General features: G+C 66.2%; 36 protein-coding genes, 2 tRNA genes and 3 rRNA genes. 22 read left to right on the top strand and 19 right to left on the bottom strand.

Going from position 1 to position 52,151, the window contains the following annotated elements; translation table 11 throughout:
* Positions 1–6: 6 nt before the first annotated feature.
* The 6 genes from rrf to tyrS all read right to left on the bottom strand — a co-directional run bounded on the left by rrf (position 7) and on the right by tyrS (position 7,256).
* Positions 7–120: ribosomal RNA gene (rrf, locus tag ASG75_RS11660) — 5S ribosomal RNA — on the bottom strand.
* A 235-nt stretch (positions 121–355) separates the two neighbouring features.
* Positions 356–3,238, bottom strand: a 23S ribosomal RNA gene (locus ASG75_RS11655).
* Between the two features lie 203 nt (positions 3,239–3,441).
* Positions 3,442–3,517 (bottom strand) — tRNA-Ala (locus tag ASG75_RS11650).
* An 18-nt stretch (positions 3,518–3,535) separates the two neighbouring features.
* A tRNA-Ile gene (locus tag ASG75_RS11645) sits at positions 3,536–3,612 on the bottom strand.
* 190 nt (positions 3,613–3,802) lie between these two features.
* Positions 3,803–5,347 (bottom strand): 16S ribosomal RNA (locus tag ASG75_RS11640).
* The 16S, 23S and 5S rRNA genes sit together here with 2 tRNA genes alongside, the layout of an rRNA operon.
* 697 nt (positions 5,348–6,044) lie before the next feature.
* Positions 6,045–7,256, bottom strand: coding sequence for a tyrosine--tRNA ligase (gene tyrS / locus ASG75_RS11635; RefSeq protein WP_056389093.1), 1,212 nt, complete (start codon positions 7,254–7,256; stop codon positions 6,045–6,047).
* Between the two features lie 176 nt (positions 7,257–7,432).
* Between tyrS and ASG75_RS11630 the strand changes: the two genes are divergently transcribed.
* Positions 7,433–8,878 (top strand): peptidoglycan DD-metalloendopeptidase family protein, encoded by a 1,446-nt coding sequence (locus tag ASG75_RS11630; protein ID WP_056389090.1) that lies wholly within the window; start codon positions 7,433–7,435, stop codon positions 8,876–8,878.
* A 13-nt stretch (positions 8,879–8,891) separates the two neighbouring features.
* Entirely contained in the window at positions 8,892–10,025 is a 1,134-nt protein-coding gene (locus ASG75_RS11625; protein WP_056389086.1) for an anhydro-N-acetylmuramic acid kinase, read from the top strand.
* On the opposite strand, the gene ASG75_RS11620 is transcribed toward ASG75_RS11625, so the two are convergent.
* The 3 genes from ASG75_RS11620 to ASG75_RS11610 form a co-directional block, all read right to left on the bottom strand.
* A complete protein-coding gene (locus ASG75_RS11620; protein ID WP_235580216.1) occupies positions 9,995–10,297 on the bottom strand; it encodes a hypothetical protein in 303 nt (100 codons plus the stop codon). The genes ASG75_RS11625 and ASG75_RS11620 overlap by 31 nt on opposite strands.
* A gap of 148 nt (positions 10,298–10,445) precedes the next feature.
* Positions 10,446–11,684: an MFS transporter gene (locus ASG75_RS11615; protein WP_056389401.1), complete on the bottom strand. Its 1,239-nt coding sequence runs from the start codon at positions 11,682–11,684 to the stop codon at positions 10,446–10,448.
* Between the two features lie 67 nt (positions 11,685–11,751).
* Positions 11,752–12,522 (bottom strand): exodeoxyribonuclease III, encoded by a 771-nt coding sequence (locus ASG75_RS11610; RefSeq protein ID WP_056389083.1) that lies wholly within the window; start codon positions 12,520–12,522, stop codon positions 11,752–11,754.
* 69 nt (positions 12,523–12,591) lie between these two features.
* Here ASG75_RS11610 and ASG75_RS11605 point away from each other — a divergent pair, with 69 nt between their 5' ends.
* The 3 genes from ASG75_RS11605 (at position 12,592) to ASG75_RS11595 (ending at position 14,514) form a co-directional block, all read left to right on the top strand.
* Entirely contained in the window at positions 12,592–13,086 is a 495-nt protein-coding gene (locus tag ASG75_RS11605) for a GNAT family protein (RefSeq protein ID WP_056389398.1), read from the top strand.
* Between the two features lie 21 nt (positions 13,087–13,107).
* Positions 13,108–13,755 (top strand): orotate phosphoribosyltransferase, encoded by a 648-nt coding sequence (gene pyrE / locus ASG75_RS11600; RefSeq protein WP_056389080.1) that lies wholly within the window; start codon positions 13,108–13,110, stop codon positions 13,753–13,755.
* A gap of 117 nt (positions 13,756–13,872) precedes the next feature.
* Positions 13,873–14,514 (top strand): DUF4124 domain-containing protein, encoded by a 642-nt coding sequence (locus ASG75_RS11595; RefSeq protein WP_056389076.1) that lies wholly within the window; start codon positions 13,873–13,875, stop codon positions 14,512–14,514.
* Positions 14,515–14,620: 106 nt separating this feature from the next.
* Here the strand turns inward: ASG75_RS11595 and ASG75_RS16700 are convergent, their stop codons facing one another.
* The 3 genes from ASG75_RS16700 to coaBC form a co-directional block, all read right to left on the bottom strand.
* Positions 14,621–16,939: a phosphomannomutase/phosphoglucomutase gene (locus tag ASG75_RS16700; protein WP_056389071.1), complete on the bottom strand. Its 2,319-nt coding sequence runs from the start codon at positions 16,937–16,939 to the stop codon at positions 14,621–14,623.
* A 61-nt stretch (positions 16,940–17,000) separates the two neighbouring features.
* Entirely contained in the window at positions 17,001–17,459 is a 459-nt protein-coding gene (dut, locus tag ASG75_RS11585) for a dUTP diphosphatase (protein WP_056389068.1), read from the bottom strand.
* Positions 17,456–18,661, bottom strand: a complete 1,206-nt coding sequence (coaBC, locus tag ASG75_RS11580; RefSeq protein ID WP_056389065.1) for a bifunctional phosphopantothenoylcysteine decarboxylase/phosphopantothenate--cysteine ligase CoaBC — start codon at positions 18,659–18,661, stop codon at positions 17,456–17,458. Before coaBC ends, dut begins: the two co-directional genes overlap by 4 nt.
* Before the next feature lie 96 nt (positions 18,662–18,757).
* On the opposite strand from coaBC, the gene radC reads away from it, so the two are divergent.
* From radC to ASG75_RS11560, 4 genes are all read left to right on the top strand, one after another.
* Positions 18,758–19,429 carry a DNA repair protein RadC gene (gene radC / locus ASG75_RS11575; RefSeq protein ID WP_056389062.1) on the top strand — a complete coding sequence of 224 codons (672 nt, stop codon included), beginning with the start codon at positions 18,758–18,760 and terminating at the stop codon, positions 19,427–19,429.
* Positions 19,430–19,945: 516 nt separating this feature from the next.
* Entirely contained in the window at positions 19,946–21,634 is a 1,689-nt protein-coding gene (gene argS / locus ASG75_RS11570) for an arginine--tRNA ligase (protein WP_056389057.1), read from the top strand.
* Positions 21,634–22,344, top strand: a complete 711-nt coding sequence (locus ASG75_RS11565) for an SPOR domain-containing protein (RefSeq protein ID WP_056389053.1) — start codon at positions 21,634–21,636, stop codon at positions 22,342–22,344. The genes argS and ASG75_RS11565 overlap by 1 nt, the downstream gene beginning before the upstream one ends.
* A 34-nt stretch (positions 22,345–22,378) precedes the next feature.
* Positions 22,379–23,131, top strand: coding sequence for an SDR family NAD(P)-dependent oxidoreductase (locus ASG75_RS11560; RefSeq protein WP_056389048.1), 753 nt, complete (start codon positions 22,379–22,381; stop codon positions 23,129–23,131).
* A 26-nt stretch (positions 23,132–23,157) separates the two neighbouring features.
* Here ASG75_RS11560 and ASG75_RS11555 read toward each other — a convergent pair whose 3' ends face one another.
* Both ASG75_RS11555 and speA read right to left on the bottom strand, forming a co-directional pair.
* Positions 23,158–23,958 carry a 3-hydroxybutyrate dehydrogenase gene (locus ASG75_RS11555; protein WP_056389045.1) on the bottom strand — a complete coding sequence of 267 codons (801 nt, stop codon included), beginning with the start codon at positions 23,956–23,958 and terminating at the stop codon, positions 23,158–23,160.
* Positions 23,959–24,083: 125 nt separating this feature from the next.
* Positions 24,084–25,973 carry an arginine decarboxylase gene (gene speA / locus ASG75_RS11550; protein WP_056389392.1) on the bottom strand — a complete coding sequence of 630 codons (1,890 nt, stop codon included), beginning with the start codon at positions 25,971–25,973 and terminating at the stop codon, positions 24,084–24,086.
* 286 nt (positions 25,974–26,259) lie between these two features.
* Here speA and speE point away from each other — a divergent pair, with 286 nt between their 5' ends.
* Positions 26,260–27,129, top strand: a complete 870-nt coding sequence (gene speE / locus ASG75_RS11545; RefSeq protein ID WP_056389041.1) for a polyamine aminopropyltransferase — start codon at positions 26,260–26,262, stop codon at positions 27,127–27,129.
* An 86-nt stretch (positions 27,130–27,215) separates the two neighbouring features.
* Here the strand turns inward: speE and ASG75_RS11540 are convergent, their stop codons facing one another.
* Entirely contained in the window at positions 27,216–27,410 is a 195-nt protein-coding gene (locus ASG75_RS11540) for a hypothetical protein (RefSeq protein WP_056389037.1), read from the bottom strand.
* 159 nt (positions 27,411–27,569) lie between these two features.
* Here ASG75_RS11540 and ASG75_RS11535 point away from each other — a divergent pair, with 159 nt between their 5' ends.
* The 4 genes from ASG75_RS11535 to ASG75_RS11520 all read left to right on the top strand — a co-directional run bounded on the left by ASG75_RS11535 (position 27,570) and on the right by ASG75_RS11520 (position 31,869).
* Positions 27,570–28,601 (top strand): hypothetical protein, encoded by a 1,032-nt coding sequence (locus ASG75_RS11535; protein WP_056389035.1) that lies wholly within the window; start codon positions 27,570–27,572, stop codon positions 28,599–28,601.
* Between the two features lie 117 nt (positions 28,602–28,718).
* Entirely contained in the window at positions 28,719–29,351 is a 633-nt protein-coding gene (locus tag ASG75_RS11530) for a ParA family protein (protein WP_056389032.1), read from the top strand.
* Between the two features lie 58 nt (positions 29,352–29,409).
* A complete protein-coding gene (locus ASG75_RS11525; protein WP_056389029.1) occupies positions 29,410–29,883 on the top strand; it encodes a histidine phosphatase family protein in 474 nt (157 codons plus the stop codon).
* Between the two features lie 111 nt (positions 29,884–29,994).
* Complete coding sequence (locus tag ASG75_RS11520; RefSeq protein ID WP_056389026.1) at positions 29,995–31,869, top strand: phospholipase D family protein; 1,875 nt, start codon at positions 29,995–29,997, stop codon at positions 31,867–31,869.
* 824 nt (positions 31,870–32,693) lie between these two features.
* Here ASG75_RS11520 and ASG75_RS11515 read toward each other — a convergent pair.
* Positions 32,694–33,245 (bottom strand): energy transducer TonB, encoded by a 552-nt coding sequence (locus ASG75_RS11515; protein WP_056389021.1) that lies wholly within the window; start codon positions 33,243–33,245, stop codon positions 32,694–32,696.
* A 52-nt stretch (positions 33,246–33,297) separates the two neighbouring features.
* Complete coding sequence (locus tag ASG75_RS11510; RefSeq protein WP_056389018.1) at positions 33,298–34,581, bottom strand: acetyl-CoA C-acetyltransferase; 1,284 nt, start codon at positions 34,579–34,581, stop codon at positions 33,298–33,300.
* A gap of 117 nt (positions 34,582–34,698) precedes the next feature.
* Between ASG75_RS11510 and ASG75_RS11505 the strand changes: the two genes are divergently transcribed.
* A complete protein-coding gene (locus ASG75_RS11505; protein WP_056389016.1) occupies positions 34,699–35,841 on the top strand; it encodes a hypothetical protein in 1,143 nt (380 codons plus the stop codon).
* 87 nt (positions 35,842–35,928) lie between these two features.
* Positions 35,929–38,427: a GGDEF and EAL domain-containing protein gene (locus ASG75_RS11500; protein ID WP_056389389.1), complete on the top strand. Its 2,499-nt coding sequence runs from the start codon at positions 35,929–35,931 to the stop codon at positions 38,425–38,427.
* 17 nt (positions 38,428–38,444) lie between these two features.
* Here ASG75_RS11500 and ASG75_RS11495 read toward each other — a convergent pair whose 3' ends face one another.
* Positions 38,445–38,909, bottom strand: coding sequence for a GNAT family N-acetyltransferase (locus ASG75_RS11495; RefSeq protein WP_056389014.1), 465 nt, complete (start codon positions 38,907–38,909; stop codon positions 38,445–38,447).
* Positions 38,910–39,087: 178 nt separating this feature from the next.
* On the opposite strand from ASG75_RS11495, the gene ASG75_RS11490 reads away from it, so the two are divergent.
* Entirely contained in the window at positions 39,088–47,730 is an 8,643-nt protein-coding gene (locus ASG75_RS11490; protein ID WP_056389009.1) for a glucoamylase family protein, read from the top strand.
* Positions 47,731–47,757: 27 nt separating this feature from the next.
* Here the strand turns inward: ASG75_RS11490 and ASG75_RS11485 are convergent, their stop codons facing one another.
* On the bottom strand, positions 47,758–48,765 hold the full coding sequence (locus tag ASG75_RS11485; RefSeq protein ID WP_082547578.1) for an integron integrase: 1,008 nt from the start codon (positions 48,763–48,765) through the stop codon (positions 47,758–47,760).
* Between the two features lie 183 nt (positions 48,766–48,948).
* Here ASG75_RS11485 and ASG75_RS16020 point away from each other — a divergent pair, with 183 nt between their 5' ends.
* From ASG75_RS16020 to ASG75_RS16695, 5 genes are all read left to right on the top strand, one after another.
* On the top strand, positions 48,949–49,638 hold the full coding sequence (locus tag ASG75_RS16020; RefSeq protein WP_082547577.1) for a serine protease: 690 nt from the start codon (positions 48,949–48,951) through the stop codon (positions 49,636–49,638).
* Between the two features lie 67 nt (positions 49,639–49,705).
* Complete coding sequence (locus ASG75_RS11475; RefSeq protein WP_056389002.1) at positions 49,706–50,080, top strand: VOC family protein; 375 nt, start codon at positions 49,706–49,708, stop codon at positions 50,078–50,080.
* A 684-nt stretch (positions 50,081–50,764) separates the two neighbouring features.
* Entirely contained in the window at positions 50,765–51,100 is a 336-nt protein-coding gene (locus ASG75_RS16015) for a hypothetical protein (protein WP_082547576.1), read from the top strand.
* Between the two features lie 70 nt (positions 51,101–51,170).
* The gene (locus tag ASG75_RS16350) at positions 51,171–51,500 is read left to right on the top strand and encodes a hypothetical protein (RefSeq protein ID WP_157616951.1); all 330 of its coding nucleotides are present in this window, start codon (positions 51,171–51,173) and stop codon (positions 51,498–51,500) included.
* Between the two features lie 90 nt (positions 51,501–51,590).
* Positions 51,591–51,989, top strand: a complete 399-nt coding sequence (locus tag ASG75_RS16695) for a hypothetical protein (protein ID WP_235580203.1) — start codon at positions 51,591–51,593, stop codon at positions 51,987–51,989.
* Positions 51,990–52,151: the final 162 nt, after the last annotated feature.

Genomic DNA, 52,151 nt, shown 5'->3' with positions numbered 1-52,151 from the left:
TAAAGCCCCTGGCGGTGACCTACTCTTGCATGGCAAAGCCACACTACCATCGGCGCATGCGCGTTTCACTTCTGAGTTCGGGATGGGATCAGGTGGTACCACGCCGCTATGGCCGCCAGGGAAGGGGTGGGAGCAGCGCGTGTGCGCCGGCTCCACATTTTTGAAGAGGCGACCCTGACAGCCGGCTCTCCCGTGAACAGTCCTCCATCGAAGAGTTGAAGAGTCCGGCCATGGATGGCCGGTCTTGACTCTCCGTGAGAGGATCTCACGTCAAATAAAGTGTAAACGAGTGACAAGCGTCGAGGTGAATGCGAATCGGACTTTCGTTAAAACCCGCGAAGCAACTTGGGGTTATATGGTCAAGCCTCACGGCTCATTAGTATCAGTTAGCTGAACGCATTGCTGCGCTTCCACACCTGACCTATCAACCACCTAGTCTTGATGGTGCCTTAAGGAGAGTCAAGCTCTCGGGAGATCTCATCTTGGGGCGTGCTTCCCGCTTAGATGCTTTCAGCGGTTATCACTTCCGTTCGTAGCTACCGGGCAATGCCATGGGCATGACAACCCGAACACCAGCGGAACGTCCACTCCGGTCCTCTCGTACTAGGAGCAGCCCCCCTCAAATCTCCAACGCCCACGACAGATAGGGACCGAACTGTCTCACGACGTTCTGAACCCAGCTCGCGTACCACTTTAAATGGCGAACAGCCATACCCTTGGGACCGGCTACAGCCCCAGGATGTGATGAGCCGACATCGAGGTGCCAAACACCGCCGTCGATATGAACTCTTGGGCGGTATCAGCCTGTTATCCCCGGAGTACCTTTTATCCGTTGAGCGATGGCCCTTCCATACAGAACCACCGGATCACTATGACCTACTTTCGTACCTGCTTGATCCGTCGATCTCGCAGTCAAGCACGCTTATGCCATTGCACACAGTGCGCGATGTCCGACCGCGCTGAGCGTACCTTCGTGCTCCTCCGTTACTCTTTGGGAGGAGACCGCCCCAGTCAAACTACCCACCATACATGGTCCCTGACCCGGATTACGGGCCGAGGTTAGAACGTCAAGCACTTCAGGGTGGTATTTCAAGGATGGCTCCATGCAAGCTAGCGCCTGCACTTCAAAGCCTCCCACCTATCCTACACAGAAGAACTCAACGTTCAATGTAAAGCTATAGTAAAGGTTCACGGGGTCTTTCCGTCTTGCCGCGGGAACGCTGCATCTTCACAGCGAATTCAATTTCACTGAGTCTCGGGTGGAGACAGCGCCGCTGTCGTTACGCCATTCGTGCAGGTCGGAACTTACCCGACAAGGAATTTCGCTACCTTAGGACCGTTATAGTTACGGCCGCCGTTTACTGGGGCTTCGATCAAGAGCTTCGCCTTGCGGCTGACCCCATCAATTAACCTTCCAGCACCGGGCAGGCGTCACACCCTATACGTCCACTTTCGTGTTTGCAGAGTGCTGTGTTTTTGATAAACAGTCGCAGCGGCCAGGTTACTGCGACCCATCGACGCTCAGTCACGCACGTGACCACGTCAATGGGCGCACCTTCTCCCGAAGTTACGGTGCCATTTTGCCTAGTTCCTTCACCCGAGTTCTCTCAAGCGCCTTGGGATTCTCACCCTGCCTACCAGTGTCGGTTTACGGTACGGTTTTTCTACAGCTGAAGCTTAGTGGCTTTTCCTGGAAGCGTAGTATCAGTCACTTCGTCCAAATAGGACTCGTCTCGGTGCTCGGCATAAAGGGTCCCGGATTTGCCTAAGACCCATGCCTACCGCCTTTCCCCGGGACAACCAACGCCCGGTAGACCTAACTTTCTCCGTCCCCACATCGCACTGTAGAAAAGTGCTGGAATATTAACCAGCTTCCCATCGACTACGCATTTCTGCCTCGCCTTAGGGGCCGACTCACCCTGCGCCGATGAACGTTGCGCGAGGAAACCTTGGGCTTTCGGCGTGGGGGCTTTTCACCCCCATTATCGTTACTCATGTCAGCATTCGCACTTCCGATACCTCCAGCAGACTTTACAATCCACCTTCACAGGCTTACGGAACGCTCCTCTACCGCGTACACATAAATGTGCACACCCCGAGCTTCGGTGCATAGCTTAGCCCCGTTAAATCTTCCGCGCAGACCGACTCGACCAGTGAGCTATTACGCTTTCTTTAAAGGATGGCTGCTTCTAAGCCAACCTCCTGGCTGTCTATGCCTTTCCACATCGTTTTCCACTTAGCTATGACTTTGGGACCTTAGCTGCGGGTCTGGGTTGTTTCCCTTTTCACGACGGACGTTAGCACCCGCCGTGTGTCTCCCGGATAGTCTGTCCTGGTATTCGGAGTTTGCCATGGTTTGGTAAGTCGCGATGACCCCCTAGCCATAACAGTGCTCTACCCCCAGGAAGATTCGTCCGAGGCGCTACCTAAATAGCTTTCGAGGAGAACCAGCTATCTCCGAGTTTGTTTAGCCTTTCACTCCTATCCTCAGCTCATCCCCATCTATTGCAACAGATGTGGGTTCGGTCCTCCAGTGCGTGTTACCGCACCTTCAACCTGGCCAAGGATAGATCACTCGGTTTCGGGTCTACTGCCTGAGACTATGCGCCCTATTCAGACTCGATTTCTCTTCGCCTCCCCTATACGGTTAAGCTTGCCACAGACAGTAAGTCGCTGACCCATTATACAAAAGGTACGCAGTCACCCTTGCGGGCTTCCACTGCTTGTACGTATACGGTTTCAGGGTCTATTTCACTCCCCTCTCCGGGGTTCTTTTCGCCTTTCCCTCACGGTACTAGTTCGCTATCGGTCAGTCAGTAGTATTTAGCCTTGGAGGATGGTCCCCCCATGTTCAGACAAGGTTTCACGTGCCCCGCCTTACTCAATTTCACACAAAGTGCCCTTTCGTCGACTGGGCTATCACCATCTATGGCCGGCCTTTCCATGCCGTTTGACTAGAACACAATGTGCTTTTGGGCTAGTCCCCGTTCGCTCGTCGCTACTCAGGGAATCTCGGTTGATTTCTTTTCCTCCGGGTACTTAGATATTTCAGTTCCCCGGGTTCGCCTCGTACAGCTATGTATTCACTGCACGATACCGCTTGCGCGGTGGGTTTCCCCATTCGGACATTGCCGGATCAAAGCTTGTTGCCAGCTCCCCGACACTTTTCGCAGGCTGCCACGTCCTTCATCGCCTCTGACTGCCAAGGCATCCACCGTATACGCTTAGTCGCTTGACCATATAACCCCAAGTCGCCTCGGGGCTTGCACCCTCCTCAGGTGCAGCCAAGTTACTTCGTTTTCGTGCCTTAACACTTGTCTCGGTTCGGTTCGAACCAAGACGCTTGTCACTCGTTTACGTGTTTTCAAAGAACATCGTGCCGGCCTCAATGCCGGTCGATTTCAAAATCTTTTGTGTGCTGATACTTCACGCGGCGCTTGATGGTGGAGCCTGTCGGGATCGAACCGACGACCCCCTGCTTGCAAAGCAGGTGCTCTCCCAGCTGAGCTAAGGCCCCAAGGTATTCTTGGAATAATGGTGGGTCTGGGTGGACTCGAACCACCGGCCTCACCCTTATCAGGGGTGCGCTCTAACCACCTGAGCTACAGACCCATGAAAAGAGCCCCAGAACCCATACCAAGCTGCCTGGAACCCAGTTCAAAGCGGCTGTTGGTGAAGAGTCCGGCCAGGAATGGCCGGTTTTGCTCTTCGCAACAGGACGTTGCATAAAGCAACGCCTTTGCGTGAAGTACAGGTGTCTTGTGTGGACGTCTTGCGTGAAGACTCACGCCGTCGTTTCTTGAAAGGAGGTGATCCAGCCGCACCTTCCGATACGGCTACCTTGTTACGACTTCACCCCAGTCATGGACCACTCCGTGGGCGTCGTCCTCCTTGCGGTTAGACTAACGCCTTCTGGAGCAACCCACTCCCATGGTGTGACGGGCGGTGTGTACAAGGCCCGGGAACGTATTCACCGCGGCATAGCTGATCCGCGATTACTAGCGATTCCGACTTCACGGAGTCGAGTTGCAGACTCCGATCCGGACTGGGATCGGCTTTCTGGGATTGGCTCCACCTCGCGGTATTGCAACCCTCTGTACCGACCATTGTAGTACGTGTGTAGCCCTGGCCGTAAGGGCCATGATGACTTGACGTCATCCCCACCTTCCTCCGGTTTGTCACCGGCAGTCTCCTTAGAGTTCCCACCATTACGTGCTGGCAACTAAGGACAAGGGTTGCGCTCGTTGCGGGACTTAACCCAACATCTCACGACACGAGCTGACGACAGCCATGCAGCACCTGTGTTCGCATTCCCGAAGGCACTCCCGCATCTCTGCAGGATTCGCGACATGTCAAGGCCAGGTAAGGTTCTTCGCGTTGCATCGAATTAAACCACATACTCCACCGCTTGTGCGGGCCCCCGTCAATTCCTTTGAGTTTCAGTCTTGCGACCGTACTCCCCAGGCGGCGAACTTAACGCGTTAGCTTCGACACTGATCTCCGAGTTGAGACCAACATCCAGTTCGCATCGTTTAGGGCGTGGACTACCAGGGTATCTAATCCTGTTTGCTCCCCACGCTTTCGTGCTTCAGCGTCAGTGTTGTCCCAGATGGCCGCCTTCGCCACTGATGTTCCTCCCGATCTCTACGCATTTCACCGCTACACCGGGAATTCCACCATCCTCTGACACACTCTAGCTGCCCAGTATCCATCGCCATTCCCAGGTTGAGCCCGGGGATTTCACGACAGACTTAAACAACCGCCTACGCACCCTTTACGCCCAGTAATTCCGATTAACGCTTGCACCCTTCGTATTACCGCGGCTGCTGGCACGAAGTTAGCCGGTGCTTATTCCTCAGGTACCGTCAGCCCCATAGGTTATTAACCCGTGGTATTTCGTTCCTGATAAAAGTGCTTTACAACCCGAAGGCCTTCTTCACACACGCGGCATTGCTGGATCAGGCTTGCGCCCATTGTCCAATATTCCCCACTGCTGCCTCCCGTAGGAGTCTGGGCCGTGTCTCAGTCCCAGTGTGGCTGATCATCCTCTCAGACCAGCTAGCGATCGTCGCCTTGGTAGGCCATTACCCTACCAACTAGCTAATCGCACATCGGTCCGTCCAACCGCGCGAGGCCCGAAGGTCCCCCGCTTTCTCCCGTAGGACGTATGCGGTATTAGTCCCGGTTTCCCGAGGTTATCCCCCACGTCTGGGTAGGTCCCGATGCATTACTCACCCGTCCGCCACTCGCCACCCACAGTATTGCTACTGCTGTGCTGCCGTTCGACTTGCATGTGTTAGGCATGCCGCCAGCGTTCAATCTGAGCCAGGATCAAACTCTTCACTTAAGTTTTCGATCATCCGAAGACAATCTATCTTTCTGAAGCGTTCTTCCCAACCAATCAAAACTCATTACTGACTTTTTACTTGGTGGGACGCTTGCATTGCTTGGACAGGTCGTAACCCTCCAGCACAAGACGTCCACACAATTCACCTGCGCACACTGTCAAAGATCCTTGTTCTGCATCCCGTTTCCGGTCTGCACCCCAGAACGTTTCGTCCCGGGTGAGCCGCCCATTCTACATCGCTTTTCTAGACCGTCAACACCCKCGGTGAAGCTTCTTCGAGGTCCCGCCAGTCCGTCTTGCGACGTTGGGCGACTGCGGGCCGCGAATAATACGGGCTGTGCTTCATTTGGCAGGACTTGATCCGGTCCGCCAGCGCCGGGTTGAACAGNAAGATCCTTGTTCTGCATCCCGTTTCCGGTCTGCACCCCAGAACGTTTCGTCCCGGGTGAGCCGCCCATTCTACATCGCTTTTCTAGACCGTCAACACCCTCGGTGAAGCTTCTTCGAGGTCCCGCCAGTCCGTCTTGCGACGTTGGGCGACTGCGGGCCGCGAATAATACGGGCTGTGCTTCATTTGGCAAGCGTTTCTTGAGAAAAATTTCACGGAATCTTCGCAAGCGGCTGTAGCATCGCCGAATTTTTCTTTTCCAGGACGCGCTCGCACACCGCCATGCCTGTCGGCGCAGGCGTACCAAAATCAGGCGAGCACGAGCCTCACGCGGGCAAAGTTGCGCTTGCCCACTTGCAGCACGCCTTCGAAGCCGGCACTGAAGACGCGCTGCGCGTCCTCCACCACTTCGGCGTCGATGCGCACGGCGCGCTCCTTCAACTTGCGATTCGCCTCGGAATTGCTGGCGGTGAGCCCGGCCGCAGTGAGCAAGGCGGCCAGTCGCATGCCTTCAGCCGACACCAGGACGTCGGCCTGCGGCAGCAGCGAGGTGTCGCCCTCGCCGCGTACGACGGCATGCCACCCGGCGATCGCCTGTTCCGCGGCAGCCGCGCCGTGGAAGCGCGTGGTCAGTTCGTGCGCGAGGCGCAGCTTGGCGTCGCGCGGGTTGAGTGCACCGCTGGCAATGTCCTGCTTCATCCGGGCCAGTTCGTCCAGCGACACATCGAAGCTGAGCAGCTCGAACCAGCGCCACATCAGTTCGTCGCCGATCTTCATGGTCTTGGTGACGATGTCGATCGCCGGCTCGTTGATGCCAATGTAGTTGCCCAACGACTTGGACATCTTGTTGACGCCATCCAGGCCTTCCAGCAGCGGCATGGTCAACACGATCTGCGGCGGCTGGCCGTGGTGTTCCTGCAGCGCACGGCCCATCAGCAGGTTGAACTTCTGGTCGGTGCCGCCCAGTTCCACGTCCGCCTTCAGCGCGACCGAGTCGTAGCCCTGCACCAGCGGATACAGGAATTCGTGGATCGCGATCGGCTGCTGCGCCGCGTAACGCTTGGTGAAGTCGTCGCGCTCGAGCATGCGCGCCACGGTGTGCTGGGCGGCCAGCCTGATCATGTCGGCCGCCGACATCTGGCCGAACCACTCGGAATTGAAGCGCAGCTCGGTCTTCTCGCGGTCCAGCACCTTGTAGACCTGCTCGGCGTAGGTCTCGGCGTTGGCCAGCACGTCTTCGCGGCTGAGCGGCTTGCGGGTGACGTTCTTGCCGGTGGGGTCGCCGATCATGCCGGTGAAGTCGCCGATCAGGAAAATCACCTGATGACCCAGGTCCTGGAACTGGCGCATCTTGTTCAGCAACACGGTGTGGCCAAGGTGCAGATCCGGCGCCGTCGGGTCGAAGCCGGCCTTGATCCGCAACGGACGACCGCTCTTCAGGCGCTCGGCCAGATCCTCCCGCTTGATGATTTCGTCGGCGCCGCGCGCAATCGTGGCCAGCGCCTGCTCAAGCTCGCTCATTAGGTTTCTCTCTGATGAAGTGGGCAGCGGCCCGCAATGTGACCGTGCCGTCAACGTTAATTGTGTGTTAACCAGGAATGCGTTGCAAACCCTTGATGCGAAAGGCGTTGACGCCCTTTGCACATGACCGTTATGGTACGCGCAGTTTGTTACTTTGTAGCGCGGGCGTGTACAGCATGGCAGAAGAAAAGCAGGGGGCGCGGCAAACCCGCAAGCAGGCGATCTGTCGCAAGGCGCAGCGTCGGCACTCCCACTTCTACGAGCGCCGTGCACACTGGTCGTTCAATCGTTCGGGCGAGATCGAGCCGATCCGCTGGAACCGCGAGCGCCTGGTGCTTGCCGGCACCGCGTTGCTGATCACCCTGTTGTCCGGTTTCATCATGCCCGCCTGGGCCAGCGCGATGCGTCCCGCGCCCACGCCGGAAGTGCACTCGTTGCTGCCGCTGGCGCTGCCCAAGATCGCGCCGGTCAGCGTCACGGCCGCGACCGTGGACGACTGGCAGGTAGTGCGGGTGCAACCGGGCCAGACGCTGTCGGACATTTTCACTGCCCGCGGCCTCGACATGACCGATCTGCAGAGGGTGATGGACGCCGCCGCCGGCGCGAAATCCGCCCTGCACAGCATTCGCCCGGGCCAGGAATTCGACTTCCTGCTCGGCAACGACGGCAGCCTCAAGGGCTTCCGCTTCGACCGTGACCAGGCCAGACGCGCGACCGTCCGTCTCGACGGCGCGCAGCCCAGCGTCGCCATCCAGCAGCGCGACATGGACCTGCGCGAACAGGTGGCGCACGGCGTGATCCGCAGCAGCCTGTATGCCGCCGGCGACCAGGCCGGCATGGACGCGGCGATGGTCGGCAAGCTTGCCGACCTGTTCAAGTACGACATCGACTTCGTGCAGGACATCCGCGTCGGCGACAGCTTCACGGTGATCTACGACGACATCTACCGTGACGGCGTGCGCTACGGCCAGGGCAACATCATCGCGGCCGAGTTCGTCAACCAGGGCAAGCGCTACACCGCCTACCGCTTCAAGAAGGCCGACGGCAACTACGGCTGGTACAGCGAGGACGGCCGGCCGATCCAGAAATCGTTCCTGCGCATCCCGGTCGACTTCACCCGGATCTCCTCGACCTTCAGCTCGGCCCGCATGCACCCCGTGCTCGGCCGCATGCGTGCGCACAAGGGCGTCGACTACGCCGCACCCAGCGGCACCCCGATCCACGCAGCCGGCGACGGCGTCATCAAGTACCACGGCTGGGAGCGCGGCTACGGCAACTTCGTGGTGATCCAGCACGACAAGACCATCAGCACCGCCTACGGCCACATGTCGCGCTTCGTGAGGGGTCAACACGTGGGCGAGCGCGTGCGCCAGGGCGAAGTGATCGGCTACGTCGGCATGACCGGCCTCGCCACTGGACCGCACCTGCACTACGAATTCCGCGTCAACGGCGTACAGCGCAACCCGCAGACGGTCACGCTGCCGAAGCCCGAGCCGCTGCCAGCCGTGCAGATGGCGCGCTTCAAGGCCGAAGTGGTGAAACCCCAGCTGGCACGCCTGACCGAACTGGACTCGCGCATCAAGCTGGCGCGTGCCAACGCCCCCGCCAACCACGACAACTGAGCGTCCGCCGCGCGTGGACGACGACGCCTCGGCGCTCTACCTCGGACTGATCTCCGGCACCAGCGCGGACAGCATCGACAGCGTGCTGGTCAGCTTCAGCCGCGGCGTACCGCAGCTGCTGGCCAGCCACGCACATCCCTGGCCCACGACGCTGCGTGAACGCATGCTCGCACTTGCCCAGGACGAGACCGCACTGGACCTGGATGCGTTTGGACGGCTGGACGTCGAAATCGGCCACGGCTTCGCCGACGCGGCGCTGCACCTGCTCGAACACAGCGGCACCCCGGCAACGGCCGTCCGCGCGATCGGCTCGCACGGCCAGACCCTGCGCCACCGCCCCACCGGAACGTACCCGTTCACGCTGCAGTTGGGCGATCCCAGCGTGATCGCCGAACGCTGCGGTATCGACGTGGTGGCGGACTTCCGCCGCGCCGATATCGCCGCGGGCGGGCAGGGCGCGCCGTTGCTGCCGGCGCTGCACGCGATGCTGCTGGCCCGGCCGGGACACGCTCGGGTAGTGCTCAACCTCGGCGGCATCGCGAACATCACCGTGCTCGGCGCCGACGGCCGCGTGCTCGGCTTCGACACCGGCCCGGCCAACGGCCTGCTCGATGCCTGGTGCCTGCGCCAGCGCGGCGAGTCGTTCGACCGCGACGGTGCGTACGCCGCCAGCGGCCACCTCGACGCCGGCCTGCTCGACGCCCTGCTGGCCGATCCCTATTTCGCGCTGCCGCCGCCGAAGAGCACCGGCCGCGAGCATTTCCACCTGGCGTGGCTGGCCACGCACACGCCCTCCGCTGCGTTGGACCCAGCCGACGTGCAGGCAACCCTGCTGGAGCTCACTGCGCGCAGCGTCGCCATGGCGATCGCGCAACACGCGCCGGATGCAGAAGAAGTGCTGGCCTGCGGCGGCGGCGTGCACAACGGCGCGCTGATGCGGCGGCTGGGCGAACTGCTGGCGCCCCGTGCACTGCTGAGCACATCGCGCTACGGCATCGACCCGGATTTCCTCGAAGCCACCGCGTTTGCCTGGCTGGCACGACAGCGCCTGCTCGGCCTGCCCGGCAACCTGCCGGCGGTCACCGGCGCGCGCGGGCCGCGGGTGCTGGGCGCGATCTACTCCGCACCCGCCGCGGGTTCGTCGTAACGGATGCGCTCCGGCGCCAACTGGGTCGGACGGGTCTGCGCCAGCGCGCGCAGCGCTTCCTGGAATACCCCCTGTTCCGCGGCTTCCCACTGACCTTCGAGCACGGCCAGCGCTTCCGGATCGCGCAGGCTTTCGCTGAAATGCTGGGCGGCCGAGATACCCAGGCCATTGCGCAAGGCGTGCAGCATCACGTCGTTGACCGAGCACTGGCGCTCCCTGGCCAGCGCCCGGATGCGTTCGGTGAGCAGACTGTCGACGTACTGCAAGATCATGTCCGGCACAAGCGTCACTCCCTGTTGCACGTGCCCCTGTCGTGCCGGATGTTTGCACAGCCACGGCGAAGCCAGGCATCGCGACCGCCGTTTCGTGGATGACTTGGCAGTTTCACTGTGAGCGCCGCCACGCTGCCCGGCTGGTCGCCTACGCAGCCGCTTCCGCCGCCACACGCGCGCGTTCGACACCGCGGAAGTAGCGCCACAGGCAGGCGAACAGCAGCATCGACGGCAGTACCGCCAGCACCGTGATGACGAAATAGCCGCCGTAGCCGGTCGTCGTGGCGATGCCGCCGGCAAAAAAGCCGAGCAGCTTGCCGGGCAGGTTGACCAGCGAGCTCAGCAGCGCGTACTGCGTCGCGGTGTGCTGGCGGTTGACCAGCGAGGACAGGAACGCCACCGTCGGCGGCCCCAGCATGCCCAGGGTCAGGTTTTCGCCGGAGATCACCAGGGTCAGCACCAGCAGGTTGCCCGGATGCGCGATCAACAGCAGGTACAGCAGGTTGCTGCAGCCGCACAGCACGATGGTGACGCCGAGCGGACGCCAGGCGCCCCAGCGCGCCACCGCGGCGCCGCCGATGAACACGCCGACGATGCCGATCCAGATGCCGTAGATCTTGGTGATCGTGCCGATCTCGGTCTTGGAGAAACCCATGTCGCGATAGAACGGGCTCATGATGCCGCCGATCGTGGCCTGCTCGGGCATCTTGAACAGCAGCAGGAACAGCAAGGTCACGCCGGCCAGCGCCCAGCCGTAACGACGGAAGAAATCGGCGAACGGGTCGATCACGCTCTCGCGCATCGCGTCGCGCCAGCGCGTGGCCCGTATCCGCAACACGTCCGGCTCGCGTGCCATCAGCGTGGTCGCCAGCGGCACCGCCATCGCGATCGCCATCAGCGCGTAGACCAGCCGCCACGGCAGGTGATCGGCCAGGATCAACGCCACCGCACCGGCCAGCAGCAGGCCGATCCGGTAGCCCAGCGAGTAGGTGGCGACCAGCGCGCCCTGCGCCTCGATCGGCGCGATCTCGATGCGGTAGGCATCCACCGCGATGTCCTGGGTCGCGCCAAAGAACGCCACCACCAGCGTGGCCGCCACGAACGGCACCAGCTGCACCGGCGTCAGCAACGCCATCGCCAGCAACCCGACCACCACGCCCAGCTGCGCGAACAGCAGCCAGCCGCGGCGCTGGCCGAGCCGGGCGAAGCCGGGGATCCGCCAATGGTCGAGCAGCGGTGCCCACACGAACTTGAACGCATAGGTCATGCCGGCGCTGGCGATCATCGTGATGTCTTTCAGATCGATGCCGTTTTCCTTCAGCCAGTACGCCAGCGTGCCGGCCACCAGCAGGAACGGCAGGCCGGAGGAAAAGCCGAACAGGAACATCGTCCACGCCGCCGGCTGGGCGAACGCCCGCCATACCGACGGCTTCGCCGGCTTGGGCGGCGGCGGCTCAGTCGGCATAGTCGACGGTGTACGGCGCGTGGTCGGAGAAGCGCTGCTCGCGGTAGATCGCGCAGTCGCGCAGGCGCTCGCGCAGCGACGGCGTGACGACTTGATAGTCGATGCGCCAACCCACGTTGTTCGCACGCGCCTGGCCGCGGTTCGACCACCAGGTGTATTCGACCGCCTCCGGCCTGATCGCGCGGAAGCTGTCGACCCAGCCGCGCTGCTGGAACAGCAGGTCCAGCCACGCGCGCTCCTCCGGCAGGCAGCCGGAGTTCTTCTGGTTGGACGACCAGTTCTTGATGTCGCTCTTCGTGTGCACGATGTTCCAGTCGCCGCAGATCACGTAGTCGCGGCCGCTCTTCAGCCACTTGTCGAAGATCGGCGTGATCCACTCCATCGCCTTGAACTTGAACTGCTGGCGCTCGTCGCCGGAGGAGCCGGACGGGAAGTACAGCGAGACCACGCTGAGGTTGCCGAAGCGTGCCTCGATGTAGCGGCCTTCGTTGTCGAATTCGTCCCAGCCCAGTTCGGTCAACACCTGGTCGGGCTCGCGCTTCGCGTAGATCGCCACGCCGCTGTAGCCTTTCTTGCTGCTGGCATCGCGGTAGAAGCAGTGGTGGCCGTCGGGACGGAACATCGCGTCGGTCAGCTGGCCTTCCTGCGCCTTGGTTTCCTGCAGGCAGACCACGTCGGCGTCCTGCTTGCGCAGCCAGTCGAACACGCCCTTGGTCGCGGCCGAGCGGATGCCGTTGGCGTTGAGGCTGATGATGCGCATGGGCTCTCCCGATCTCGTGATGGGTGATCATAACAACCACGGCACCCCGCCACCGCCATGGAAGCGAACATGCCAGCCACTGCCGCCATCCGCGTCGTTCCGGTCGACGATGCATTGCGCCCGAAGCTGCTGGGCCTGCATGTACTGCCGGCCCAGCGCGGCTGGGTCGGCGCGATCGCCGACCTGCTGGCCGACGTGGCGCTATGCCCCGGCAGCGAAGCGATGGCGATCCTGCACGACGCCACGGCCATCGGCTACTACCGTATCGAGTCCACGCCGCACAGCGTGACCGGGCGCGATCTCGAACTGCCGTCGCTGGGCCTGCGCGGGTTCTTCATCGATGCCGCCTGGCAAGGTCGCGGCCTGGGCCAGCTGGCGTTGCAGGCGATGTTCGCCGACCTCGCCCGGCGTCACCCGTGGGCGCGCCAGCTGGCGCTGATGGTCGACCGCAACAACCACGCAGCCCTGCGGCTGTACCTGCGCGTCGGCTTCAGCGACCGCGGCGAGCTGTACCATGGCGGGCGTTCCGGCCCGCAGCACCTGCTGCTACGACCGCTGCCCTGACCCACCGTTTGCGAGAGACCCGTGCACGACTATCAGCGCGACTTCATCGAACTCACCCTGCAGCGCGAGGTGCTGCGCTTCGGCGATTTCACCCTGAAGTCCGGCCGCCACAGCCCGTACTTCTTCAACATGGGGCGGATCGACTCCGGCGCCGCGCTGGCCCAACTCGGCCGCGCCTATGCCGCCGCGGTGGTCAACGCCGGCATCGCCGTCGACATGCTGTTCGGCCCCGCCTACAAGGGCATCGCGCTGGCCGCCGCCACCGCCATCGCGCTGGCCGATGGCCACGGCCGCGATCTGCCGTGGGCCTACAACCGCAAGGAAGCGAAGGATCACGGCGAGGGCGGGGTGCTGGTCGGCGCCCCGCTCAAGGGCCGCGTGCTGATCGTCGACGACGTGATGACCGCCGGCACCGCGGTGCGCGAATCGCTGGCGCTGATCCGCGCGCACGGCGCCACGCCGGCCGGCGTGCTGATCGCGCTGGACCGGCAGGAGCGCGGCCAGGGCGAGCGCTCCGCCGCGCAGGAAGTGACCGCCGACTACGGCATTCCGGTGATCGCGATCACCGGCCTCGACGACGTGCTGGCATATGCCGGCGAGCGGCCGCAACTGGCCGCCGAGCACGCCCGCCTGCTGGCTTATCGCGAGCGCTACGGGGTTCAGCGTTGAGTTCATCGTTCGACCGATAGACTCAGGCGAACCCGGTCACACTGGCAGCCGTTGCCGTCGGCGCGGACCTAGGCAGCGCGGCAGCGCTGGCTATACTGGGCAACGAGAGAGGAACCCATGCGCAAACCATTGCTCGTCATTGCTGCTGTCGTACTGGTCGCGAGCCTGTCGGTGTCCGCCCAGAACACCGGCAACATCCGTTACAAGTGGTACGACGGGCAAGGCCTGGTGCACTTCAGCGACAGCCTGACCGCCGAAGCGATGAAATACGGCTACGACCTGGTCAACGACCGTGGCCTGGTGGTGCAACGCGTACCGCGCCAGCTGAATGCCGTAGAGCGCGCCGCCGCCAACAAGCTGGCCGCCGAACAGGCGGCCCAGCAGCGCGCCGCGCAGGAGCGCGCGAACGCCGACACGCAGATGCTGGCGGCCTACCCGGACGAGGAGTCCTACCAGATCTCGCTGCAGCAGACGCTGGACACCAACGACCAGCAGATCCACACCACCCAGATCAACTTGCGCAGCCAGGAAAAGGCACTGACCGACCTGCTCGGCCGCGCGGCCGATCTCGAAAACGCCAAGAGCCCGGTGCCGAAACCTCTGGCTGACGGCATCACGCAGCAACGCAACGTGGTCGCCGCCCTGCGCAACACACTGCGCCGCCAGCAGGCCTTGCGTGCGCAGACCGTGCAACAGCAGGTCGGGCAGCTGGCGCATTACCGCGAACTCAGGGCGGCGCAGGAGCAGCCGGCGGAGTAGGGCGATAAGGCGGCGGCGCGAGCCCCCTCGTCCGCCGCGCGGGCATCTTTTCCCCGGCGAAGAGAAGTGATTTGCGGCAGCCCTCGACAGTCGAGGGTCGCTGCTTTCAGAACGGCAGCTTCAGCCTGTGATCCACCGCCAGCAGCTGCTGACGGAAGATTTGCTGGATCCGCTTCAGCGCCGCCGGGTTGTCCGCCTCGAAACGCAGCACCAGCACCGGCGTGGTGTTCGACGCGCGTACCAGCCCCCAGCCGTCCGGCCAGTCCGCGCGCACGCCGTCGATGGTGATCAGGGTGGCATCCTCGAAGTTGGCCTGCTGGCGCAGCTTGTCCATGAAGCGGTAGTGCTCGCCCTCGGCCAGCTCGATCTTCAGTTCCGGCGTGGAGACGCTCTTCGGCAACGTCGCGAAGATCTCCTCCGGGCTGCGCCCCTGCAGGTCGCCGGCGAGGATCTCCAGCAGCCGTGCGGCGGCATAGACGCCGTCGTCGAAGCCGTACCAACGCTCCTTGAAGAAGAAGTGCCCGCTCATCTCGCCGGCCAGCTCGGCGCCGGTCTCGCGCATCTTCGCCTTGATCAGCGAATGCCCGGTGCGCCACATCAGCGGACTGCCGCCGGCATCCAGGATCTGCCCTTTCAGGTGGCTGGTGCACTTCACGTCGTAGATGACCGTGGCGCCGGGCTGGCGCGACAGCACGTCGCGCGCGAACAGCATCAGCAGGCGGTCCGGATAGATGATCTCGCCGCCCCGGGTGACCACGCCGAGGCGGTCGCCGTCGCCGTCGAACGCCATGCCCAGGTCGGCGCCGGTCTGCTTCACCGCGAGGATCAGGTCTTCCAGGTTGGCCGGATCGGACGGGTCCGGATGATGGTTCGGGAACGTGCCGTCGACGTCGCAGTACAGCGGGATCACCTCGCAGCCGACGCCTTCCAGCACCTGCGGCGCGATCGCGCCGGGAATGCCGTTGCCGCAGTCGACCACGACCTTCAGGCGGCGCTCGGCGAGCACGTCGGCGATGATTTTCTCGATGTAGTCCGGCGCCACGTCGACCTGACGCAGGCCACCGCCGCCGCCACTGGCCAGCGCGCCGCTGGCGATGCGCTGGTACAGGTCCTGGATCGCCCCTTCGGACAGCGTCTCGCCGCCGACCACGATCTTGAAGCCGTTGTAGTCCGGCGGGTTGTGGCTGCCGGTGACGGCCACGCCGCAGCCGGTGTTGAAGCGGTACGCGGCGTAGTACACCACCGGGGTCGGCACCGCGCCGATGTCGATCACGTCCACGCCGGCCTCGCGCAGGCCCTCGGCCAGCGCACTGGCCAGCTCCGGCCCGGACAGCCGGCCGTCGCGGCCGACCACGATCTCGCGCAGGCCCTTCTCGCCCATCAGCGTGCCGATCGACTGGCCGAGCGCGTGCGCCACGTCCTTGTTCAAGGTCTTGCCGACCACGCCGCGCACGTCGTACGCGCGGAAGATGGTCGGGTCCACACTGACCGCCGCGGCGACCGGCGGCGGCGCGACCGGCGCGGACCGGACGCGGACCTCGGCGGCCTTGCTGACTTCGACCGGTGCTTCGGACGGTTCCTCTTCGGACGGCACCGGTGCCCGCAGGTGGCGCAGGCGCAGCCACAACAGGTAGCCGCCGCCGCCGAGGCCGAACAAGGTCAGCAAGCCGCTCAGCAGCCACGAACGCGGCAACACGATGAAGGCACCCGGCAGACCGGCACCGACACTGAACACGCTGCCCGCGATCGGCTTGCCGGCCGCTTCGGCTTCGGCCGAGGCGGTGCCGTGCGAAAACAGTTGCACGTAGCCGCTATCGTCGCCCTGGCGCAGGTCGAGCCGGCCGCTGGCCGGTGAAATCGCGGCGAAACGCTGCTGCAGCGGAGCGAACGGCAGCTCGACCCAGGCCCAGGCCTGGGCCTGCTGCGGCGGCCCCAGCGGAATCACCAGGCTCAGCCGGCGATCGCCGTTGCCATAGGAGACGCTCTGCGCCAGCGGCACCCCCTCGGCGCTCTGCGCGGCCATCAGCTGGGCCGCCTTGGCATAGCCGAACTCGCGGTAATTGGCCTTGAGCACCTCGTTGAGGTCGCCGCTGTACAGCTCCAGCTTCTTCGCCTGCGGCAGCTGCTGGCGCAGCGCCGCGGCAGACCGCGCCGGGTCGCTCATCAAGGTCGCCGGGTCCACACGGGCCAGCACCTTTTCGACTGCGCCGCGCTGGTCGGCGATTTCCCCGGACAGCGCCTTGACCGCCTCGTCCTGGGCCATGTGCACGCGCTGGACCGCATTGCCTTCGTCGGCAATCAGCCAAGTCTGCCATGCGCAGAACAGCCCCAGCAGCAACAGCACGGTGCCGCCGGCCAGCGGCAGCAAAGCCTGCCAGTCGACCTGCAGGCCGCGCAGCCGTTCGTTCGCGATGTTCAACGCCATATCCCGCTCCCGCGGCTGTAGCTGCGGGCCGGCCCGATCCGCTCGGGCCAGCTCATCTGATCTATTGGATGCCGGTGGAACCGAAGCCGCCGCCGCCGCGCTGGCTGGGCGCGAAGTCGGTCACGATGTTCAACCGTGCCTGCGCCACCGGCACCAGCAGCAACTGGGCGATGCGGTCGCCTACTGCAATGGTGTACGACTGGCTGCCGCGATTCCAGCACGAAATCATCAGCGGGCCCTGGTAGTCGGCGTCGATCACCCCGACCAGGTTGCCCATCACCAGCCCGTGCTTGTGGCCCAGCCCCGAGCGCGGCACGATCAGCGCGCACCAGCCCGGGTCGCCGATATGGATCGCGATGCCGCTGGGCACCAGTGCGCTTTCGCCCGGCGCCAGGGTCAGTGGCGCATCCAGCGCGGCGCGCAGGTCCATGCCGGCACTGCCGGGCGTGGCGGCCTGCGGCAGCGGGATGCTGTCGCCGAGACGCGGATCGAGGATCTTCAGCTCGACGTCGATCGTCATCCGCGCGTCGCCCGGTAGCGTTCGGCCACATGGGCGATCAGCTGGCGCGCCAGTTCGGCTTTCGATGTCCGCGGCAACTCGACGGCGCCGTCGGCCCAATACAAGGTCAACGCATTGTCGGTCGCCTCGAAACCGAGACCGTCGCCCACCTGGTTTGCCGCAATCATGTCCAGCCCCTTATGGCGCAGCTTGCCCTGCGCATAGCTCGCCACATCATGCGTCTCCGCGGCGAATCCGACCAGGAACGGGTGCGCGGTTTGCGCGGAAAGGCCGGCCAGGATGTCCGGATTCTCGCCGAGACGCAGGGTGAGTTCGCCGCCGTCGTGCTTCTTCAGCTTCTGCGCGGACACTTCCAGCGGGCGATAGTCGCCCACCGCCGCCGCGCCGATGTAGATGTCCGCTTGCGTGGCGGCGGCCAGTACCGCCGCGTGCATCTGCGCCGCACTGCGCACGTCGACGCGGCGCGCCACACTGGCCGGCGTGGCCAGGCTTACCGGGCCGGCCACCAGGGTCACTTCGGCGCCGGCCTGGGCAGCCGCTTCGGCTACCGCGAAACCCATCCGGCCGGAGCTGCGGTTGCCGATGAAGCGCACCGGGTCGATGTCCTCGTAGGTCGGGCCGGCGCTGACCAGCACCTTCAGCCCGGCCAGCGATCGGCTGCCGAACGAGGCCACCAGCGCGTCGCGCAATTCGTGCGGCTCCAGCATGCGGCCGCTGCCGACGTCGCCGCAGGCCTGGTCGCCCACCGCCGGCCCCAGCAACTGCGCGCCGTGCTGGCGCAAGGTGGCGATATTCGCCTGCACCGCCGGGTGCGCCCACATCTGCTGGTTCATTGCCGGCGCCAGATACAGCGGCGCGGCGCTGGCCAGGCACAGCGTGGTCAGCAGGTCGTCGGCCATGCCGTGCGCCAGCCGCGCCAGCAGGTCGGCGCTGGCCGGCGCCACCAGAATGCGTTCAGCCCAGCGCGCCAGTTCGATATGCCCCATCGCAGCCTCGGCCTGCGCGTCCCACAGGCTGACCCGCACGGCCTGGCCGGACAGCGCCTGGAACGTGGTCGGGCTGACGAAGTGGGTGGCGCCCTCGGTCATCACCACGCGCACTTCGGCGTCGAGATCGCGCAGGCGGCGAACCAGTTCGCAGGACTTGTAGACGGCGATGCCGCCCGACACTCCGAGCAGGATGCGGCGTTGGGCAAGACTCATGTAAGGCGGGCCTGACAATCGGGCAGACGCCTAGCTTACCGGATTCACTCACCGGCACCGCTGTCCGGCGAGGGCGCCGTCGGGCAAGTTGGGGGCATGAGCATCCGCGACTGGCCCGAAGGCGAACGTCCCCGTGAAAAGCTGCTGGCGCGCGGCAGCAGCGCGCTATCCGACGCCGAACTGCTGGCGGTGCTGCTGGGTAGCGGCAGCCGCGGCAAGGACGCGCTGGCGCTGGGCCGCGAACTGCTGAACACCGCCGGCAGCCTGGGTGCGCTGCTCGGCCGCACCGAGCAGCACATCCGCGTCGGCGGACTGGGACCGGCCAAGCGCGCCCGCATTGCCGCCGCGCTGGAGCTGGCCCGGCGCAGCCTGGCCGAACAGCTGCAGGAAAAACCCAGCCTGGGCAACCCGCGCGACAGCGGCGACTACCTGCGCGCGCGTCTGCGCCACCTGCCGTACGAGGTATTCGGTTGCCTGTACCTGGACAACCGCCATCGCGTGCTGGCGTTCGAGGAGTTGTTCCGCGGCACCGTCGACGGCGCCAGCGTGCATCCGCGCGAGGTGGTGCGGGCGTGCCTGCAGCACAACGCCTGCGCGGTGATCTTCGCCCACAACCACCCCTCCGGCGTCGCCGAACCCAGTGCCGCCGACCGCGCGATCACTCACGAGTTGCGTGATGCGCTGCAACTGGTCGGCGTGCGCGTGCTCGATCACCTGGTGATCGGCAGCGGCGAGCCGGTGTCGATGGCGGCCCGCGGCCTGATCTGATCCAAGAGCCTGCTCGCAGGCAAAAAAACGGCGTGGCACAAGCCACGCCGCGGGGCCGATTGGGGAGGTGGGGAGAGCGGCATCCCCGGTTGCCACGGCATGGAGGGGAGTTCATGTCCTGGCGCGGCCAGTGTCGCAGCGCCGCATGACAAACCGATGACATCCGCGTTCCCCCGGAAGTGCGGCCAAGTCGCAACAACTTATGCACATGACAGCGATACCGGCACTTGCCGCGCCTATCGGGACCTTGACTCTAAGTTGGCACCACAATTCGCTGATATATAAAAATAATTTCTTGCGAAAGTCGGGTTTTCGACACTCCCGGGCGCAGGCCAAGCCACCCGTCGCCGCTTTCCCCACAGACTTATCCACAAGACGGCTCGCCGCGGCGCATCAAAATCCGGCCGCAATCGGGCCACCCCTGCCGGCCTGCGCCGCGCGGCCCCATACCAGCGCGTTTCGCCGGCAGGACGGTCTGTTAGGATTGGCGGTTCCATCACGAAACCGACCCCACCCGTGAAAGAACAGCTGCGCGAACTGGTGCTGCAGGCGATCCAGGCCCTGCAAGACGACGCCACCCTGCCTGCCGATCTCAGCCTGCCCGGCTTCGTGATCGAGCGCGCGCGCAGCCGCGAACATGGCGATTTCGCCAGCAACGTGGCCATGCTGCTGGCCAAACCGGCGCGCGCCAAGCCGCGCGACTTGGCGGAGAAACTGGTCGCTGCGCTGCCGGCGAACACCCTGGTGGAGAAGGTCGAGATCGCCGGCCCCGGCTTCATCAACTTCTTCCTTGCCGCCGGCGCCTATCACGCCGAGGTACGCCGGATCATGGCCGAAGGCGCCGCCTACGGCCGCGGCACCAGCGGCAACGGCAAGACCGTCGGCGTGGAATTCGTCTCGGCCAACCCGACCGGGCCGCTGCACGTCGGCCACGGCCGCGCCGCGGCGATCGGCGACTGCCTGAGCCGCCTGCTCGATGCCACCGGCTGGAACGTGAAGCGCGAGTTCTACTACAACGACGCCGGCGTGCAGATCGCCAACCTGGCCATTTCGGTGCAGGCGCGCGCCCGCGGGATCACCCCGGACGACAGCAGCTGGCCGGAGAACGGCTACCGCGGCGACTACATCGCCGACGTGGCGCGCACCTATCTCGATCGCGAGTCGGTGGTCGCCGATGGCGAGACAGTAACCGCGGCCGGCGACGCCGACGACCTCGACGCGATCCGCCGCTTCGCCGTGGCCAGCCTGCGCCGCGAGCAGGATCTGGACCTGCAGGCGTTCGGCGTGGGCTTCGATACCTATTTCCTCGAATCGTCGCTGTACAGCGACGGCAAGGTCGAGGAGACCGTGCGCGAGCTGGTCGCGCACGGCCACACCTACGAGGACGGCGGCGCGCTGTGGCTGCGCACCACCGATTTCGGTGACGACAAGGACCGCGTGATGCGCAAGTCCGACGGCACCTACACCTACTTCCTTCCCGACGTGGCCTATCACCTGAGCAAGTGGCAGCGCGGCTACGAACGCGCGATCACCGAGCTGGGTTCCGATCATCACGGCTCGCTGGCGCGGGTGAAAGCCGGCCTGCAGGCGCTCGATTGCGGCATCCCCAAGGGCTGGCCGGAATACGTGCTGCACCAGATGGTCACGGTGATGAAGGGCGGCGAGGAGGTGAAGATCTCCAAGCGCGCCGGCAGCTACGTCACCCTGCGCGACCTGATCGACGAAGTCGGCCGCGACGCCACGCGCTACTTCCTGATTTCGCGCAAGTCCGACTCGCAGCTGGTGTTCGACATCGACCTGGCGCGCTCGCAGTCGAACGACAACCCGGTGTACTACATCCAGTACGCGCATGCCCGCGTCTGCAGCGTGCTGCGCCAGGCACCGGAGAAGGGCTTCACAGTCGACCTGGCCGACGGCCTCGCGAACCTGGCGCAACTGGACAACGAGCACGAGCAGATCCTGCTCACCGAGCTGTCGAAGTACCCCGAGCTGGTCGAGGCCGCGGCGGCAAACCTGGAGCCGCACCTGGTCGCGGCGTGGCTGCGCGAACTGGCCAACGCGTTCCACACCTACTACAACTCGCACCAGTTCCTGGTCGAGGACGCGAGCTTGCGCAACGCGCGCCTGGCGCTGGTGGTGGCGACTCGCCAGGTACTGAAGAACGGTCTGGACTTGTTGGGCCTCGGCGCCCCGGAGAAGATGTAATGGCAGCACGCAAGGGCAGGGGTAGGCAGGCCGTACGCAACGGCAGCAACGGTTTTCCGGGCTGGGGTTACGCGGTCATCGGCCTGGTGGCCGGCGCGATCCTGATGGCCGTGATGATGCGCGGCAGCCTGCTGACCAGCCTGCGCAAGGCCGACGGCCCGCAGGCCAATCCGCAGGCCACGGCCGAGCGCGGCAGCGCACCGGGCGTGCTCGAATCGACCGGCGACAACGCGCCGAAGAAGCCGCAATTCGACTTCTACTCGGTGCTGTCGGAGAAGGAAGTACGCATCCCCGACGCCGAGATCAGCGCGCAGGCGCGCGTCGAGCAGCAACAGAAACAGCAGCAGGCGGCACAGCTGCAGGCGCAGCAGGCTGCCCAGGCGGCACTGACGGCGGCGCCGGCCAATGCACCGGCTGCGGTCAGCCAGGACGTCACCGCCGCGCCGGCCAACACCGTGCCGCAACCCGGCGCCGGCAGCGGCTACCTGCTGCAGGTCGGCGCCTTCCCGAACGCCGCCGACGCGGAAACGCTGAAGGCGAAACTCGCGTTGCAGGGCTTCGTCGCCAACGTGCAGTCGGTCAACATCGGCGGCCAGACCTACAACCGCGTGCGCCTGGGCCCGTTCCGCTCGGCCACCGAGCTGGAATCGACCAAGCAGCGCCTGGCCGGTGCCGGCATCAATGCGATTGCACTGAAGGAAGGCCGCTGAGCCTGCCGCCGCCATCTCCCGCTAGACTTTCCGCATGACCACCAAGACCGTCTGGATTACGGGCGCCACCTCCGGGTTCGGCGCCGCCACCGTGGAACGCTTCGTGGCCGGCGGCTGGCGGGTGATCGCCAGCGGCCGCCGTGCCGAACGGCTGCAGCGCCTGGTCGCGCAGCACGGCGCCGGGCGCGTGCACGCCGCGGCGTTCGACGTGCGTGACGAGGCCGCGATGCGTGCGGCATGCGCGAACCTGCCGCCCGCATTCGCCGGCATCGACCTGCTGGTCAACAACGCCGGCCTGGCTTTGGGTACCGCGCCGGCGCAGCAAGCCGACCTGACGCAGTGGAAGCAGATGATCGACGTCAACGTCACCGCGCTGGTGTCGCTGACCCACCTGCTGCTGCCGCAACTGGTCGAGCGCCGTGGCGCGATCGTCAACATCAGCTCGATCTCGGGCAGCTACGCCTACCGCGGCGGCAACGTGTACGGCGGCACCAAGGCCTTCGTCACCCAGTTCTCGCAGAACCTGCGCACCGACCTGCACGGCACCGGCGTGCGCGTGACTTCGGTGGAACCGGGCATGGCCGAAACCGAGTTCACCCTGGTACGCACCGGCGGCGACCAGGCCGCGTCGGAGAAGCTCTACGCCGGGGCACAACCAATCACCGCCGGCGACATCGCCGACACGATCTGGTGGATCGCCAACCTGCCACCGCACCTCAACATCAATCGCATCGAGGTGATGCCGGTCAGCCAGTCGGCAGCCGGGCTGCAGGTGCACCGCGGCTGAGTCCGCCGCGGCGGGACCCGCATCGGTTACTGCATGAACCAGCCGTGGCTGACCACGATCGACTGACCGGTCAGCGCGGCGGACGGGAAGGTGGCTAGGTACAGCGCGGTCTGCGCGATGTCCTCGACGGTGGTGAAGGTGGCATCGACGGTGTCCTTCAGCATCACGTTCCTGATCACGTCCGCTTCGCTGATGCCCAGCTCCTTCGCCTGCTCCGGAATCTGCCGCTCGACCAGCGGCGTGCGCACGAAGCCCGGGCAGATCACGTGCGAACGCACGTTGTGCGGCGCGCCCTCCTTCGCCAGCGTGCGGGCCAGGCCGAGCAGGCCGTGCTTGGCGGTGACGTAGGCGGACTTCAGCTTCGACGCCTCGTGCGAGTGCACCGAGCCCATGTAGATCACGATGCCGCCGCGGCTCTTGCCGGTACCGTCATCCTGGTACATGTGCTTCAGCGCAGCCTTGGTGGTGAGGAAACCGCCGTCGAGGTGGATCGCCAGCATCTTCTTCCAGTCGGCGAAAGCGAACTGCTCGATCGGGTTGATGATCTGCACACCAGCGTTGGAGATCAGGACGTCCAGACGGCCAAACGCGGCGACCACCTTGTCGGTGCCGGCGTTGACCGCGTCCTCGCTGGTGACGTCCATCGCCACGCCGAGTGCCTTGCCGCCGGCCGCATTGATCTCGGCCGCCACCTTGTCCGCGGCCTCCTGGTTGATGTCGGCGATCGCCACGCTGGCGCCGTGCTGCGCGTACAGCTGCGCAATCGCCTTGCCGAGGCCGCTGGCCGCGCCGGTGATCAGGGCGACCTTGCCGTTGAGGTTTGTCATGCGCTGCTCCTTCGAAGGAATGGGGAGGGCGCGATCGCGGGACCGCACCCATCCACCGGATTGTAGGCACCGCCACGACGGCCGCCATCGGACCTTGGGGCTGGCCGTGCGCCGCCGTCACACCATCAACGTACGTCCTCGGCCAGGTAGGTGTACGCGGTGAGTCCGCCGTCGAGCGCGTCGTACAACCGCCCGGCTTCCGCGCCGGTCACGCCGGCGCTGGCGATGCGCTCGCGATAGCTCGCTCGCAGTGCTTCCAGGTCGTAGCCGACGTAATCGAGCATCAGGTCGGTGGTGTCGCCGCGGCGCTTGTGGCCGAACACGTAGCCGTCGCCATCCACGCGCACGTTGACCGCGTCGGTGTCGCCGAACAGGTTGTGGATGTCGCCCAGGGTTTCCTGGTAGGCGCCGACCATGAAGATGCCGAGCCGGTAGCTTTCGCCGTCGTTCAACGCATGCAGCGGCAGGCTGACGTCGACGCCCTCGGCATCGACGTAGTGGTCGATGCGGCCGTCCGAATCGCAGGTGAGGTCGACGATCACGCCGCGCCGGGTCGGCTGCTCGTCGAGCCGGGCGATCGGCGCAATCGGGAAGATCTGGCCGATCGCCCACACGTCCGGAATCGACTCGAACACCGAGAAGTTGACGAAATATTTGTCGACCAGCTTCTCGTCCAGTTCGTCCAGCGCAGCACGATGCGAGCGCTCGGCCGGCAGCAGCCGCGTGCGCACGGCGTTCGCGATGGCGTAGTACATCTCATCCAGCCGCGCGCGGTCGGCCAGCGCCAGCTGGCCCAGCGCGTACAGGGTCTGGCCTTCGGCGAGATGGTGCTGGGCCTCGTGGAACAGTTCCAGCGCGGGGCGTCGGTCCAGCTCCTCATACGTTTCGCGCAGGCGGCGCAGCACGGCCGGCTCGTCCGCGCACGGCGGCGGGATCGCGCCGGCCGGCACTTCTTCCACCTCGGTCACGTTGACCACCATCACCGCGTGGTGCGCGGTCATCGCGCGGCCCGCTTCGGTGAGGATGTGCGGCGCGTCCAGCCCTTCGGCTTCGACCGCCTCGGCCAGCGACTGCACGATGGTGGCGGCGTACTGCTCGATCGAATAGTTGATCGAATTGTGGCTGCGCGAGCGCGAGCCTTCGTAGTCCACGCCGAGGCCGCCGCCGACGTCGACGATGTCCAGCGGCACGCCCATCCGGCGCAGCTCGACGAAGTAGCGCGTGGCCTCGCGCATGCCGTTGGCGATGTCGCGCACGTTGGAAATCTGCGAGCCCATGTGGAAGTGCTGCAGCTTCAGCGTGTGCTTGAGCCCGGCGCGATCCAGCCGTTCGATCAGGCTCAGCACCTGCTGCGGCGACAGCCCGAACTTGCCCTTGTCGCCGCCGGTGTTCTGCCACTTGCCGGCGCCGATCGAGGCGAGCCGCACGCGCACGCCGAGCAGCGGCTCGACGCCGAGCGCCTGCGCTTCGCTGAATACGTGATCCAGCTCGGACAGCTTCTCGATCACGATGTGCACGCGCAGGCCGAGCTTGCGCCCGATCAATGCCAGGCGAATGTATTCGCGATCCTTGTAGCCGTTGCAGATCACGATGGAACCGGGCCGCGCCATCGCCAGCACCGCCATCAGCTCGGGTTTCGAACCCGCTTCCAAACCGAAGCCGTGCGTGCCGGCAGCGACCAGTTCGCCGGCCACGCCGCGCTGCTGGTTGACCTTGATCGGGTAGATCGCGGTATAGCCGCCCGCATAACCGCTGTCGGCGATGGCGCTGGCGAACGCGCCCTGCAGCCGCGCCAGCCGATCGGCGAGGATGTCCGGGAAGCGCACCAGCAGCGGCAGCCTGAGGCCTTCGCCGCGGGCGCGTTCGACGATCTGCGGCAGCGACAGCGCCGGGCCGTTCGCGCCGCGCGGGCGCATCACGATCTCACCGGCGGGGTTCACGTCCACGTAGCCATCGCTCCAATGCGGCACGGCGTAGGTGTGGCGGGCGGAATCGGTATTCCAATGGTTCGACATCAACATGGTTCCTCTACCAACGGATGATGTCGTCGCAGCGGCGAGCCTTGACGGTGTTGCTCGACGAAGGAGCACGAGCCCGAGCGACCGGAAGCCTCGCACGCCGCGGGGCCGATCGGACTGGTCGGCGGCCGGCGCGCTGCGCCGGCCAAGCCAGCCGCCATTGTAATGGGCGCCTGTGACGATATGCGCATGGGCTGCCGGCCCGCTCTCGGGACGTTCACCCTGGTTATCGCTACAATTGACGGTCTTTGTCCTTTCACCCGGTTCGTCAGGAACACCCGCCATGTCGCAGCAGCCCACCCCGAATGAAGCCAGCTGGTTCACCGAGGCCCACCAGGCCTCCGGCTCCTCCATCGGTTTTCGCACCGAGCAACTGCTGCACGCGGAGAAGACCCCGTTCCAGACCATCGAGATCCACCAGACCACCGACTGGGGCAACCTGATGGTGATCGACGGCTGCGTGATGCTGACCACGCGCGACAACTTCTTCTACCACGAGATGATGACCCACCCGGCGCTGTTCACCCATGCGCGCGCCAAGCGCGTGGTGATCATCGGCGGCGGCGACTGCGGCACGCTGCGCGAGGTGCTCCGGCACGAGGAAGTCGAGTCCGCGGTGCAGGTGGAGATCGACGAGCGCGTGACCCGGCTGGCCGAGGAGTATTTCCCCGAGCTGTGCGAGTCCAACAACGACCCGCGCGCCGAGCTGCTGTTCATCGACGGCATCAAGTACATGGCCGACGCCGAGCCCGACTCGCTGGACCTGATCATCGTCGATTCGACCGATCCGGTCGGCCCGGCCGAAGGCCTGTTCAACGCCGCGTTCTACGCCAGCTGCTACAAGGCGCTGCGCCACGGCGGCCTGCTGGTGCAGCAGAGCGAGTCGCCGCTGGCGCATATCGAATTGATCAAGTCGATGCGCTCGGCGATGCGCACCACCGGCTTCAGCGCGGTGAAGACGCTGCCGTTCCCGCAGCCGTGCTACCCCACCGGCTGGTGGAGCTGCACGATGGCGCGCAAGGGCGGCGACCTGTCCGGCTTCCGCGAGCGCGGCGCTTCAGCCAAGAACTTCCCCACCCGCTACTACAACGCCGAGATCCACAAGGGCGCGCTGGCGCAGCCGGAATTCATGCGCGAAGCGCTGGGCGAATAAGCCGGGAATAGGGATTTGGTAAAGCCGTGCGGCTCACCGCTCTTTCGAATCTCGAATCCCCAATCCCGAATCCCGAATCCCGTCGCTCAAAACATTTTCGAGCGCACCTTCGGCAACAGCACCAGCAGCAGCGTGGCGAGCGGGCCGCACAGCAGCGACAGCAGGAACCACAGCAGGCCGCTGCGGTTCTTGCCCTGCGCCAGGGCGGCATTGATCAAGGCCAGCGTGCCCCAGCCGACAAACCAGGGTGCGCCGCCGGCGAATGTCGACAGATGATCCACTGCACGTCTCCCGAACGATGACACGAGGGCGCGGCCCCGCGCCGGGGACGCCTATCCTAGCAAGCCTCGCCGCGACATCGCCTTTTCGCCGTTCCCCCGGATCAGCCGCGCTTAATCCGCAAAAGGTATGCTGCGCGCTTTGACTGCGGACCCCAACCCATGATGCGTGGATGGCACTGCCTCGCCCTGACGTGCGCCTTGTCGCTGGCCGCCATGCCGGCATTCGCCAGCAAGACCGCTGCAGGCAAGAGCCACAGCGGACCGGACGCGGCAGCCCAGGCCCGCGACAAGGCCCAGCTCGCGTTCCAGCAGGATCTGGTCAGCGTGCTGGCGCCGGGCGGCGACCCGCAGCGACTGCTCGGCGCGGCCCTGCTGGCGCGGCCGCTGTTCAACCAGACCCCGAGCAACAGCTTCCACCGCCTGATCGAACGCGCGGCGCAGGCCGAAGGCGCCGGTGCGGCGGTGTACTGGATGCAACTGGCCGATTGCGATGCCAAGGCCGACGCCTGTCCGAACGCCGCGGCGCTGGAGCATCTGCTCGGCCAGGCGCCGGACAACGCCGCGGTGTGGCTGCTCAAGCTCGGCGCCGACGCGCGCGGCATGAAGCAGGACGCCGCCCGCGACGACCTGGCCAAGGCCGCCGCGGCGAAACTCTACGACGACTACGCCGGCGCCAGCCTGCAGGCGCTGGCCACCTCGGTCGGCGTGTTGCCGCCGCCGCCCGACACGCTGGACCCGCGCCACCCGGGCGGCGCGGTGGGCATGCAGACCGTGCTGGTCTACGGCCTGGCCGGAACCCAGCCGCAGCCGAGCCTGCAGCTGGTCGCCAAACTGTGCGAGAACGCCGGCGAGGATGCCTCGATCAAGGCCGACTGCCTGGCCCTGGGCAAGACGCTGGAGTGGGGCTCCAGTCCGCTGGCGCGTTCGCTCGGCCTGCACCTGCGTGAAGTGCTGGCCGATGACCCGGCGCAACAGCAGGAAGCGAAGGATGCCCGCCGCAACCTGGTCTGGCAGGTGCAGAGCTTCGCCCAGCTGCTGGCCCGGGCGCAGGACGACGCGGCGCTGGCCCAGCGCCTGCTGGCGCTGGCCCGCAACGGCGGCACCGAGATGAGCCTGCAGCTGGCTGCCCTGCGCGACAACAGCATCCCGACCGAAGCGCCCGCCGACTGGCAGCCGCGCAAGACGGAGTGAATCAGGCAGGGAAACGAGGGAGCCAACGTACGCCGTGCTGCACGTTCCCCGTTCCCTGTTTCCCTTTGCCGCTCCCCCCGGTAGGCTTGGTCCACCTTCCGTGGCAGGGGTGATCCGATGCTTACGACGCTGGTGGCAAGCAGCAAGGGTGGTTGCGGCAAGAGCACGCTGGTGACGCAACTGGCGTCGCACTGGGCACAGGCGGGGCAGCACACCGCGATCATCGATGCCGACCGGCAACACTCCAGCTTCCGCTGGGCCGAGCTCAGACCGGACAATGTCCCCGGCGTGCTGGCGCTCGACAGCGGCCGTCGCAGCCTGCAGCGCGTGCCGCCGGACACCCAGCAGCTGCTGATCGACACCCCCGCCGGCTCCGACGAGCGCGAGCTGGAGCCCTACATCGACGTGGCCGACGTGCTGCTGGTGCCGGTGCTGCCGTCCTCGTTCGATCTCGACGCCACGCTGCGCTTCCTCGGCGAACTGCAATCGATCCATCGCATCCGCCGCGGCAAGCTGCCGGTGGCGCTGGTCGCCAACCGGCTCAAGCCGTGGACCCACGCCAGCCAGGACGCGCTTGCCCAGCTCGCCGAGCAATCGCCGTTCCCGATCGCCGCGCAGTTGCGCGACAGCCAGGCCTACGTGCTGCTCGCCGGCCTCGGCAAGGGCATCTTCGACTACCAATCCGAACAGGTCCGCAGCCACCAGCAGGACTGGAAGGCCCTGTTGCGCTGGATCAAGCGCCAGCACTGAAGCGCGCCCCTCCCGACGTTCATCGCGCGCCTCGCGCACCACACTCCCGGAGTCCCCCATGCACGAACTGATCCTGTTGCGACACGCCGAAGCCGTGCCGATAGAAACCGCCGGCGACGACCCGCAGCGCCCGCTCAGCGCGCGCGGCGAGCAGGAAGCCCAGGCCGCCGGGCTGTGGCTGGCCGCGCACGGCCTGCGCCCCGACCGCGTGCTGTGCTCGCCGACCCGGCGCACCGACGAGACCACCCGGCTGGCGCTGGCCGCGATCGACAACGCACCGGTGCCGCAACAGGCCGACGAGATCTACGACGCCTCGCCCGGCGAACTGCTGGCCCTGCTCGACCAGCACGCCGACGCCGGCACGGTGCTGCTGGTCGGCCACAATCCCGGCATGGAGCGGCTGGTCGCCCTGCTGGTCGAAGGCCGTTCCGACGAATTCCGCGGCATGCCGCCCGGCGCGCTGGCCGTGCTGCACCTGGACGGCGCACTGGAGCCGGGCAACGCCCGCCTGGACGCGTTCTGGTCGCCCTGACGCGCGCGCCGGCCTGAGCTGCGCAGGTCGCGCCGGCCACCCGGCGCGATCGCGCGACGCCTGCCGTCACTCCCTCACGGTCGCGGCACGCACAAAACGTATCATCCCCACATGCCCGTCCTGCGCCGACTCGCCCTCCCGCTGCTGCTTGCGCTTCTGTTGCTGCAAGGCTGCGCCGTGTCGCGTGCGCAGATCCGTCGCGCCGATGCGGTGGTCGCCGCCACCACCGGGCGCGAGGTCAGCTGCACGCAGGCCGACCATTGCGCGTTGCCGTCGCCGCTGCTGGAGGCGGCCACCGAGGCGCTGGCCGCCTCCACGCCGGAGCGGCCGGTGCACGTGGTCACCCTGCTCGACGACACCGAGCCGGCCATGGTTGCGCGGATCAACCTGGTGCGCGCGGCGCGGCAGTCGATCGACGTGCAGACCTTCATCTGGGACCAGGACGACGCCGGCCAGCTGATGCTGGACGAGCTGGTGCAGGCGGCGCGCCGCGGCGTGCACGTGCGCATCCTGGCCGACCAGCTGTTTTCCTTCGACGACCCGGACCTGCTCGACCGGCTCGCACGGGTCAGCCCGAACCTGCAGGTGCGGCTGTACAACCCGACCTTCCAGAAGGCCCACACCCAACCGCTGGAATTCGCCGCCGGCGTGCTGTGCTGCTTCATGCAGTTCAACCAGCGCATGCACAACAAGCTGCTGCTGGTGGACGGGCGCATCGGCATCACCGGCGGGCGCAACTACCAGGACCGCTACTTCAACTGGGACGACACGTTCGACTACGTCGACCGCGACGTGATGGTCGGCGGCCCCGCCGCGCAGCAGATGACGGCCAGCTTCGAGCTGTTCTGGAACCACCCGCGCTCGGTGCCGCTGACCCATCTGCGCGACGTCAACCGGCGCATCCTGTCCGATCGCGTGCCGCCGACCTGGCCTGCCCCGCATTACCGGCGGCCGTCGCGGGTGGCCCGCGTGCAGCAGGCCGCCGAGGATCCGGCCTGGCTGCAGGCCTGGCTGGTCGATGCATCGCTGCGGGTGGGCAAGGTCGACTACTTCAGCGACCTGCCGGCGAAGACCGACAAGCCGGACAAGCGGCGCGCGCTGGATTTCACCCACCACATCATGCGCATGATCGGCGCGGCGGAACGCGAGGTGCTGCTGCAGACACCGTACCTGGTGATGAGCAAACACGCCCAGCACATCTTCCGCGTGCTGCACCGGCGCGCCGACCCGCCGCGGGTGATCGTCTCCACCAACTCGCTGGCCTCGACCGATGCGTTCGCCGTGTACGCGATGTCGTACAAGCACCGCAAGCGCTACCTGAAGAAATTCGGCTTCGAGATCCACGAGATGAAACCGCACGCGCCAAGCGCGGCGGTGGACAACGAACTGGCCAATCTCGGCATGGATGCGCCAGGCCTGCCGCGGGAAACCGCCGGCCCGGCCAGCGCCGCCGAGGCGCGCTTCCACCTGCTCGGCAACCGCGGCAGCAACAACCGCCCGGTGCCGCTGCACAGCGAAGGCCGCCGCTTCGGCCTGCACGCGAAGTCGATCGTGGTCGACGACGCCTTCGCGATGGTCGGCTCGCACAACTTCGACCCGCGCTCGGACCACTACAACACCGAAGCCGGCGTGATCGTCTACGACCACGGCTTCGCCGACCAGCTGCGCCACAGCATCATGCGCAGCACCCAACCGGAGAACGCGTGGGTGATCGCGCCGCGACAATCGAAGGTACCGGTGCTGACCGACATCAACCAGGCGATCGGCACGGTCTCCGAGCAGCTGCCGCTGTTCGACCTGTGGCCGTTCCGCTACGCCACCAGCTTCGAGCTCAAGCCCGGCTGCCAGCCGCTGCGCGCCACCGACCCGAACTTCTACGCCTGTTATCAACCGGTCGGCGATTTCCCCGACGTGGCGCTGTCGCCGAAGCTGATCATCACGCGGCTGGTCACTGCGTTCGGGGTGGGCGCCAAGGGCGTGCTGTGAGTTCCTCACGCGTTACCGCGCGTTCTGCTCTGCGGAAATCGCCTTCGTTGCCTGCCACTTTTTTGAAGCAAGAGCGTGAAGAGCTTTCGTCCTCCTTCGGAGGGCGAGTCACTTTCTCTCGCTTGCCCCGGTGTGCCTCGAAGCAAGCTCAAGTGCAGAGCGGTCGATCGCCTTCGGCGACCGAGTCACTTTTCTCTTGTGTGGCCAAGAGAAAAGTAACCCAAAGAGAAGGCCACCCCGCTTGCGCGCCTTGCGGGCATCCCTGCCCGCAAGGTCCGCGGTCGGGTTACGGGGTTTGTCGACAGGGCATCCTGCCCTGACGCCAAACTGGTTCGCATCCATGCGAACCACCCTGCGGGCTTTTCCTCCACCCGCCCGCCGCTTCAGAGGGGCCCCGGGTAGAGCAGCGGGCCATCGTGGCCCGCACTATTCAGAAGAGCCAGATCAAAAACAGAACAACAGCAGAGCGACGCCTTGCTCCGGCTGCTGCTCTGCTTCGCTTCTGCGCTTTATCACCGAGTGCGGGCCACGATGGCCCGCTGCTCTACCCGGGGTCCCTTGCGCGGCGGTGAGTCGGAGTCGACAGGCCGCGCAGCGGGAGCCGACAGGGATGTCGGCTCCTTTTCGCCCGGACAGGAGTCCGGTCGAAAAGCCCGGCTCCGACTCACGGACTTGCCGGGCAGGAGCCCGGCAAGCGCCAAGCGGGGTGCCCCTCTCTTTGGTTACTTTCTCTCGGGCAAGCGAGAGAAAGTGACTCGCCCTCCGCAGGAGGACGAAAGCTCTTGCTCTCGAACCACCAGCGTCACTGCGGCCCGACAAAAATCCTACGGCAACTGCGCGATGCGGTCGCCCTGCGAGGAGAAACGCATCGGCAGTTCGCCGCTGAGGCCGTCGGGGCGATCCGGCGGTACCGCGAAGCGCCAGCCGCGCACGCTGCGCAACGCGTGCTCGTCGAGCACCGGGTCGCCGCTGGACTGACTGACACTGGCGCTGCGCACCTGGCCGCTGCCGTCGATGTCGACGTGCAGCAGCACGCGGCCGTCCAGATGGCCGCGCAGCTGCTGCCACGGTTGCGATGTATCGGCGGGCATCGCCAGCGGCACCAGTTCCGGTACCGGCGGCACGCTGGCCTGCGCACCGCCAGCGTCGATGATGGAGAGATCCGCCGGCACGCGCACCGTCCGCACCACGCGGGCAGGAGCATGCGAGCGCCGCGGCGCGGGCAGGGCGTGCGGCGCGGGTGCCGTCCGCGCGGTGACATAGCGCGGCGGCGGGCCCGACCAGTCGGTGGTCAGCGTGCTGAGCCAGCCGGTGCCGGCAATGCCGACGGCCAGTGCGAGCAAGCTGAGGGTGGTGGTGGTGCGCAGGCGAAACATGGCGGCCTTTATGCACCCTCCAGGGCGAATCGCGGCTGAAGCCGCCGACCCGTCACCGTTCGAGGATCGCGGTGACGCCCATCCCGCCGGCGGTGCAGATCGAGATCAGCCCGCGGCCGGAGCCCTTCTGCTCCAGCATCTTCGCCAGCGTGGCGATGATCCGCGCGCCGGTGGCGGCGAACGGATGGCCGACCGCGAGGCTGGAGCCGTGCACGTTGAGCTTGGCTGGGTCGATCGAGCCGAACGGCGCATCCAGGCCGAGCCGGTTCTTGCAGTAATCGGCCGACTCCCACGCGCGCAGCGTGCACAGCACTTGCGCCGCGAACGCCTCGTGGATCTCGTAGTAGTCGAAGTCCTGCAGGGTCAGCCCGTTGCGCGCCAGCATGCGCGGCACCGCGATGGTCGGCGCCATCAGCAGGCCTTCGCCATGCACGAAATCCACCGCGGCGACTTCCGCGTCGCGCAGGTACGCCTGCACCTTCAGGCCGCGCTGCGCGGCCCACGCGTCGCTGCCCAGCAGTACCGCGGCGGCGCCGTCGGACAGGCCGGTGGAGTTGCCGGCGGTGAGCGTGCCGTGGCCGGAGGTCTTGTCGAACGCCGGCTTCAGCGAAGCCAGCTTGTCCATGGTCGAGTCCGGGCGCAGGAAACCGTCGCGCTTCAGGCCGCGGAACGGCACCAGCAGCTCGCCGAAGAAACCGGCGTCGTACGCGGCGGCCAGCTTGTGATGGCTGTCCAGCGCCAGCTGGTCCTGCGCCTCGCGAGTGACGTGCCACTCCTTCGCCATCTGCTCGCAGTGGTCGCCCATCGACTTGCCGGTGCGCGGCTCGGCCACGCCGGGGAACGACGGCTTCAGCTCGCTGAGCGAGAACCCGCGCAGTGCCACCTTCAGCTTGTCCAGCGGGGTCTTCGCGCGGTTCATCGCCAACAGCCGCTTGCGCAGGCGGGTGCCGTAGACGATCGGCACGTCGGACGTAGTGTCCGAACCGCCGGCGATGCCGGCCTCGATCTGCCCGGCGGCGATCTTGTTGGCGATGATGATGGCGTTGTCCAGCGAGGTGCCGCAGGCGCGCGCGGTGGTGATGCCCGGCGTGGTCGGCGCCAACCCGGAGCTGAGCAGCGCCTCGCGTGCCAGGTTCCAGTCGGACGAGTGCTTGATCACCGCACCCATCACCACTTCGCCCAGCTCCACGCCGTGCAACCCGAAGCGCTCGACCAGCGCACCGAGCACTTTCACCGACATGCCGAAGTTGCCGACGTCGGCATACGCCGTGTTGTTGCGGCAGAACGGAATGCGTACGCCGCCGATGATGCCGACGCGCCTTTGCGTGTTTTCCATGCTCAGAACAGTCCACCACTCAAGTTTGTCAAGGCTAACCCGCCATGCCGCGCGGCGAAAGCCCAAAACGCTGAATGGTAGAATCCATCTCCTTTGTCCTGTGGATCACCTCATCTCGTGGAAGCGCAAACGCTGCTCGCCCTGCCTGTCGTGCTGGCGCTGGAACCGGTCGCCGGCGAGCCGCCGGCGCGACTGACGCTCTCCCGCGACGAGGCCGCGGAGCTGGCCGCGCTGGTCGCCGCCGACCTGCACACGCTGGTGCCGCAGGTCGACGCCGCCCGGCTGGCGCTGGCCGGCGCGCTGTTCGACCAGGTCGAGCTGCTGCGGCCGGGCTTCCCGGTGTGGGCCACGCTGGACGAGCTGGCGCGGCGCGTGCCGCGCGGTCATCTGCAGAACGTGGTGGCCTTCGGCAGCCATGAAGGACACATGCCGGCGCAACCACTGGAACCGTCGCCGGTGTACGCCGAAGGCCCGATGCGGCTGTTGCCGATGAGTCTGCTGGCGCCGGCGGAATTGGCCGAGGAGCTGTCCGAACAGTTGGAGATCCAGCTGGTCGGCCGCGGCGAGGCCGGCACGCTGACCGCCGACTGGCTGATGCGCACGCTCGGCATCCGGCTGGAACACGTGCGCTACCTCAGCCGCAACGACCTGCTGGCGCTGACCTGCGTGCAGTACGAGCACGTCAACCTGGCGCCGCTGTGGGCGCTGCTGGAGACGGCGCTGCTGACCCCGTACCGCGAGGAAGCGACGATGAGCGCGCGCGGGCTGGCCCTGCGCTACGCCGACGGCAAGGTGCTGGCGCAGTCGCCTGCGCAATGGCTGGCCGCGCAGACCGGCGACGCCACGCAGCGCGCGCACGGCTTCGCCGGCATCGTGTTCGAACTGCGCCAGTACGCCGCGCTGCTCGACGCGCACCAGCTGCCGCTGCAGCTGCAGACGGACGCCGCGCAGCAAACCGAAGCTGCCCACGGCTACCTGCTGGAGACCCTGGCCGCGGCCGACCCCGGCTACGACCCGCCGACACTGTTCGCCCACGAAGCGCCCGGCCTCGGCGTGATCGCGATCACCGTGGCCCAGCGCGGCGACGGTGGCCATGCGCGCGCGCTGGCGCACGCTTACCCGCTGCAGCCGCAGGCGTTGGGACCGTTGCTGGCGCTGCTGGCGGACCGTTACGGCAGCGCCGGCGAACTGCACGCGCTGGGCCGCGTCGTGCTGGATGGCGACGGCCGGCTCGGCGCACCGGCGACCGCCCTGCACTGACACTCGCCGGCGACGGCTGGGCAAGCGCGCCAACTCGGCGCATGATGGCGCGGCGCCGACAGGGGGCGCCATGCTGACGGAATGACCATGCGGCCGCTCAAGCCTGCCGAGGTATTGCCATCGCTTCCGGACGAAACCGACTGGCCGGCACGGGTGGCGCACGGCACGCCCGCGCTGCTGGCCTACCTCGACCTCGAGCAGCGCTTCCGCTTCGCCAACGACACCCATTCCCGCTGGCTCGGCATCGAGCCGCAGCAGTTGCTTGGCCGGCGCCTGATCGAGGTGGTCGGCCGGCGCAACCACGCCTTGGCCAGCGCCGCGCTGGCGCACGCCTACGCCGGCCACAGGGCCAGCTACGAAGGCGAGCTGTACAACGGCGGCAAGCGGCGCTACGCGCACGGCAACTTCCAGCCCGACTTCGATGCCGACGGCCGGGTCTGCGGCATCTTCACCGCGCTGGTCGACATCACCGAACGGCGCACCCTGGAGCTGCAGCTGCACGAGAGCGAACAGCGTTTCTTCGGCGCGTTCCAGCATGCCGCGATCGGCATGGCGCTGACCCATCCGGACGGCCATTTCCTGCGCGTCAACGCGGCGGTCTGCCAGATGCTCGGTTACCGCGAGGACGAGCTGCTGCAACTGGACATCGCCAGCATCACCCATCCCGACGACATAACGGCCGACACGGCGCTGATGGCGCAGCTGCTGGCCGGCGAGCGCGAGTCGTACCAGCTGGAGAAGCGCAACTTCCACAAGGACGGCCATGTCGTGCATATCCAGCTCAGCGTGTCGCTGGTGCGCGACGAGCCGGGCGCGCCGTTGTACTTCGTCTCGCAAGTGCAGAACATCAGCCAGCGCAAGGCGTTCGAGGACGCGTTGCATCGCGAGCGCGAACTGGCCGAGGTGACCCTGCGCTCGATCGGCGACGCGGTGATCACCACCGACCGGCAGCTGTGCATCACCTCGCTCAACCCGATCGCCGAGGCGATGACCGGCTGGACCGGCATCGAGGCGCAGGGCCGGCCGATCGAGGAGATCTTCCAGCTGTTCGACGCCCAGCATGGCCACGCCGTGGCGAATCCGCTGCGCGCGGCGATCGGGCACAACACCATCGTCGACCTGGCCGGCAAGACCCTGCTGCGCCACCGCCACGGCTTCGATACGCCGGTGGAGGATTCCTCGGCGCCGATCCACGACCATGCCGGCAACGTGATCGGCGGTGTGCTGGTGTTCCACGACGTCAGCGAAACCCGCGCGCTGGCGCTGAAGATGATCCACCTGACCCAGCACGACACGCTCACCGGTCTGCCCAACCGCAGCCAGCTGCACGACCACATCGGCCAGGCGATCGCCACCGCGAACCGGCGCCAGCAGCGCGCGGCGCTGCTCTACATCGACATCGACAACTTCAAGCAGGTCAACGAACTGCACGGCCATGCCGCCGGCGACCGGGTGCTGTGCGCGTTCGCCGCCCAGCTGCATCGCTGCCTGCCCGGCGACGAGCTGCTGAGCCGCTACGGCGGCGACGAATTCGTGGTGATGCTGCCGCACCTGGAAAGCGTGGGCGAGGCGGCCAGCCTGTGCCAGACCCTGATCAACCACGGCGAGCAGACCCGTGTCGACGGCCTGTCCGAACTGTCGCTACGCCTCAGCATCGGCATCAGCGTGTACCCGGACGACGCGATCGAGCCGGACGACCTGCTGCAGCACGCGGAGACCGCGCTGGTCGCGGTGAAGACGCAGGGCCTGCACGGCTACCGCTTCTTCACCGCGTCGATGAACGAGCGCACGCGGGCGCGCCGGCGGATCGAGGCGGCGCTGCGCCAGGCGCTGCCGCAGCACGAGCTGAGCCTGCACTACCAGCCCAAGGTGGACGCGCAAAGCGGCCGCATCGTCGGTGCCGAGGCGCTGCTGCGCTGGCAGGTGGACGGGCGCGAGCTGTACACGCCGGACCAGTTCATCCCGGTCGCGGAGGACTCCGGGCTGATCCTGCCGATCGGCGCCTGGGTGCTGCGCCAGGCCTGCCGGCAGGCGCAGCTGTGGCAGCGCCACGGCCGTTCCATTCCGGTGTCGGTGAACGTCTCGCCGCTGCAGTTCCAGCACGCCGAGTTCTACAACTGGCTCGACGAGGTGCTGGACGGCAGCGGGCTCGCCGCCGGCCTGCTCGAACTGGAACTGACCGAACGCATGGTGATGTCCGGCGGCGACGCCACCACCGGCCTGCTGCAGCGGATCAAGCAGCGCGGCGTGCGGCTGTCGCTGGACGACTTCGGCACCGGCTACTGCAGCCTGTCGTACCTGAAGCATTTCCCGATCGACGCGCTGAAGATCGACCGCATGTTCGTGCGCGACATCACCAGCGACCGCGACACCGCCACCATCACCAGCGCGATCATCGCGATGGCGCGCAGCCTCAACAAGGAAGTGATCGCCGAAGGCGTGGAGACGCGCGAGCAGGGCGCCTTCCTGCGCCGCGCCGGCTGCTCGCAGCTGCAGGGTTTCCTGTACGGCGCGCCGATGCCGGCGGCAGAATTCCAGAAACTGCTGGACGAACCCGAGCCACACGCCACCGCGCCGTACCCGTAAGGCGGGCAGTGCCCGCCCTACGCCGCGGAGTCCGACAGCAGCGCCTCGTACATGAAGTAATGGCAGCGCTGCATGCCAAGCCCTTCGTAGGTCGCCTGCGCGCGCCGGTTCTCGGTTTCCACGTACAGGCGCAGGCCGACCGCGCCGGCGGCCGCGGCACGACGTTCGACGTCGGCGTACAGCGCGCGGAACGCGCCGCCGCGGCGCGCGGCGGGCACCACGTAGACGCTCTGGATCCACCAGAAATCGCCGCCGCGCCAGTCGCTCCATTCGTAGGTCACCAGCAGGCAGCCGAGCGCCACGCCGGCGCGTTCCGCCACCAGGTAGAAGCCGCGCCGCGGCTGCTCGAGCACGCCGGCAACACCGCGCTGCAGCGTCGCGGGATCGAGCCGCTTGTGCTCGGTTTCCCAGGCCATCGCCGCATTCCAGGCGGCCAGCTCGGGCAAGTCGGTGAGGGTGGCGGCGCGGATCAGCAGCGACACGGCATGGCTCCGGTGGTGGGCGGACGCACATCGTAGCGTGCGCGCTCTTCACACGCCGGCGCGTAACGTCCGGGCGGAAGCCGGCGGTTGCAGCCCCTCGAGGCGGGCTCCCGCCGCAGCCTCGTCCGGGCGGGTGCGTTCATGGCCACCTGCCGCGAAACTCCAAGGAAAACCGCTTTTGAACATCAGCAACTTCCTCGACCTGCTCAAACTGCGCCGGCTGAGCGCGTTCCGCCGTCGCCGCGCGGCCGCACGCACGCGGCCGGAACAGGAGCCGGCGCTGCGCGCGGAGCTGTTCAGCACCGAGCAGATGGAACGGCATGGCCGCGCGCTGGCCGGCCAGCACCGGCTGAGCGCGCGTTCCAGCGTGGACCTGCTGCTGGCGCGGCTGGCCGACAACGAGGCGGTGCTGACCCACACCTGCGAGCGGCTGACCGATGCCACCCGCAAGCGCCGGCGGATCACCCCGGCCGGCGAATGGCTGCTGGACAACTTCTACCTGATCGAAGAACAGATCCGGATCGCCCGCCGGCATCTGCCGAAGGGCTACAGCCGCGAACTACCGCGCCTGGCCAACGGCCCGTCGGCCGGCCTGCCGCGGGTCTACGACATCGCGCTGGAAATCATTTCGCACGGCGACGGCCGGGTCGACACGCACAGCCTGCTGCGCTTCATCGGCGCCTACCAGGACGTCACCCCGCTGCGGCTGGGCGAGCTGTGGGCGATCCCGATCATGCTGCGGCTGGCGCTGATCGAGAACCTGCGCCGGGTCGCCGCGCGGGTGATGGCGGACTGGGGTTACCGCGGCAAGGCCGTGCGCTGGGCCGACAGCATGACCAGCACCGCCGAGCGCGACGCGAACTCGGTGGTGCTGGTGGTCGCCGACATGGCACGCTCGAACCCGCCGATGAACGGCCCGTTCGTGGCCGAGATGGCGCGCCGGCTGCAGGGCCAGAGCCCGGCGCTGGCCCTGCCGCTAAGCTGGATCGAGCAACGCTTGGCCGCGTCGGGGCAGAGCATCGAGCACCTGGTGCAGCTCGAAGCGCAGCAGCAGGCGGCCAACCAGGTCACGATCAGCAACAGCATCGGCAGCCTGCGCACGCTGTCGGCGATCGACTGGCGCGATTTCGTCGAACACTCCAGCCTGGTCGAGCAACGCTTGCGCGAGGATCCGGCCGGCGTCTACGCGGCAATGGATTTCGCCACGCGCGACCGCTACCGCCACGTGGTGGAAGCGATGGCGCGCCGGCACCGACTGACCGAGCTGCAGGTGGCCGAGGCGGCGATCGCGCTGAGCCAGGCCGAGGCGCCCACCGACTGCAGCGTGCCGCTGCCGCAGCACGTCGGCTACTACCTGATCGACCGCGGCCGGCGCCGGCTGGAACAGCAGCTGGGCATCCGCCCGCCGCTGCGCGAGACACTGCGCCGCGGCTTCGACCGCGCGCCACTGCCGATCTACCTGGGCCTGCTGGCGCTGCTCACGTTCGCGTTCGCGCAGCCGCTGGTCGCCGTCGCCGCGCACGACCGCTGGCCGACGTGGGCGCTGCTCGCGCTGGCGATTCCCGCCGCGATCCTGGCCAGCCAGCTGGGACTGAGCCTGCTCAACTGGCTGGCCACGCTGTCGATCGAACCGCGGCAGCTGCCGCGGATGGACTACTCGCACGGCATCCCGGCCAGCGCGCGCACCCTGGTGGCGATTCCCAGCCTGTTCGCCAGCGCGCAGGACGTCGACGAGCTGGTCGAGTCGCTGGAGGTGCGCTTCCTCGGCAACCGCGACGAACAACTGCACTTCGCCCTGCTCACCGACTTCGCCGACGCGGACCGCGAAACCCTGCCCGATGACGAAGCGCTGCTGCGACGGGCGCAACGACGCATCGAGGCGCTCAACGAACGCTACGCCGGCGACGGGGCCGACCGCTTCTTCCTGTTCCACCGGCCGCGCCGCTGGAATCCGGGCGAGCGGTGCTGGATGGGCCACGAGCGCAAGCGCGGCAAGCTGGCCGACCTCAACGCGCTGCTGCGCGGCAACGCGCACGGCCGCTTCATGCTGATCGTGGGCGACATCGCGGCGCTGGGCCCGGTGCAGTACGTGATCACCCTGGACACCGACACCGAGCTGCCGCGCGACGCGGCGCAGGCCTTCGTGGGCACCATCGACCACCCGCTCAACCGCGCCGTGTACGACCCGGAGCAACGGCGCGTGGTCAGCGGCTACGCGATCCTGCAGCCACGCGTCGGGATCAGCCTGCCCAGCACCGCGCGCTCGCGCTACGCGCAGCTGTACGGCAGCGACGCCGGCATCGACCCGTATACGCAGATGGTTTCGGACGTCTATCAGGACGTGTTCGGCGAAGGCTCGTTCATCGGCAAAGGCATCTACGCGATCGACCCGTTCGAGCGCACCCTGGACGGTCGTTTCCCCGAGAACCGCATCCTCAGCCACGACCTGGTCGAGGGCTGCCACGCGCGCTCGGGCCTGCTCAGCGACGTGCAGCTGTTCGAGACCTACCCGGCCCGCTACGGCGCCGACGTGAGGCGCCGGCACCGCTGGATCCGCGGCGACTGGCAGTTGCTGCCGTGGCTGCTGCCGTGGGCGCCGACCGCGCACGCCGGCTGGCGCCGCAACGCGCTGACCGCGTTGTCGCGCTGGAAGATCCTCGACAACCTGCGCCGCAGCCTGGTGCCGGTGGCGGTGCTGGCGTTGCTGGCGGCCGGCTGGCTGCTGATTGCGCCGGTGCTCTCGTGGACCGTGGCGGTGCTGTCGATGGTGCTGCTGCCGCCACTGCTGTCGGCGCTGCTGGAACTGGTGCAGAAACCGCGCGAGGTGCAGCTGGACCAGCACCTGCGCGCCGGCTTCCAGGCCGGCCTGCAGCACTTTGCGCGGATGCTGCTGGGGCTGGCGTGGCTGCCGCACGAAGCGCTGTACCACCTCGACGCGATCGTGCGCACGCTGTGGCGGATGGCGATCAGCCAGCGCCAGCTGCTGCAGTGGCAGACCTCCAGCGAGGTCGAGCGGCGCAGCGGTCACACCGCGGCCGTGCTGTGGCGGTCGATGTGGATCGGCCCGGCGCTGGCCGTGCTGCTGGGCGTGGCGCTGGTGCTGCAGCGTCCGCTGGCGCTGTGGCTGGCGGCGCCGCTGCTGCTGCTGTGGCTGGGCTCGCCCGCGATCGCGTGGTGGATCAGCCAGCCGCGCACGCCGGACGCGTTCGCGCCGAATGCGGCGCAGCGGCGCTTCCTGCGCACGCTGGCGCGGCAGACCTGGGCGTTCTTCGACACCCACGTCGGCGCCGCCGATCACTGGCTGCCGCCGGACAACCTGCAGGAGCAACCCGGGCCGGCGATCGCCCACCGCACCTCGCCCACCAACATCGGCATGGCGCTGCTGGCGAACCTGGCCGCGCACGACTTCGGTTTCCTCGGCACCGGCCGCCTGCTCGAACGCACGCGGCTGAGCCTGGCCACCATGCAGCAGCTGCCGCGCCACCGCGGCCACTTCTACAACTGGTACGACACGCAGAGCCTGCAGCCGCTGGCGCCGCTGTACGTCTCGGCGGTGGACAGCGGCAACCTGGCCGGCCACCTGCTGACCCTGCGCCCGGGCCTGCACGGCCTGCCCGACGAGCCGGTGTTCCAGCCGCGCGTGCTGCACGGCCTGCTCGACACGCTGGCGTTGTTGCACGACACGCTCGACGCCGACGCCGCACGCGCGCTGGAACCGCTGCGCCAGCAACTGCAGGCCGGACTGGCCGCGCCGCCGGCGATCGCCGGCGCAGCCACGGCGCTGCTGCAACAGTTGCGCGGACACGCGCAGGCGCTGCTGCCGATGCTCGACAGCGAACCCGGCAGCGACGCGCGGTTCTGGCTCGATGCGCTGCTCGCGCAGTGCGACGAGCTGTGCACCGAGGCGGCCGCGTTCGAGCTCGATCCGCCGGCGGACGACGAGGTCGGCTTCGGCGGCATTCCCACGCTGCGCCAGCTGGCCCGGATCGAACCGCTGTGCTGGCCGGCCAGCGCCGACGCCGATGGCGTGCGCGCACGCGCGCACGCACGCATCGCCGCCATCGAGCAGCTGGCGCAGTTGGCCGGTGAGCTGGCGCTGATGGACTACCGCTTCCTGTACGACAGCGCACGCGACCTGCTGGCGATCGGCTTCAACGTGGACCAGCGCCGGCTCGACGCCGGCTACTACGACCTGCTGGCATCGGAGGCGCGGCTGGCCAGTTTCGTCGGCATCGCACAGGGCCAGCTGCCGCAGGACAACTGGTTCTCGCTGGGGCGCCTGCTCACCACCGTCGGCGGCGAACCGGTGCTGCTGTCGTGGACCGGCTCGATGTTCGAGTACCTGATGCCGATGCTGGTGATGCCCAACTACGAGGGCACCCTGCTCGACCAGACCTGCCGCGCCGCGGTGACCCGGCAGATCGAATACGGCAGCCAGCTCGGCGTGCCGTGGGGCGTTTCCGAATCCGGCTACAACACGCTGGACGCGCACTTCACCTACCAGTACCGCGCGTTCGGCGTGCCCGGGTTGGGGCTGAAGCGCGGCCTGGGCGACGACGTGGTGGTGGCACCGTACGCCAGCGCGCTGGCGCTGATGGTGGCGCCGGCGGCGGCCACGCGGAACCTGCAGCGGCTGGCCGAGGCCGGCGCGCGCGGCCGCTTCGGCCTGTACGAGGCGATCGACTACACCCCGGCGCGGCTGCCGCTGGGCCAGGACTCGGCCCTGGTGCGGCAGTTCATGGCGCACCACCAGGGCATGAGCCTGCTGGCGCTGGGCCACGCGCTGCTGGATCGGCCGATGCAACGGCGCTTCGAATCCGATCCGCAGTTCCAGGCCACCAGCCTGCTGCTGCAGGAGCGCGTGCCGAAGACCGCGGCCGAATACCTGCACGCCTCCGGCTTCCCCGAATCGGACGGCAGCCCGCGCCCGGCCGAGGCGCGGCTGCGCGTGTTCACCGACCCGGACCGCACGCGCCCGGCGGTGCAGCTGCTGTCGAACGGCCACTACCACGTGATGCTGAGCAGCGCCGGCGGCGGCTATATCCGGCGCGGCGAGCTGGCGCTGACGCGCTGGCGCGAGGACATCACGCGCGACCACTGGGGCATGTTCTGCTACCTGCGCGACGTCGCCAGCGGCGAGTACTGGTCCACCACGTACCAGCCCACGCGGAAGAAGACCGAGCAGTTCGAGGCGATCTTCTCCGACGCGCGCGCCGAGTTCCGCGTGCGCGAACGCGAGTTCGACGCGCACACCGAGATCGTGGTGTCGCCGGAAGACGACATCGGGCTGCGCCGCACCCGCATCAGCAACCGCAGCCGCACGCGCCGCACGATCGAGCTGACCAGCTACGCCGAGGTGGTGCTGGCGCCGCCGCTCGCCGATGCGCTGCACCCGGCCTTCAGCAAGCTGTTCGTGCAGACCGAACTGGTGCCGGCGCTGCAGGCGATCGTGTGCACGCGGCGCCCACGCGCCGCCGACGAACACGTGCCGTGGATGTTTCACCTGCTGGCGGTGCACGATGCCGACATCGACGCGATCTCCTACGAGACCGACCGCAGCCGCTTCATCGGCCGCGGCCGCAGCACGGCCGAGCCGCAGGCGCTCGATCGCGAACAGGCTCAGCTGTCCAACAGCGCCGGCTCGGTGCTCGACCCGATCGTGGCGATCCGCTGCCGCATCACGCTGGAACCGGAGCAGTCGGCCACCATCGACTTCGTCACCGGCATCGCCGACCGGCGCGACGACTGCCTGCAACTGATCGGCAAGTACCGCGACCGCCACCTCGCCGACCGCGTGTTCGACCTGGCTTGGACGCACAGCCAGGTGCTGCTGCGCCAGCTCAACGCCAGCCTCGCCGACGCGCAGCTGTACGAGCACATGGCCACCGGCATCCTCTACCCGAACGCCAGCCTGCGCGCCGAGCCGGCCGTGCTGCGCGGCAACCGGCGCGGCCAGTCCGGGCTGTGGGGGCAGGCGATCTCCGGCGACCTGCCGATCGTACTGCTGCAGATCGCCAGCCCGGCGCGGATCGAACTGGTGCGCCAGCTGGTGCAGGCGCACGCGTACTGGCGGCTGAAGGGGTTGGCGGTGGACCTGGTGATCTGGAACGAGGATCGCGCCGGCTACCGGCAGGAGTTGCAGGACCAGATCATGGGCCTGATCGCCTCGGGCAGCGAGGCCAGCCTGCTCGATCGCCCCGGCGGCATCTTCGTGCGCCCGGCGCAGCAGCTGTCCGGCGAAGACCGGCTGGTGGTGCTGGCCAGCGCGCGGATCATCCTCAACGACGGCCGCGGCAGCCTGGCCGAGCAGATCGGCCGGCGCCGGGTGGGAACCCATGCGCCGCGCTTCGAGCCAAGCCGGCCCCGGCGCATCGGCAGTGCCGTGCTCGCCACCAGCGCCCGCGCCGCGGCGACGCTGCAGCTGGCCAATCCGCACGGCGGCTTCAGCAGCGACGGCCGCGAGTACGTGATCACCCAGGCCGCCGGCGACAGCACGCCGGCGCCGTGGTCGAACGTGCTGGCCAACCCGCACTTCGGCACGGTGATCTCCGACAGCGGCAGCGCGTACACCTGGGGCGAGAACGCGCACGAGTTCCGGCTCAGCCCGTGGCACAACGACCCGGTCGGCGACGACGGCGGCGAAGCGCTGTACCTGCGCGACGAGGAGACCGGCCAGGTGTGGTCGCCGACCCCGCTGCCGTGCCGCGGCAGCGGCACGTACGTGACCCGCCACGGCTTCGGCTACAGCGTGTTCGAGCACCATGAGGACGGCATCCACTCCGAGCTGTGGGTGTACGTGGCGCTGGATGCGTCGGTGAAATTCTCGGTGCTGAAACTGCGCAACGAGTCCGGCCAGGCGCGCCGGCTCAGCGTCACCGGCTACGTCGAATGGCTGCTCGGCGACCTGCGCGAGAAGACCGCGATGCACGTGGTCACCGAATCGGACCCGGCCAGCGGCGCGCTGCTCGCACGCAACGCGTACAACACCGAGTTCCCGAACCGGGTCGCGTTCTTCGACGTCGACGACGCCGGCCGCGGCATCGACGGCGACCGCAGCGAATTCCTCGGCCGCAACGGCAGCATGCGCGCGCCGGCCGGGCTGGGCCGCGCGCAGCTGTCCGGCCGGCTCGGCGCGGGGCTGGACCCGTGCGCGGCACTGCAGTCCAGCGTGAGCCTGGACGACGGCGAGCAGCGCCAGCTGATCTTCCGCCTCGGCCTGGGCCGCGACGCCGCCGACGCCAGCGCGCTGGTGCAGCGCTTCCGCGGCAGCGGCAGCGCCGCCGACGCACTGGAAAAAGTCCGTGCGCACTGGGCGCGCACGCTTGGCACGGTGCAGGTGCGCACGCCGGAGCCGGCGCTCGACGTGCTCGCCAACGGCTGGCTGCTGTACCAGACCATCGCCTGCCGCATGTGGGCGCGCAGCGGCTACTACCAGTCCGGCGGCGCGTTCGGCTTCCGCGACCAGCTGCAGGATTCGATGGCGCTGCTGCACGCCGCACCCGCGCTGTCGCGCGCGCAGCTGCTGCTGTGCGCCGCGCATCAGTTCCCCGAAGGCGACGTGCAGCACTGGTGGCATCCGCCGCTGGACCGCGGCGTGCGCACCACCTGTTCCGACGACTACCTGTGGCTGCCGCTGGCCACCAGCCGCTACGTGCTGGCCGGCATCGACCGCGGCGTGCTGGACGAACGGGTCGGCTACATCGAAAGCCGCGAGCTGCACCCCGGCGAGGAGTCGTACTACGACCTGCCGCAACCCTCGGGCCTGCACGAGACGCTGTACCAGCACTGCGTACGCGCGATCGAACGCAGCCTCACGCAGCGCGGCGCGCACGGCCTGCCGCTAATCGGCGGCGGCGACTGGAACGACGGCATGAACCGGGTCGGCGAAAAAGGCCGCGGTGAAAGCGTGTGGCTGGGCTTCTTCAGTGGCGAGGTGCTGAGCCGCTTCGCCGAGGTGGCCCGGTTGCACGACGACGAGGCGTTCGCGCAACGCTGCGAAGACGCAGTGGCGCAGTTGCGCATCGCGCTGGAACAGCACGGCTGGGACGGCGCCTGGTATCGCCGCGCCTGGTTCGACGACGGCACCCCGCTGGGTTCGGCCGGCAACGACGAATGCCGGATCGACTCGATCGCGCAAAGCTGGTCGGTGCTGTCCGGCATGGCCTCGCCGGAACGCCGGCAGCAGGCGATGAATTCACTGGACGCCCATCTGGTGCGCCGCGACGCCGGCCTGGTGCAACTGTTGAACCCGCCGTTCGACAAGTCCGCGCTCGACCCCGGCTACATCAAGGGCTACGTGCCCGGCGTGCGCGAGAACGGCGGCCAGTACACGCACGCGGCGATCTGGGCCACGATGGCCTTCGCAGAACTCGGTGACAGCGCACGCGCGTGGGAACTTCTGCGCATGATCAACCCGGTCAACCACGGCATCGACGCCGCACAAATGGACGTCTATAAGGTGGAACCCTACGTGGTCAGCGCCGACGTCTATGCGGTCGAACCGCACACCGGCCGCGGCGGCTGGAGCTGGTACACCGGTTCCGCCGGCTGGATGTACCGGCTGATCGTGGAGTCCTTGCTCGGCCTGCGCCTGGAAGCCGGCAAGCTGCGCTTCGCGCCGGTACTGCCGCCCGAGTGGGAGGGCTTCTCCATCGACTACCGCCATCACGACACGCCGTACCGGATCCACCTGCGCCAGAGCGAGGCCGGCACACCGAGCACCGTGTGGCTGGACGGCGTGGCGCAGGCCGATGGCTGCATTCCGCTGGCCGACGACGGGGCGGAGCACAGCGTGGAGCTCAACTGGCCGCGCAGCACATGATGCCGGCCACGGCTGCGCGCCCTGTGCTCAGCGGTCCAGTGGGCTCAACACGCCATGGCCGCCGCGGTTGAGCACGTGGGTATAAATCTGGGTGGTCGCCACGTCTTTGTGGCCGAGCAGCTCCTGTACGGTACGGATGTCATACCCGGACTCCAGCAGATGCGTGGCGAACGAGTGACGCAGCGTATGCGCACTCACTGGCTTGACGATGCCTGCGCGGCGACAGGCACTTTTCAATGAGCGCGACAGCAACCCCTCATCAAAGTGATGACGACGCTCCACACCATCCAGTGGATCGACCGAGCGTTGCGCCGACGGAAAGACGAATTGCCAACCAAATTCCCGCCCGGCCTGGGGATACTTGCGCGCCAGGGCGTGAGGCAAGCGAGCCACACCAAAACCCGCGATCAGGTCACTCTCATGCAGCACGCTGGCGCGGTCGATCTCGCGCTGCAAAGGCTCGATCAGCCGCTTCGGCAGTACCGTGCGGCGATCCTTGCCACCCTTGCCGTCACGCACGGTAATTTCATTGCGCGCAAAATCCACATCCTTCACGCGCAGCCGCATGCACTCCATCAACCGCATGCCGGTGCCATACAACAGACTAGCCAACAGCCACGGACGACCTTCCATCTGCACCAGCAACGCCTGAACTTCTTCACGCGACAAAACCGTGGGAACGCGCTGCGAACGCTTCGCACGTACCATCGTCTCCATCCAGGGCAAGTCGACCCGCAACACCTCACGATAGAGAAAAAGCAGCGCCGACAGCGCCTGATTCTGCGTGCTGGCAGCCACGCCACCGTGCACGGCCAGCCCGGACAGGAAGCCTTCCACTTCCACCGCGCCCATATCACGCGGATGGCGCTTTCCGTTCGCCAGAATGAACCGGCGTATCCATCCCACGTAAATGCCCTCGGTACGAAAACTGTAGTGTTTGAGCCGCAAACGTCGCCGAACCTCGTCCAGCAGGCGGGGCGCAGGCGCACCCGAACGAGCAGCGGTTATCACCGGCGATTGTGGGGGATAAGACATAGCACCTCGATCCGTGAGATATGCAATGGCAGCATCGCCGCTGCACACTGTAACCGCCATCCGGCAACCCCTTGTCCGCTCGTAGGATTTATCCGCTTGACGACTGATGGTCGAAAGCTGAACATCGGTTGCATATGCCCCGATATGGGGTCTACTAAGCGTTAGGCGCCAAGGGGAAGGTTCGTGGTACCAAGCAACATTCTGCAACGAACTTTTCGACTCTTGCATCGTGATGCAACAGGCACCGGCTTCACATTTGAAGTAAATCGTCGCCAGTATTTAGCAACCGCACGGCACGTTGTGGAGGGGTTGCAAACCGACTCAAGTATTGGCGTTTCCTGCAATGGAACGTGGCAACAAGTTGTAATTGGTAGTGTCTGGCTCTCCCCCACCGGCGCCGATGTTGCGCTACTCAGCCTCAGGCAACAATTGTCGCCTATCCATGGTGTCGCCATGCTCGGCGACGGCGCTACATTCTCGCTATCCCAGCAGGCTTACTTTCTGGGTTTCCCGTACGGGCTACAAACGGAGGTTGGTCAGCTCAACAATGGCTACCCCATTCCGTTCGTCAAATCAGGCATCGTGTCCAGCTTCAGTCTGCCGAGCGGCGGTAGCCAAGTCGTATACCTCGACGCCATCAACAACCCAGGCTTTTCAGGTGGGCCAATCGTTACTATCTCGCCAAATGGGGAAGTCGTTATCGTCGCGGTGGTTTCGGCTTATCGCTACAACGAAGATAAAATCTTGCTCAATGGGCAAGACACGGGGCTCACCTACCGAGCAAACACTGGTCTTGTTATTGGTTACTCTGTCAACGAACTTTGGCAGCAGGCCAAATTATCCGCCGATGGGGTTGTCGTGCATGGCGCCTAACATCTCGTTCAAGGCGGACGGCTACGCCGCCGCTTAACTCCAGCGTTAGGCCTCACAGGACAGATGCATGAATCTTGCAGCAGTAGAAATCAAGGCTTTCGTGCCGGCGCGCGATTTTGAAAGATCGAAAGACTTCTACGCCCGCATTGGGTTTGAGATTCCGTGGTCTTCCGACGATCTCGCATATGTCAGATACGGTGACACAAGTTTTCTGCTGCAGAAGTTCTACGTGGAAGAGCACACAGCAAATTTCATGATGCACTTCCTCGTTGAAGACGTTGACGCTTGGTATCAACACGTCATCGACTCTGGCGTCGTTGAAAGGTTTGGTCTCCGACTTGAGCCACCTCAAGACCGGCCTTGGGGTTTGCGGGACTTCCCGCTAGTCGACCCAAGTGGTGTTCTTTGGCGTGTCGGCCAGAACATTGGCAGTGAGGCCTAACAATTCGTTCAAGGCGGACGGCTTCGCCGCCGCTTAACTCCAGCGTTAGACCGCAAATGAGGCATCAAGGTACACATGAAACTTCCTACCTTATTTCTTATTTGCGTCAGCTTGTATGCCACGACCGTCATAGCTTCGACAGCTGACGATCGAACAGTCCAGGAATACTGCGGGAAGCGATCTCACGTTGCCGTGAAACCTCTATACGAGTGGGACTGCTCGGGACTTACGGTAGATTCAATGGCTGCCCTGAAGCATTACATAACCGCCAAGTACGTATTTTCAGAATTAACAAAGCCTACAGATATAAAAATATACGAGTCCGCGCGGAAGGAACCACACTATTCTGCATGGGTTATCTATCCTGACGGTAAAGCGGTTAGATACCGAACGCTGTATGAAGGCGACGGCTATCAAGGCTACGTCGGCGTCGGGATTACAGTGTTCTGCACTGGCACAGTAAATGATTGCACGGCCTTTGAAGCAGCGACGGCATCAGGTTTTCCCCCTGCGCCAATAACGCCTGGACTATTTCCTCATGCGCAGTACTAATACCGCCCATTAGCGCCTCTCAATTTTGTAGATGTGGGTGGGCTGATCGTGCATAGTCTAACCAATCGTTCAAGGCGGACGGCTGCGCCGCCGCTTAACTCCAGCGTTAGGCCTTCTTAGCGAGTTGAATCGATGAAATTCATCACTATTTTATTCCTATCATTGTTTCTCTCTCTCACCGCCAAAGCCTCTGAGCCACGGTGCTCGCATGAAGCAGCAGAACAGGCCAATAAGCTGCTGCCGTTTCACATGGGTACTGGGTTTGAGGGCCGAATGAGTTTTGAGACCCCACGGCAAAAACCTTCAATAAATAATCCTCGAGACCCAAAGCAGAAGTTCAACGTACTTGAGGTCATGGCCAACGTGAGCCCCCAAGGGCTATACCGCATGCGGTTTATCTACTTTGCTCCGGCTGGCTCAAACTGCACTTTGATGGGTCAAGAGATTCTAGAGTTTGCGCGCTTATGAGGCATGGCGCCTAACAACTCGTTCAAGGCGGACGGCTACGCCGCCGCTTAACTCCAGCGTTAGCGTGCAAATGAAGAATCTCGCGATCGGGTTACTGCTTTCTGCAAGTCTGCTCTTTGCCGGTTGCGCCACGCAGTCGCCGGCGAAGATCTACAAGGGCAGCTATTTCTACAACTTTGAAAGTTCCTCGTTCACACCAGCAGGCTCCAATGAGGCTTGGTGCGTCAACAGCGCCGAGATGGCTAAAGCGCAACTTCCATCTGCTCAGTCCGGTACCGCAGAGGTTGTCGTCCAGGGCAGCCTCAGCCCCAAAGGTCATTACTGCAATCTCGGCGCTTCCAAGCATGTGCTCAAGGTCTTCAAGGTTCTGTCAGTAGCCAATCTCAAGTCCGGGGACTAAGGTTGCACGCTAACCAGTCATTCGAGGCGGACGGCTACGCCGCCGCTCAATTCCAGCGTTAGATGTTCTGGGACATGAGGCCAGAAAACCATGGCAACGACCCACAACCTCAAACGGGCACTCTCCCTTGCCTTGCAGGCGTTGTTGTTGGCTTTCGCGGCGGCCTGCATCTTCTATGGGCAACACAACTTCGCAATTCGTTCAGTTGGGCTGCTCGCAATATTCGGAGGCCTCGTACTTGTCCGTAATTCGCGTCGTTCAAGTCAGGCCACTCGTGGTCATAACAGGCCCGCCTTCTCCATCAAGCCTTGGCAATGGCTGGTCGGGCTTGTTCTTGTTGTAGTGTTGGCAGCCGCGCTCGCTTGGCTCTTCCACGACGCCGCGACAGGCTACAGGAGCGGCGCTGCGCCAATTTACGCGTTCATCGCCGCAACTCTTCTCTGCAGCCTATGGTGGGGCGCAATATTCATGCGGTGGCTCAATTGGTAGTTCCAGTGCCGCCGTACTTGCCATCTAACTACTCGTTCGAGGCGGACGGCTTCGCCGCCGCTCAACTCCAGCGTTAGGCCTCAATGAGAAACTTCGCTCGTATATTGGCTTTGTTGTATGCGGTCGTCGTTGGCGTGGCGGCACTTTGGGCTTGGTACACCG

Origin of the sequence: Rhodanobacter sp. Soil772, from assembly GCF_001428385.1 — a bacterium.
Lineage (GTDB): Bacteria > Pseudomonadota > Gammaproteobacteria > Xanthomonadales > Rhodanobacteraceae > Rhodanobacter.
The sequence above is the reverse complement of the archived record's forward strand: the minus strand, read 5'-3'. Positions and strand labels throughout refer to the sequence as shown.

What these genes read in the sequence shown, in the direction of transcription:
- ASG75_RS11525 (WP_056389029.1), top strand. Translation starts at nt 29,410, where the DNA reads ATGCACGAACTGATCCTGTTGCGACACGCCGAAGCCGTGCCGATAGAA.
- ASG75_RS16015 (WP_082547576.1), top strand. Translation starts at nt 50,765, where the DNA reads ATGAAATTCATCACTATTTTATTCCTATCATTGTTTCTCTCTCTCACC.
- speE (WP_056389041.1), top strand. Translation starts at nt 26,260, where the DNA reads ATGTCGCAGCAGCCCACCCCGAATGAAGCCAGCTGGTTCACCGAGGCC.
- ASG75_RS16695 (WP_235580203.1), top strand. Translation starts at nt 51,591, where the DNA reads ATGGCAACGACCCACAACCTCAAACGGGCACTCTCCCTTGCCTTGCAG.
- ASG75_RS11595 (WP_056389076.1), top strand. Translation starts at nt 13,873, where the DNA reads ATGCGCAAACCATTGCTCGTCATTGCTGCTGTCGTACTGGTCGCGAGC.
- ASG75_RS11510 (WP_056389018.1), bottom strand. Translation starts at nt 34,581, where the DNA reads ATGGAAAACACGCAAAGGCGCGTCGGCATCATCGGCGGCGTACGCATT.
- ASG75_RS11500 (WP_056389389.1), top strand. Translation starts at nt 35,929, where the DNA reads ATGCGGCCGCTCAAGCCTGCCGAGGTATTGCCATCGCTTCCGGACGAA.
- coaBC (WP_056389065.1), bottom strand. Translation starts at nt 18,661, where the DNA reads ATGAGTCTTGCCCAACGCCGCATCCTGCTCGGAGTGTCGGGCGGCATC.
- ASG75_RS11620 (WP_235580216.1), bottom strand. Translation starts at nt 10,297, where the DNA reads ATGATCTTGCAGTACGTCGACAGTCTGCTCACCGAACGCATCCGGGCG.
- speA (WP_056389392.1), bottom strand. Translation starts at nt 25,973, where the DNA reads ATGTCGAACCATTGGAATACCGATTCCGCCCGCCACACCTACGCCGTG.
- ASG75_RS11630 (WP_056389090.1), top strand. Translation starts at nt 7,433, where the DNA reads ATGGCAGAAGAAAAGCAGGGGGCGCGGCAAACCCGCAAGCAGGCGATC.
- ASG75_RS11565 (WP_056389053.1), top strand. Translation starts at nt 21,634, where the DNA reads ATGGCAGCACGCAAGGGCAGGGGTAGGCAGGCCGTACGCAACGGCAGC.
- radC (WP_056389062.1), top strand. Translation starts at nt 18,758, where the DNA reads ATGAGCATCCGCGACTGGCCCGAAGGCGAACGTCCCCGTGAAAAGCTG.
- ASG75_RS11535 (WP_056389035.1), top strand. Translation starts at nt 27,570, where the DNA reads ATGATGCGTGGATGGCACTGCCTCGCCCTGACGTGCGCCTTGTCGCTG.
- ASG75_RS11615 (WP_056389401.1), bottom strand. Translation starts at nt 11,684, where the DNA reads ATGTTCCTGTTCGGCTTTTCCTCCGGCCTGCCGTTCCTGCTGGTGGCC.
- ASG75_RS11475 (WP_056389002.1), top strand. Translation starts at nt 49,706, where the DNA reads ATGAATCTTGCAGCAGTAGAAATCAAGGCTTTCGTGCCGGCGCGCGAT.
- ASG75_RS11605 (WP_056389398.1), top strand. Translation starts at nt 12,592, where the DNA reads ATGCCAGCCACTGCCGCCATCCGCGTCGTTCCGGTCGACGATGCATTG.
- ASG75_RS11560 (WP_056389048.1), top strand. Translation starts at nt 22,379, where the DNA reads ATGACCACCAAGACCGTCTGGATTACGGGCGCCACCTCCGGGTTCGGC.
- ASG75_RS11520 (WP_056389026.1), top strand. Translation starts at nt 29,995, where the DNA reads ATGCCCGTCCTGCGCCGACTCGCCCTCCCGCTGCTGCTTGCGCTTCTG.
- ASG75_RS16700 (WP_056389071.1), bottom strand. Translation starts at nt 16,939, where the DNA reads ATGGCGTTGAACATCGCGAACGAACGGCTGCGCGGCCTGCAGGTCGAC.
- ASG75_RS11555 (WP_056389045.1), bottom strand. Translation starts at nt 23,958, where the DNA reads ATGACAAACCTCAACGGCAAGGTCGCCCTGATCACCGGCGCGGCCAGC.
- ASG75_RS16350 (WP_157616951.1), top strand. Translation starts at nt 51,171, where the DNA reads ATGAAGAATCTCGCGATCGGGTTACTGCTTTCTGCAAGTCTGCTCTTT.
- ASG75_RS11485 (WP_082547578.1), bottom strand. Translation starts at nt 48,765, where the DNA reads ATGTCTTATCCCCCACAATCGCCGGTGATAACCGCTGCTCGTTCGGGT.
- ASG75_RS11610 (WP_056389083.1), bottom strand. Translation starts at nt 12,522, where the DNA reads ATGCGCATCATCAGCCTCAACGCCAACGGCATCCGCTCGGCCGCGACC.
- dut (WP_056389068.1), bottom strand. Translation starts at nt 17,459, where the DNA reads ATGACGATCGACGTCGAGCTGAAGATCCTCGATCCGCGTCTCGGCGAC.
- ASG75_RS11530 (WP_056389032.1), top strand. Translation starts at nt 28,719, where the DNA reads ATGCTTACGACGCTGGTGGCAAGCAGCAAGGGTGGTTGCGGCAAGAGC.
- ASG75_RS11515 (WP_056389021.1), bottom strand. Translation starts at nt 33,245, where the DNA reads ATGTTTCGCCTGCGCACCACCACCACCCTCAGCTTGCTCGCACTGGCC.
- tyrS (WP_056389093.1), bottom strand. Translation starts at nt 7,256, where the DNA reads ATGAGCGAGCTTGAGCAGGCGCTGGCCACGATTGCGCGCGGCGCCGAC.